The sequence below is a fragment of the Bacillus sp. NPDC093026 genome (assembly GCF_044754665.1).
In the GTDB taxonomy this organism is placed as follows: Bacteria; Bacillota; Bacilli; order Bacillales; family Bacillaceae; genus Bacillus; species Bacillus maqinnsis.
In genome coordinates, this window is record NZ_JBIVPN010000002.1 from 576,111 (window position 1) to 632,967 (window position 56,857).

60 protein-coding genes and 2 riboswitches (2 of these 62 only partly in view) are annotated in these 56,857 nt (G+C 40.5%); of the genes, 45 read left to right on the plus strand and 15 right to left on the minus strand.

The genetic code is table 11. The features are described from left to right. From ACIQCE_RS07825 to ACIQCE_RS07835, 3 genes are all read left to right on the plus strand, one after another. Positions 1 to 1,410: the 3' portion of a Na+/H+ antiporter gene (locus ACIQCE_RS07825; RefSeq protein ID WP_400494295.1), read on the plus strand. 606 nt of this gene lie to the left of the window's left edge; 1,410 of the gene's 2,016 nt are visible here — the last part of the coding sequence; its start codon lies beyond the left edge, outside the window; it ends in the stop codon at positions 1,408 to 1,410. A 64-nt stretch (positions 1,411 to 1,474) separates the two neighbouring features. Next, on the plus strand, positions 1,475 to 2,347 hold the full coding sequence (locus tag ACIQCE_RS07830) for an ROK family protein (RefSeq protein WP_400494489.1): 873 nt from the start codon (positions 1,475 to 1,477) through the stop codon (positions 2,345 to 2,347). 66 nt (positions 2,348 to 2,413) lie between these two features. After that, on the plus strand, positions 2,414 to 3,259 hold the full coding sequence (locus ACIQCE_RS07835) for an aldo/keto reductase (RefSeq protein ID WP_400494296.1): 846 nt from the start codon (positions 2,414 to 2,416) through the stop codon (positions 3,257 to 3,259). A gap of 279 nt (positions 3,260 to 3,538) precedes the next feature. Here ACIQCE_RS07835 and modB read toward each other — a convergent pair whose 3' ends face one another. The 4 genes from modB to ACIQCE_RS07855 all read right to left on the minus strand — a co-directional run bounded on the left by modB (position 3,539) and on the right by ACIQCE_RS07855 (position 7,622). Further along, positions 3,539 to 4,204, minus strand: coding sequence for a molybdate ABC transporter permease subunit (modB, locus tag ACIQCE_RS07840; protein WP_400494297.1), 666 nt, complete (start codon positions 4,202 to 4,204; stop codon positions 3,539 to 3,541). After that, entirely contained in the window at positions 4,204 to 4,980 is a 777-nt protein-coding gene (gene modA, locus ACIQCE_RS07845) for a molybdate ABC transporter substrate-binding protein (protein ID WP_400494298.1), read from the minus strand. Before modA ends, modB begins: the two co-directional genes overlap by 1 nt. A gap of 175 nt (positions 4,981 to 5,155) precedes the next feature. Next, a complete protein-coding gene (locus ACIQCE_RS07850) occupies positions 5,156 to 7,006 on the minus strand; it encodes an LTA synthase family protein (RefSeq protein ID WP_400494299.1) in 1,851 nt (616 codons plus the stop codon). 124 nt (positions 7,007 to 7,130) lie between these two features. Next, on the minus strand, positions 7,131 to 7,622 hold the full coding sequence (locus tag ACIQCE_RS07855; protein WP_400494300.1) for a metal-dependent hydrolase: 492 nt from the start codon (positions 7,620 to 7,622) through the stop codon (positions 7,131 to 7,133). Between the two features lie 170 nt (positions 7,623 to 7,792). On the opposite strand from ACIQCE_RS07855, the gene ACIQCE_RS07860 reads away from it, so the two are divergent. The 23 genes from ACIQCE_RS07860 to liaR all read left to right on the plus strand — a co-directional run bounded on the left by ACIQCE_RS07860 (position 7,793) and on the right by liaR (position 32,245). Then, complete coding sequence (locus ACIQCE_RS07860; protein ID WP_400494301.1) at positions 7,793 to 8,221, plus strand: MarR family winged helix-turn-helix transcriptional regulator; 429 nt, start codon at positions 7,793 to 7,795, stop codon at positions 8,219 to 8,221. 84 nt (positions 8,222 to 8,305) lie between these two features. Then, on the plus strand, positions 8,306 to 8,449 hold the full coding sequence (gene sspJ, locus ACIQCE_RS07865; RefSeq protein ID WP_400494302.1) for a small acid-soluble spore protein SspJ: 144 nt from the start codon (positions 8,306 to 8,308) through the stop codon (positions 8,447 to 8,449). 121 nt (positions 8,450 to 8,570) lie between these two features. After that, positions 8,571 to 8,749: riboswitch (Lysine riboswitch) on the plus strand. Positions 8,750 to 8,943: 194 nt separating this feature from the next. Beyond that, the gene (locus tag ACIQCE_RS07870; protein ID WP_400494303.1) at positions 8,944 to 10,350 is read left to right on the plus strand and encodes an amino acid permease; all 1,407 of its coding nucleotides are present in this window, start codon (positions 8,944 to 8,946) and stop codon (positions 10,348 to 10,350) included. Between the two features lie 468 nt (positions 10,351 to 10,818). Then, on the plus strand, positions 10,819 to 11,871 hold the full coding sequence (locus ACIQCE_RS07875; RefSeq protein WP_400494490.1) for a FecCD family ABC transporter permease: 1,053 nt from the start codon (positions 10,819 to 10,821) through the stop codon (positions 11,869 to 11,871). Then, on the plus strand, positions 11,872 to 12,894 hold the full coding sequence (locus tag ACIQCE_RS07880) for a FecCD family ABC transporter permease (RefSeq protein ID WP_400494304.1): 1,023 nt from the start codon (positions 11,872 to 11,874) through the stop codon (positions 12,892 to 12,894). Positions 12,895 to 12,916: 22 nt separating this feature from the next. Continuing rightward, complete coding sequence (locus tag ACIQCE_RS07885; RefSeq protein WP_400494305.1) at positions 12,917 to 13,732, plus strand: ABC transporter ATP-binding protein; 816 nt, start codon at positions 12,917 to 12,919, stop codon at positions 13,730 to 13,732. Between the two features lie 175 nt (positions 13,733 to 13,907). Continuing rightward, entirely contained in the window at positions 13,908 to 14,630 is a 723-nt protein-coding gene (locus ACIQCE_RS07890) for a response regulator transcription factor (protein ID WP_353854586.1), read from the plus strand. 3 nt (positions 14,631 to 14,633) lie between these two features. Beyond that, the gene (locus tag ACIQCE_RS07895; protein ID WP_400494306.1) at positions 14,634 to 16,388 is read left to right on the plus strand and encodes a HAMP domain-containing sensor histidine kinase; all 1,755 of its coding nucleotides are present in this window, start codon (positions 14,634 to 14,636) and stop codon (positions 16,386 to 16,388) included. Positions 16,389 to 16,524: 136 nt separating this feature from the next. Beyond that, a complete protein-coding gene (gene uxaC, locus ACIQCE_RS07900) occupies positions 16,525 to 17,961 on the plus strand; it encodes a glucuronate isomerase (protein WP_400494307.1) in 1,437 nt (478 codons plus the stop codon). A gap of 76 nt (positions 17,962 to 18,037) precedes the next feature. Beyond that, positions 18,038 to 19,048 (plus strand): LacI family DNA-binding transcriptional regulator, encoded by a 1,011-nt coding sequence (locus ACIQCE_RS07905; RefSeq protein ID WP_400494308.1) that lies wholly within the window; start codon positions 18,038 to 18,040, stop codon positions 19,046 to 19,048. A 54-nt stretch (positions 19,049 to 19,102) separates the two neighbouring features. Then, a complete protein-coding gene (locus tag ACIQCE_RS07910; RefSeq protein WP_400494309.1) occupies positions 19,103 to 20,560 on the plus strand; it encodes a tagaturonate reductase in 1,458 nt (485 codons plus the stop codon). After that, entirely contained in the window at positions 20,557 to 22,050 is a 1,494-nt protein-coding gene (locus ACIQCE_RS07915; protein ID WP_400494310.1) for a UxaA family hydrolase, read from the plus strand. Before ACIQCE_RS07910 ends, ACIQCE_RS07915 begins: the two co-directional genes overlap by 4 nt. A 22-nt stretch (positions 22,051 to 22,072) precedes the next feature. After that, entirely contained in the window at positions 22,073 to 23,470 is a 1,398-nt protein-coding gene (locus ACIQCE_RS07920) for a glycoside hydrolase family 28 protein (RefSeq protein ID WP_400494311.1), read from the plus strand. 173 nt (positions 23,471 to 23,643) lie between these two features. Next, a complete protein-coding gene (locus tag ACIQCE_RS07925) occupies positions 23,644 to 24,594 on the plus strand; it encodes an ABC transporter substrate-binding protein (RefSeq protein WP_400494312.1) in 951 nt (316 codons plus the stop codon). Then, positions 24,560 to 25,618 carry a FecCD family ABC transporter permease gene (locus ACIQCE_RS07930; RefSeq protein WP_400494313.1) on the plus strand — a complete coding sequence of 353 codons (1,059 nt, stop codon included), beginning with the start codon at positions 24,560 to 24,562 and terminating at the stop codon, positions 25,616 to 25,618. The genes ACIQCE_RS07925 and ACIQCE_RS07930 overlap by 35 nt, the downstream gene beginning before the upstream one ends. Further along, on the plus strand, positions 25,615 to 26,913 hold the full coding sequence (locus ACIQCE_RS07935; protein ID WP_400494314.1) for a heme ABC transporter ATP-binding protein: 1,299 nt from the start codon (positions 25,615 to 25,617) through the stop codon (positions 26,911 to 26,913). Before ACIQCE_RS07930 ends, ACIQCE_RS07935 begins: the two co-directional genes overlap by 4 nt. A gap of 59 nt (positions 26,914 to 26,972) precedes the next feature. Continuing rightward, positions 26,973 to 27,542, plus strand: coding sequence for a cob(I)yrinic acid a,c-diamide adenosyltransferase (locus tag ACIQCE_RS07940; protein WP_400494315.1), 570 nt, complete (start codon positions 26,973 to 26,975; stop codon positions 27,540 to 27,542). A gap of 165 nt (positions 27,543 to 27,707) precedes the next feature. Next, the gene (locus tag ACIQCE_RS07945) at positions 27,708 to 28,100 is read left to right on the plus strand and encodes a hypothetical protein (protein ID WP_400494316.1); all 393 of its coding nucleotides are present in this window, start codon (positions 27,708 to 27,710) and stop codon (positions 28,098 to 28,100) included. A gap of 15 nt (positions 28,101 to 28,115) precedes the next feature. Further along, entirely contained in the window at positions 28,116 to 28,781 is a 666-nt protein-coding gene (locus ACIQCE_RS07950) for a PspA/IM30 family protein (RefSeq protein WP_400494317.1), read from the plus strand. A 106-nt stretch (positions 28,782 to 28,887) separates the two neighbouring features. Beyond that, entirely contained in the window at positions 28,888 to 29,757 is an 870-nt protein-coding gene (gene liaG, locus ACIQCE_RS07955; protein ID WP_400494318.1) for a LiaG family protein, read from the plus strand. Between the two features lie 72 nt (positions 29,758 to 29,829). After that, positions 29,830 to 30,552, plus strand: coding sequence for a cell wall-active antibiotics response protein LiaF (gene liaF, locus ACIQCE_RS07960; protein WP_400494319.1), 723 nt, complete (start codon positions 29,830 to 29,832; stop codon positions 30,550 to 30,552). Then, entirely contained in the window at positions 30,549 to 31,610 is a 1,062-nt protein-coding gene (gene liaS, locus ACIQCE_RS07965; RefSeq protein ID WP_400494320.1) for a two-component system sensor histidine kinase LiaS, read from the plus strand. The genes liaF and liaS overlap by 4 nt, the downstream gene beginning before the upstream one ends. After that, a complete protein-coding gene (liaR, locus tag ACIQCE_RS07970) occupies positions 31,610 to 32,245 on the plus strand; it encodes a two-component system response regulator LiaR (RefSeq protein WP_400494321.1) in 636 nt (211 codons plus the stop codon). The genes liaS and liaR overlap by 1 nt, the downstream gene beginning before the upstream one ends. A 41-nt stretch (positions 32,246 to 32,286) precedes the next feature. Here liaR and ACIQCE_RS07975 read toward each other — a convergent pair whose 3' ends face one another. From ACIQCE_RS07975 to ACIQCE_RS07990, 4 genes are read right to left on the minus strand one after another with little or no spacing between them, the layout of a single operon-like run. Continuing rightward, a complete protein-coding gene (locus ACIQCE_RS07975; RefSeq protein ID WP_400494322.1) occupies positions 32,287 to 32,655 on the minus strand; it encodes a hypothetical protein in 369 nt (122 codons plus the stop codon). A 37-nt stretch (positions 32,656 to 32,692) separates the two neighbouring features. After that, positions 32,693 to 33,814 (minus strand): Ger(x)C family spore germination protein, encoded by a 1,122-nt coding sequence (locus ACIQCE_RS07980; RefSeq protein WP_400494323.1) that lies wholly within the window; start codon positions 33,812 to 33,814, stop codon positions 32,693 to 32,695. After that, positions 33,811 to 34,905, minus strand: a complete 1,095-nt coding sequence (locus tag ACIQCE_RS07985) for a GerAB/ArcD/ProY family transporter (RefSeq protein ID WP_400494324.1) — start codon at positions 34,903 to 34,905, stop codon at positions 33,811 to 33,813. The genes ACIQCE_RS07980 and ACIQCE_RS07985 overlap by 4 nt, the downstream gene beginning before the upstream one ends. Further along, a complete protein-coding gene (locus ACIQCE_RS07990) occupies positions 34,892 to 36,316 on the minus strand; it encodes a spore germination protein (RefSeq protein ID WP_400494325.1) in 1,425 nt (474 codons plus the stop codon). Before ACIQCE_RS07990 ends, ACIQCE_RS07985 begins: the two co-directional genes overlap by 14 nt. 110 nt (positions 36,317 to 36,426) lie before the next feature. Here ACIQCE_RS07990 and ACIQCE_RS07995 point away from each other — a divergent pair, with 110 nt between their 5' ends. Further along, positions 36,427 to 36,594 carry a YvzF family protein gene (locus tag ACIQCE_RS07995; RefSeq protein WP_400494326.1) on the plus strand — a complete coding sequence of 56 codons (168 nt, stop codon included), beginning with the start codon at positions 36,427 to 36,429 and terminating at the stop codon, positions 36,592 to 36,594. An 89-nt stretch (positions 36,595 to 36,683) separates the two neighbouring features. Beyond that, positions 36,684 to 38,078: a class II fumarate hydratase gene (gene fumC, locus ACIQCE_RS08000; protein ID WP_400494327.1), complete on the plus strand. Its 1,395-nt coding sequence runs from the start codon at positions 36,684 to 36,686 to the stop codon at positions 38,076 to 38,078. 35 nt (positions 38,079 to 38,113) lie between these two features. On the opposite strand, the gene ACIQCE_RS08005 is transcribed toward fumC, so the two are convergent. Further along, positions 38,114 to 38,992, minus strand: coding sequence for a TetR/AcrR family transcriptional regulator (locus tag ACIQCE_RS08005; protein ID WP_400494328.1), 879 nt, complete (start codon positions 38,990 to 38,992; stop codon positions 38,114 to 38,116). A 192-nt stretch (positions 38,993 to 39,184) separates the two neighbouring features. Between ACIQCE_RS08005 and spxO the strand changes: the two genes are divergently transcribed. Then, positions 39,185 to 39,349: an anti-adapter protein SpxO gene (gene spxO / locus ACIQCE_RS08010; protein ID WP_400494329.1), complete on the plus strand. Its 165-nt coding sequence runs from the start codon at positions 39,185 to 39,187 to the stop codon at positions 39,347 to 39,349. Positions 39,350 to 39,369: 20 nt separating this feature from the next. On the opposite strand, the gene ACIQCE_RS08015 is transcribed toward spxO, so the two are convergent. Further along, positions 39,370 to 40,701 (minus strand): HAMP domain-containing sensor histidine kinase, encoded by a 1,332-nt coding sequence (locus ACIQCE_RS08015; RefSeq protein ID WP_400494330.1) that lies wholly within the window; start codon positions 40,699 to 40,701, stop codon positions 39,370 to 39,372. Beyond that, positions 40,698 to 41,372 carry a response regulator transcription factor gene (locus ACIQCE_RS08020; protein WP_400494331.1) on the minus strand — a complete coding sequence of 225 codons (675 nt, stop codon included), beginning with the start codon at positions 41,370 to 41,372 and terminating at the stop codon, positions 40,698 to 40,700. Before ACIQCE_RS08020 ends, ACIQCE_RS08015 begins: the two co-directional genes overlap by 4 nt. Positions 41,373 to 41,706: 334 nt before the next feature. Here ACIQCE_RS08020 and ACIQCE_RS08025 point away from each other — a divergent pair, with 334 nt between their 5' ends. Then, positions 41,707 to 43,077, plus strand: a complete 1,371-nt coding sequence (locus ACIQCE_RS08025; RefSeq protein ID WP_400494332.1) for a S1C family serine protease — start codon at positions 41,707 to 41,709, stop codon at positions 43,075 to 43,077. Between the two features lie 36 nt (positions 43,078 to 43,113). Here ACIQCE_RS08025 and ACIQCE_RS08030 read toward each other — a convergent pair whose 3' ends face one another. After that, a complete protein-coding gene (locus tag ACIQCE_RS08030; protein WP_400494333.1) occupies positions 43,114 to 43,959 on the minus strand; it encodes an SDR family oxidoreductase in 846 nt (281 codons plus the stop codon). A gap of 120 nt (positions 43,960 to 44,079) precedes the next feature. Here ACIQCE_RS08030 and ACIQCE_RS08035 point away from each other — a divergent pair, with 120 nt between their 5' ends. The 3 genes from ACIQCE_RS08035 to ACIQCE_RS08045 all read left to right on the plus strand — a co-directional run bounded on the left by ACIQCE_RS08035 (position 44,080) and on the right by ACIQCE_RS08045 (position 45,833). Continuing rightward, the gene (locus ACIQCE_RS08035) at positions 44,080 to 44,529 is read left to right on the plus strand and encodes a YusW family protein (protein WP_353854607.1); all 450 of its coding nucleotides are present in this window, start codon (positions 44,080 to 44,082) and stop codon (positions 44,527 to 44,529) included. 147 nt (positions 44,530 to 44,676) lie between these two features. Then, entirely contained in the window at positions 44,677 to 45,507 is an 831-nt protein-coding gene (locus ACIQCE_RS08040) for an ABC transporter ATP-binding protein (protein WP_353854608.1), read from the plus strand. A gap of 74 nt (positions 45,508 to 45,581) precedes the next feature. After that, positions 45,582 to 45,833: a YusU family protein gene (locus tag ACIQCE_RS08045; protein ID WP_400494334.1), complete on the plus strand. Its 252-nt coding sequence runs from the start codon at positions 45,582 to 45,584 to the stop codon at positions 45,831 to 45,833. A gap of 31 nt (positions 45,834 to 45,864) precedes the next feature. Here the strand turns inward: ACIQCE_RS08045 and ACIQCE_RS08050 are convergent, their stop codons facing one another. Genes ACIQCE_RS08050 through ACIQCE_RS08060 form a run of 3 tightly spaced genes read right to left on the minus strand, consistent with a single transcriptional unit; the run spans position 45,865 to position 46,620 of the window. After that, a complete protein-coding gene (locus ACIQCE_RS08050) occupies positions 45,865 to 46,209 on the minus strand; it encodes a spore coat protein (RefSeq protein ID WP_353854610.1) in 345 nt (114 codons plus the stop codon). Between the two features lie 11 nt (positions 46,210 to 46,220). Beyond that, on the minus strand, positions 46,221 to 46,454 hold the full coding sequence (locus ACIQCE_RS08055; RefSeq protein ID WP_400494491.1) for a hypothetical protein: 234 nt from the start codon (positions 46,452 to 46,454) through the stop codon (positions 46,221 to 46,223). 43 nt (positions 46,455 to 46,497) lie between these two features. After that, complete coding sequence (locus tag ACIQCE_RS08060) at positions 46,498 to 46,620, minus strand: YuzL family protein (RefSeq protein WP_400494335.1); 123 nt, start codon at positions 46,618 to 46,620, stop codon at positions 46,498 to 46,500. A 198-nt stretch (positions 46,621 to 46,818) separates the two neighbouring features. Here ACIQCE_RS08060 and ACIQCE_RS08065 point away from each other — a divergent pair, with 198 nt between their 5' ends. From ACIQCE_RS08065 to metQ, 12 genes are all read left to right on the plus strand, one after another. After that, complete coding sequence (locus ACIQCE_RS08065) at positions 46,819 to 49,206, plus strand: 3-hydroxyacyl-CoA dehydrogenase/enoyl-CoA hydratase family protein (protein ID WP_400494336.1); 2,388 nt, start codon at positions 46,819 to 46,821, stop codon at positions 49,204 to 49,206. A gap of 12 nt (positions 49,207 to 49,218) precedes the next feature. Continuing rightward, positions 49,219 to 50,394 carry an acetyl-CoA C-acetyltransferase gene (locus ACIQCE_RS08070; RefSeq protein WP_353854613.1) on the plus strand — a complete coding sequence of 392 codons (1,176 nt, stop codon included), beginning with the start codon at positions 49,219 to 49,221 and terminating at the stop codon, positions 50,392 to 50,394. A gap of 15 nt (positions 50,395 to 50,409) precedes the next feature. Continuing rightward, a complete protein-coding gene (locus ACIQCE_RS08075) occupies positions 50,410 to 52,191 on the plus strand; it encodes an acyl-CoA dehydrogenase family protein (RefSeq protein ID WP_400494337.1) in 1,782 nt (593 codons plus the stop codon). Between the two features lie 114 nt (positions 52,192 to 52,305). Continuing rightward, positions 52,306 to 52,662, plus strand: coding sequence for an arsenate reductase family protein (locus tag ACIQCE_RS08080; RefSeq protein WP_400494492.1), 357 nt, complete (start codon positions 52,306 to 52,308; stop codon positions 52,660 to 52,662). A gap of 65 nt (positions 52,663 to 52,727) precedes the next feature. Then, entirely contained in the window at positions 52,728 to 53,111 is a 384-nt protein-coding gene (gene gcvH, locus ACIQCE_RS08085) for a glycine cleavage system protein GcvH (RefSeq protein WP_400494338.1), read from the plus strand. Positions 53,112 to 53,155: 44 nt separating this feature from the next. Then, complete coding sequence (locus ACIQCE_RS08090) at positions 53,156 to 53,392, plus strand: YusG family protein (protein ID WP_400494339.1); 237 nt, start codon at positions 53,156 to 53,158, stop codon at positions 53,390 to 53,392. A 129-nt stretch (positions 53,393 to 53,521) separates the two neighbouring features. Further along, positions 53,522 to 53,872 carry a toprim domain-containing protein gene (locus tag ACIQCE_RS08095; protein ID WP_353854617.1) on the plus strand — a complete coding sequence of 117 codons (351 nt, stop codon included), beginning with the start codon at positions 53,522 to 53,524 and terminating at the stop codon, positions 53,870 to 53,872. Between the two features lie 13 nt (positions 53,873 to 53,885). Further along, positions 53,886 to 54,188, plus strand: a complete 303-nt coding sequence (locus ACIQCE_RS08100; RefSeq protein WP_400494340.1) for a thioredoxin family protein — start codon at positions 53,886 to 53,888, stop codon at positions 54,186 to 54,188. Positions 54,189 to 54,308: 120 nt separating this feature from the next. Next, a complete protein-coding gene (locus ACIQCE_RS08105) occupies positions 54,309 to 54,650 on the plus strand; it encodes an SCP2 sterol-binding domain-containing protein (protein WP_353854619.1) in 342 nt (113 codons plus the stop codon). A gap of 102 nt (positions 54,651 to 54,752) precedes the next feature. Further along, positions 54,753 to 54,861, plus strand: a riboswitch (SAM riboswitch). A gap of 139 nt (positions 54,862 to 55,000) precedes the next feature. Continuing rightward, positions 55,001 to 56,026 carry a methionine ABC transporter ATP-binding protein gene (locus ACIQCE_RS08110; RefSeq protein WP_400494341.1) on the plus strand — a complete coding sequence of 342 codons (1,026 nt, stop codon included), beginning with the start codon at positions 55,001 to 55,003 and terminating at the stop codon, positions 56,024 to 56,026. Then, positions 56,019 to 56,687 (plus strand): methionine ABC transporter permease, encoded by a 669-nt coding sequence (locus ACIQCE_RS08115; protein WP_400494342.1) that lies wholly within the window; start codon positions 56,019 to 56,021, stop codon positions 56,685 to 56,687. The genes ACIQCE_RS08110 and ACIQCE_RS08115 overlap by 8 nt, the downstream gene beginning before the upstream one ends. 14 nt (positions 56,688 to 56,701) lie before the next feature. After that, a protein-coding gene (gene metQ, locus ACIQCE_RS08120) for a methionine ABC transporter substrate-binding lipoprotein MetQ (RefSeq protein ID WP_400494343.1) crosses the window boundary here: on the plus strand, positions 56,702 to 56,857 show its beginning. It continues 666 nt past the right edge of the window; 156 of the gene's 822 nt are visible here — the first part of the coding sequence; its start codon is at positions 56,702 to 56,704; its stop codon lies off the right edge, out of view.

Here is a 56,857-nt window from a genome sequence, read left to right on the forward strand (position 1 = left end):
CGTTTTCGTTATTTCCTTCGCCGCTTAGGAATGGATGATGTCACCATGCACATTATCTTGCAAATTTTAACGCCATTTGTGATTTATTTAGCAGCTGAAGAAATTGGCGTTTCAGGGATTTTAGCTGTTGTTGCAGGCGGGGTGGCGCATGCAATTGAGCAGGACCGGATAGAAGCGAATTTAGCAAAGCTACAGATTGCTTCTACGAATACATGGAATATCATTTTATTTATTTTAAACGGACTTGTTTTCGTCTTACTTGGATTACAAATTCCTGATGTATCCACAGTGATTTTCCAAGATGAAGCGTTTAATAACATGCAGGTCATCTGTTACATTTTAATCATTACACTTTGCCTGATGGTTCTGAGGTTCTTATGGGTGTGGCTGTTCTGGGCAGGCAATTGGAGTGCAATCAAAAAGCAGCATGTGAAAAAGCAAAAACTTCGCGCATCGATACTGATGACATTCTCAGGTGTCCGCGGTGCCGTCACATTAGCCGGTGCATTTTCAATCCCCTTTACACTAGCTGATGGGTCACCATTCCCTGAGCGGCATTTGATTATTTTCCTCGCAGCAGGCGTGATTTTATGCACACTCATTTTAGCTAGTGTGTTATTGCCTCTTTTATCTGAGAAAAAAGATAAGCAAGTAGATGTGGACACTGATACAAAAATCCAGCACGCAAAACGGAAGCTTTTGAGAAGTGCTATTAAAACATTAAAAGAGGGAATGAATGAAGACAATCGAGAAGTGTCTCTAGCTGTCATCAATGAATACCGGATGAAACTGAGAAATATTCAACGTGAACCTTATCAATTCGGGATGAGGAAACAAGAAAGAAAAATTAGACTGCATGGGATTAAAGCAGAGCAGATGAAACTTCAGCAATTAATTGATGAAGAGAAAATTGACCAAGAAGAAGCCTATGAGCTTCAAGAGAGATTTCATGAACTTGAGATGCTATATTCCAATTCCTTTAAGATTCGTTTTTCGAAAGTCAAGTTTTTGCGGCTTCTTCAATGGCTACACTTATGGCGACCTCATCAGCGTATTTCAAGCGGCATATTAGAAAACGAAGAGTCGTACAAACAGATACGCAAGAAAACAGCTGAAGCCGCGATTGAATCAATCAAAAAACATATGACGGATGACAATAAACAAACATGTCATCGGGTCATTGGCTTCTACAATCAAGTCATCTTCCGCTGTGAACATGGCCCGTCATTCTTTCAGCAAAGAGATCGTGCATTTGACCGTAAGAAAAAGGAGTTAAATTTCAAAGCAGTACAGTCCATTCGTAACGAAATCCAAACCTTATATGAAAATGGGGAGATCAATCGTGATATAGCCCACCATTTAAGAGAGTATATCAATGATATAGAGGCTGTTTTATTGACCAATACATGATGTTGTCATCTTCTCGTCCATGTTTTAAGATGAAGGAAAAAAACACACAGGGGGGAGAAAGATGATGGCATATTATGGAGCAATTGAAGCAGGGGGTACAAAGTTTTGTTGTGCGATAGGAAATGAGCATGGAGAGATTGTTGAAGAATTAACCATTCCAACCGAGCATCCAGAGAAAACATTAAGACAGCTCATTCCATTCTTTCAAACATATCCAATTGAAGCATTAGGGGTCGGCTCATTTGGTCCAATCTGTGTCAAAGAGGGTGATTCTTCTTACGGTTATATCATGAATACACCGAAAATAGAGTGGAAGCACTACCCGTTGATTCCGGAGTTAGAAAAACAATTAGGGGTGCCTATTTCCTTTACAACAGATGTGAATGCAGCGGCATTAGGTGAACTAACAAAAGGTGCGGCACAAGGATTAACAAGCTGTATTTATATCACAGTGGGCACCGGTATTGGTGCTGGGTCTATTGTGAAAGGTGATTTACTGCACGGTCATTCACATCCAGAGATGGGTCATATACTGGTGAGGCATCATGCGTCTGATTCATTTGCAGGTGTCTGCCCCGCTCATGGTTCGTGCTTAGAGGGGCTTGCATCTGGACCAGCAATTGAGAAGAGGTGGGGAAAGCCTGCTAAAGAGCTGGGCGAGCAAGAAGCAGTATGGGCACTTGAAGCTGATTATTTAGCACAGGCATTGATGCAATACACCCTCATCTTAAGCCCAGAGCGCATCATAATGGGTGGCGGTGTGATGAAGCAACAGCAATTATTCCCGCTTATCCGAGAAAAGCTTGCTTTTTATTTAAATGACTATGTGGACCTACCGCCGCTTGATACATATATTGTATCTCCGGGACTTGGGGACAAGGCAGGGTTGACAGGTGCTTTGCTTTTAGCAATGGAAGCGAAAGCGAACTGCTCATAATAGAGTTTTTATTCTCAACATGAGATAATGAAATAGATGGAATCTATGAAAAAGGTGGTTGTTAAAATGGTTAAAAGCTTGAATGATACTGTAACACTAAATAACGGAGTGGAAATGCCTTGGTTTGGTTTAGGTGTATTCAAAGTGGAGGACGGCAATCAAGTGGTAGATGCCGTAAAAGCAGCCATACGAAATGGATATCGAAGCATTGATACGGCAGCAGTTTATAAAAATGAGACAGGTGTAGGGAAAGCCATTAAAGAATCGGGCGTCAAACGAGAAGAGTTATTCATTACATCTAAAGTATGGAACACCGACCAAGGCTATGACAACACACTAGCTGCCTTTGACGCGAGCTTGAATCGATTGGGGCTAGATTACTTAGATCTCTATTTAATTCATTGGCCTGGACCAAATGCAGACACTTTTAAAGATACATGGCGTGCGCTTGAGAAGCTTTATAAGGATGGGAAAGTAAGAGCCATTGGTGTGAGTAATTTCTATGTTCATCATTTAGAAGAGCTGTTAAAAGATGCAGAAGTTGTACCAGCAGTCGACCAAGTGGAGTTTCATCCGAAGCTGACATTGCAAGAGCTGCGGCAATATGCAAAGGAAAAAGGTATACAAATTGAAGCATGGTCTCCGCTCATGCAAGGCAAGCTGCTAGATCATGACGTGCTGAAGGAAATCGCATCACGCTACAATAAATCCGTCGCACAAGTCATTTTACGATGGGATCTGCAAAGCGGCGTGGTAACCATTCCAAAATCAATCAATGAAGAACGCATTAAACAAAATGCAGATATTTTTGATTTCGAGCTTTCTCAAGAAGACATGGAAAAAATCGACGCATTAAACAATAACGAGCGAGTCGGCTCTAACCCAGATACCATGACTGTTGGGTTTGAGTGAATCATTGAATAGAATCATTCTTAGAACACCTTTCAATAGCTATAGGAGTTAAATACTCTGAATGACTATTTGAAAGGTGTTTTTTGTTTTATAGATAACACGCTGTTAAAATCACCTTAAAATGATTCAAATAAAAAATTTGTATTAGTTTGTTATATAGAACAATTGTTTTTGAATTGGTCGTTTTATGTCGAAGTTTTATTTCATCTGGGTTGATATATATGATCTATTATTTTTTGACTTCTAATGTTGTGTCCCCACTATTTAATAGGGGGGACATTATGGCGTGCGGCTACGCACAACCAGCAACATGAAAAAGGATAGAATGACAATACAAATCGTCCAAGACCAAGCAAGTTCCATTCGGCCAGAATCAATGGCAACATAGATTGCTGTTGGGAGTGTTTGTGTTTTTCCTGGAATGTTGCCGGCAAACATGAAGGTAGCACCAAATTCTCCAAGGGCTCTCGCAAAGCTTAGTACAGCGCCAGATAGCAGGGAAGGCATGGCCAAAGGAATGGTGATGAGGGTAAAGACTTGGATCGAATGAGCACCATCTACTTTTGCAGCGTCTTCAATGTCTGCATCAATCGTAGAAAATCCTGCTTTGGCTGATTGATACATGAGCGGACATGCGACGACAGTCGATGCAATGACAGCAGCCCACCATGTGAAAATGACAGGTTGATGAAAAAGCCATTCAATGGCACTGCCAATGACACTATGTTTTCCAAAAATGATGAGCAATAAAAAGCCTACCACTGTTGGTGGAAGAACAAGCGGCATCATCAGGAGCGTTTCAACGATCACTTTTCCTTTGAAGGATGTTCGGGCCATCCAAAGGCCAATAACCGTTCCAAATAGTGTGGCTAGTATGCCGCTAACCACTGCAATTTGAATGGACAACCAAATAGGCGAAAAAAATTCTTCATTCAACATAGACATTACCTAACTTGAAAACCGTACTTTTGAAAAATAGATATGGCTGTATTTGATTGAAGAAATTGATAAAATGTTTTTGCCTCATCTTTGTGTTCTGTCTCATTCACAATCCCAACTGGATAGACAATTGGAGAATGCATATCCTCATTTGCCTCATCTAGAATCTTTACTTTTTTGGAAACAAGGGCATCTGTCTTATAGACAATACCTGCTTCTACATTGCCTGTTTCCACATAGTTTAACACTTGACGCACATCCTTACCGTATACGGCTTTTCCTTTCACCTGATCCCATATGTTCAGTTTTGTGAAGATTTCTTTTGCATATGTACCAGCAGGCACAGATTCAGGTGTGCCAAGAGCGATTTTCCCCTTGAGGTTCTGGACATCGTTAAATGTTTTGATAGAAGAAGGGCTTTCTTTCGGAACAATAAGCACAAGTTCATTTTGAATGGCATCTTTCTTATGATTCTTGTCTATGTTGCCTGATTGTACAAGTTCATCAAATGGCTCCTCAGCAGCTGAGAAAAAGAGATCGACTTTTGCGCCTTGAGCAATTTGCTGTTTCAATGCACCGGATGCCCCAAAATTATTGGTTAATTTTACGTTCGGATGTTGATCTTCAAAGGCTGATTCAATTTCTTTTAGTGCATCTTGCAAGCTTGCTGCAGCTGAAATAACAAGCTCCGTCTTCTTGTTTGAATCTGATGACTTCATCACTGCTTGGCATCCAGTCAAGAGTATACAGATGGTGATGAAAGGTAAAAATACATACTTCATGTTCACACCTCTAACGATTAAATATCAATGCTTATCCCTTATTATAATCATACTGATTTGACCATTCATAGGCTTTCAGCAAAAAATGGGATCATCTCCATGGCAAGAAGGAGCCGTTAGTGCTTGATGTACTATTAAAAAAATAACAAACAAAAAAAACGCCATTTGGCGGCGTTTAATGCTGATAAAAACGAAGGAGATTCCCATTAATGACTTTATCTGATAAGGACAACTCTTTATTGGCTTTTTCAATATAAGGCTGACACACCTCATCATTTTCAACAGGTTCACGTGTTTTTTGATCATAGCAAGTGTTTTTCGTATAAAGATAATCGTCTGTGATAAAGTTCCCGTTTCTCAGAACAGCGAAAGGCATCCGTTCGTTTGAGAACAGGTCGTTGCCAAATTGAATCGAATCCTTTGACTCAATGCCGAGCAGATGAAGGAGTGTCGGTTTGACGTCCATTTGCCCAGCCGTTTTAGATATTTGTTCTGGTGCTTGATCAGTAACACCGGGAATGTAGATTAAAAACGGAACTCGCTGAAGTTTGACAGCATCAAACGGTGTGATTTCATCCTTGTTGAGAAGCTTCGCCATCGCCTCATGATGCGCCTCTGAGATGCCATAGTGATCACCCATGAGGACGAACATTGTATTGTCATACAGCCCTTCTTCTTTCATACGGTCAAAAAATGTCTTAATGGCTTCGTCTTGATAGCGGACGGTTGTCACATAGCGGTTAAAAATGGTGCTGGATGAATCAAATTCATCAATAAACTGATCCTTTGGCTCGATTTCAAATGGAAAGTGATTCGTCAATGTAATGAACGTGCTGTAATAAGGCGTCTTCAGCTTCTTTAAATAATCAATGGATTGATCAAAAAAGTCGATATCCTTTAAGCCCCAGCCAGTTGAATTTTGTTCATTGACATCGTATGAATCGACATCATAAAAACGATCAATTCCAAGCGATTCATACATCACATCACGATTCCAAAACGTTTTATTATTCGCATGAAATTGGACGGATTGATAATTTTCTTTTTTCAATTGCTTGTATAACGTGTCATATTCGTTGTCACTCGCTGTGAAAAAGACAGCGCCGCTGCTAGATGGGTAAAGGGAATTGGCGACAATAAACTCTGAATCCGACGTCTTTCCTTGCTCTGTCTGCTGATAAAATTCATCAAAATAAAAACTCTTTTTGGCCAGTTGATTTAAAAAGGGGGTGATGTATTGTCCATTCACCTTTTGATCAATGACAAATTGCTGCGTTGATTCGAGTGAAATGAACACGACGTTCTTACCTTTAGCAAGTCCAAAATAGTCTTTGTTTGGTGCACTGTAATCGGCCTTCGTGTAGTTTGCTACGGTTGAAAGTGTATCTTCGTCAGCAAAGGCTTTTTGTCCAATACGAGCCGTTTGGGCAGCGCCGTCATACAGATGGAATTGAAACAGACCAAGGTTTCGTACGATGACTTCTCGATCATAAGAGCTTGTCAGAAATCGAGGATGGTCCAGCATGGCTGAGCTAACATGAAACAATAAAAAGCTGCAGCAGACCGCATAATATGTTTTGATTGTCTTGAATGACGCTTTTGGTGCTAATGGTTTACGCTTTAACAGCCATGTCAGCACGATGAAATCCATGAGCATCAGCACAAACAGCGGGTGGAACAATTCAGTCATACTACTGCCCATATCTCCCATGTTCTTCGCTTGAAATAACACAGGAATCGTAATGAAATCAATATAAAATCCGTAAAAGATCGTATTTGATATAAGAATCGCCGTCAGGATCAAATTTGCGGTCAATAAAAAAACCTTTTGTTTGGCATCATTCAAAAAAAGTGCAATACCAAACAAAGGAAGCAAAAAGCTTAGCGGATTGATGAGCAGCAGCCATTCATGAAACAAGTTGGCTGTTCGTATATGAAATCCGAATTGATAAATGATATATGTTTTCATCCACATGAAGAGGATGGAGTACACTAAAAACCAGTGATCTTTGAAAAACGCTTTCATGTATGTAGCTCCTCACCATTCTGTATTCAGCTCAAGGCAAAAACACTTATCTTAAAACTACTAAAAAAATGAGGAATGATCAATTCATATCCTGCCTTTTTGGCAAAACACTTTTTTCATTCTCTTAGAACTGAAATGGGACGGGTAATCCGTAAATGACGGCGATATAATAGCAAGTGACAATTGTGAGGGCAGCTAGGACGACTTGTTCACCTGTACTGCCTGTTTTGACATAAAAGGGGAGACGTACTTTTATCGTAGCCGGAAATAAGAATTTAATACCATTCACTGTTCCTGCATCAAGTAAAAGGTGACTCGCTATGCCGACAAGTAAACCGAATCGTAGACTGTCATTTGGAATGTATGTGGTCGCAATCAAATAAATGATCAGCATAAATAATAAACTGTGTGTAAAGGTTCGGTGACCGAAAACACTAGAAATCAGTGTTGAAAGAAGCGGGAATTTCCTACCGATTTTACTTTTCGTATGACAAAGATCAGGGATAAGAGCACCTACTGATCCAGCAGCAGTCATGGTGATAGGATCATATCCATAGTAGTAGGCGGCGGCTGAGCAGGCGGCAACTCCGCCCATGATATGTGTTTTTCCTGTCATGATGCGTACTCCTGTTCTATCTGTAGTTCAAGTATTCACTATATCAAGCGTGAATTCATTCAGCAAGGCTTATTTTTAAAGAAAGAAGGTTAAAATCTTTGGCGGATTAGAAAAACACTCTATAATAAGAATGAAGTCATTATGACATTAACGATAAGGATGCGATTCGGATGAGTAATGCAGACATTTTAAAAGAAATTGTTCTCGTACATTATGAAGTCAGCCGTAAGTTAAACCGTAAGTTAGTTGAGTTAGAAAAAGATATCACACCTCCGCAAATTTATGCCCTCTCTATTTTGATTCAAGGCAAAGTTTCTCATGCCGAAGAGCTGAAACAAAGGCTCTCTTTGAATCCAGGTGCAGCCTCTATTGCACTCAATAAATTATGTGAACAGGGATACATTCAAAGAGAACGGGACAAGCATGACCATTCACTTGTCCGTTTAGAAGCCACTGAAAAAGGCTTAGCCATTTACGAAAAGCATACACGTGTTTTTGGCAAAGTGATTCAGCATATGATGTCAGACTTCACAGAGGAAGACTTAAAGACCTTTCTTCAATACTTACAAAAAATGAGAAAAACCTTTCAGGATGAATGATGAGTATGCCTCTTTGTATAATGCATGACCCAGTAGCACAAATTAAACAGGCAATGGGATATTATGAAAAGGGGTGAAGCAGTGATGTCATTTTTCCAAAAGGATAAAAAGGCGAAAAATGAAAAAGATCATCAGCAAGTTGATCAGCTGTTAGAAGAAGCAAGCAAAGAACTAGCAGGCGATCCTTTGCAGGAAGCTGTACAAAAGAAGAAAAACAAGCATCAATAAGGAAAAAGGGCGGAGAAAAGGTTCTCTGTCCTTTTTTCTATGATTTTCCCTTTGACAGATGTGAGAATGTTTGATAATCTTCGTGTAGTAAAAAGTGAATAGAAATCCTCACGCTATGTCTCAGTGAGGTAGAGGTTGCGCGGATGATGAGTCACACATGGGAGAGATGGAATCGTTGATCATGTGAAAAAAGGCATCAGCGCCGAAGTGTAGAGAGAGCTCCAACTTTCTTTATGCTGGGTCTGCATTGAATAAATGCAGGACTGCCACGTCTAAATAGCGTGGAGGGCTATCCGGAGATCAAGGTGTATGTTTTGAAAAGCATGGACTTTTGTTCAGGCTTTTTTTTATGTTCTGATGATAAGAAAAGGGCATGCTTGTTTTTAAGAAAGTGACCCTTAACGAACATAAAGAATGCAAATCATTGCTTCACAAATATATCGACAAAGATACTGCCGGGTCTGGTCCAAAGAGAATAAAACGGAGGTACGGAAATGGAACAGACAAAAAAATGGGGTTTTTGGTTATTGACGGCTTTTGTCGTCGGAAATATGGTGGGTTCAGGCATCTTTATGCTACCAAGTACGCTCGCACAGCATGCAAGTCCTTTAGGTGTGACGATGGCATGGCTTGTAACAGGCGGCGGTGTGTTAATGATTGCGCTTGTATTTGGGCATTTATCCATTCATAAGCCGCATCTTACTGCTGGACCACAAAGTTATGCAAGGGCGCTTTTTAAAGACCCGAAGAAAGGAAAAGCGGCTGGTTTTACAATGGTATGGGGGTATTGGGTTGCCAGTTGGATTAGTAATGTTGCCATCATTACTAGCCTTACTGGTTATTTAACAACATTTTTCCCTATTTTAACAGTGAAGACAGTGATATTTACCTTTGGGAAAGAAGCCATTACACTCGGGCAACTCATGACCTTTATTGTATGTACACTTCTGTTATGGGGAACACATACAATCTTAGTGACGAGCTTAAGTGTAGCTAGTAAATTAAACTTTATTACGACATTTTCAAAGGTGCTTGGGTTTGTCCTATTTATCGTGGCAGGCTTGTTTGCTTTTCAGACCGCATTATTTGAGCATTATTACTTCCAGGTTGCGGCCAAAGGGGAAGGGATGCTTGGACTTGGTGGCCAGATTCATCATGCGACGATCTCCACGTTATGGGCATTTATTGGAATTGAATCAGCTGTGATTTTATCAGGAAGAGCTTCTTCTCAGCGCGATGTCAAGCGTGCAACGATTACAGGTCTTTTGATTGCCCTTTCGATTTACATGATTATTACGCTTATTACAATGGGTGTACTTCCGCACGATCAATTACAAAGCTCAGATAAACCGTTTGTGGATGTGCTTCAGCTAATTATTGGACCGGCTGGTGGAATTGTCATGGCACTACTTGCCATCATTTGTTTATTTGGGTCTATGCTTGGCTGGATTCTACTCGGTTCAGAAGTGCCATATCAAGCAGCGAAGGCAGGAGATTTCCCAGCGGTATTTGCGAGAACAAATAAAAAGGGAAGCCCTGCATTTGCCTTGACTGTCACAAATATCATGTCACAGTTGTTCATTTTTTCAGTGATGTCACGTACCATTAATGAAGCTTTTACCTTTTTAACGACATCAGCGACACTTGCCTATTTAATTCCATATATCGTGTCGTCGATCTACAGCCTTAAGGTGATCATGCAAGGTGATACGTATGATATTCAAAAAGGAAATCGCAAAAGAGACGGTGTCATCGCACTAGTCGCAATGGGATATTCCACTTGGGTGATTATATCAGGCACAGCAGATTTCAAAACATTCGGTCTCGGGATTGGCTTGTTCTTAATTGGCATCTTGCTCTATCCATTCATGTCTAAAGGATTTGCAAAAGAAACGGAATAGGTAGACATTTCTCAAAAAACTGGAGAAACGTCAGATTGTAGAGAAACTCCTGTTTTTCTACAATCTTTTTTATTTTTAACGTATGTATGATGGCAATTGTGTTTATAGAAAGAGTCTTAAATATGGAATCAGTTGCAGCGGCAGTGGTCTTCTGAAGTGTTTTGAGACCTCCAAAGTAGCTTTCTGCAAGGAGAACGATTCGTTTTTCCCAAAGTTCTTTCCTATCCGCTTAATAGTGATAATGATTATCAATATCACTATTATCTTAACATGAAATCAATAAAAGTGCATTGCTTTCTCTCTCATCATGTGAAAATGATGAAATAATCCTGTTTTTTTAAATGGAACTGAAGAAAAAGTATCATAATAGGATTTCAAAAAGAGAAGAAAGTGATATACTATAATCCGAGATTGATAATCATTATCATTAATGAGGAAGAGAAGTGAATGGAAAGGAAGAGACTGGTTTTGGGCGCACAATCAAATAAACAGCTTTCAACTAAAGACGAAGCGATTGACATAGTAACAAAGCCCTTTGGAACAGCAGTTGTTGTCATCTTAGGGATTATTGCTTTAGCATTTGGTCTTTTTTTATCAGTATCGTTAGGAGCGGCAAATATACACTTACACACTGTATGGGAAGCCGTTTTTCATTTTGATCAACATCAAACATCTCATCAAATTATCAGGGAATTAAGATTGCCGCGTACGGTTGGAGCAGCACTTGTAGGAGCCTTTCTAGCTATATCGGGAGCAATGATGCAAGGGATGACCAGGAACGCACTCGCATCTCCTGAAATTATGGGGGTGACAAATGGTTCCGCATTTGCGATCGCCATTGCGTTTGCTTTTTTCCCAACCCAATCTTCATTTACATTCATTTTATGGTCATTTGTTGGAGCGGCATTTGGTGCAAGCCTCGTCTTTGGTGTCGGTACTCTTTCAAAAGGTGGACTGACGCCAGTGAAGTTAGCATTAGCTGGTACGGCAGTTAGCACACTCCTTAGCTCAATCTCCTCAGCCATTGCCATTCGATTTGATGTCGCTCAGGATATGAGCTTCTGGTACGCTGGTGGCGTTGCAGGTGTGAATTGGAACAATATAAAGGTCATCATTCCTGTTGCGATTTTAGGCTTCATCATCGCCATGGTGCTTGCCCGCTCGATCACCGTCCTCAGTTTAGGTGATGAATTAGCAAAAGGGCTTGGACAGTACACGAAAATAGTCAAGGTACTTGGGATATTGGTCGTCATTCTTTTGACAGGTGCAGCCGTTTCGGTCGCAGGCTCTATTGGTTTTATCGGGCTTGTGATTCCTCATGTTACGCGTTTTCTTGTCGGGGTCGATTATAGATGGATTATTCCATGCTCAGCAATTTTAGGGGCTGTTCTTTTAATTTATGCAGATATTGTGGCAAGACTCATCAATGCGCCATTTGAAACACCAGTCGGCGCAATTACAGCGATCATAGGCGTTCCTTTCTTCTTATATTTGGCTAGACGTGAAAGGAGCGGAATTTAGATGGACATGGTGCAACAGGCAAAACAAAAGAAATTTAAACGAACCATGTGGTGGATCTTTTTCGCTATCATGATCGTGTTTCTCATTAGCTTAAACACTGGAGAAATCCAGATTTCTCCTATAAATACATTGAAAACACTCTTTGGATTTGGAAGTGAAATGGATGAACTTGTTTTGTTTGAATTCAGGCTTCCAAGAATGGTCATTGCCCTACTCGTTGGCGCTTCGATTGCTGTGTCAGGTGCAATCTGGCAGGGCGTGTCTCAAAACGGTCTAGCAGATCCCGGCATTCTTGGTGTGAATGCGGGTGCGGGTTTTGCAGTTGTTCTGTTTATCTTTTCATTCCAAGGCTCTATGTCAAACTTGGGGGATTTCGCCATCTTTGTGTTGCCGCTATTCGCTTTTGCAGGTGCAGGGTTTGCCGCATTTCTAATTTATGTGTTAGCGTGGAAAAAAGGAATTACACCTGTGCGACTGATTTTGACTGGTATTGGTGTGAATGCTGCGTTTTCAGCAGCCATTGTGGTCATTCAATTAAAAATGAGTCCAAATGATTTTAACCAAGCGATTATCTGGTTGTCTGGAAGCATTTGGGGTTCAAGCTGGACATACGTGATATCCGTCTTGCCGTGGATGTTAATTTTTATCATGTTAGCGATTTTGAGAGCGCGTTATTTAAATATCATGAATTTGGGTGATCAACTGTCTTATGGACTCGGGATATCTGTTCATAAAGAGAGAAGCTTGATGATACTGATTGCTGTTGCATTAGCTGGAGCGAGTGTCGCTGTCGCAGGAAGTATTTCCTTCTTAGGCTTAGTTGCACCGCACTTGGCTAGAAAGCTTGTTGGACCTAAGCATCAGTTAATGATTCCTACTACCGCTATGGTTGGAGCGCTGCTATTATTACTGGCGGATACAGTTGGTCGTGTGATACTTGCACCATCAGAGGTTCCGGTTGGGCTTGTGGTCTCTGCTTTGGGCGCGCCTTATTTTATTTATTTATTAATGAAAACGAAGTAAATAAGAAAGGAGAGGACAATAGATGAAATCGCTCGAAACTAAAGAGCTTTGTATAGGCTATCATGACCGTTTGATTGTCGAGGATTTAAATATCAGTATCCCAAAAGGAAAGGTGACCACATTGATTGGACCAAATGGCTGCGGGAAATCAACGATCTTAAAAACGATGTCCCGTATTATGAAGTCATATAAAGGAGCCGTTTATTTAAATGGTCAGGCGATCCAGAAGACATCAACCAAAGAGATTTCAAAACAAATGGCCATCTTGCCGCAAACCCCCGAAGCACCAAGTGGACTGACCGTATATGAGCTTGTATCATATGGACGTTTCCCGCATCAAAATGGATTTGGCCGCTTATCCAATGAGGATAAACGTCTCATAAGATGGGCACTTGAGGAAACGGGGATGATTGCTTTTCATGATCGCCCAATTGAAGCTCTCTCAGGTGGACAACGTCAGCGAGTATGGATTGCCATGGCGCTTGCACAGGAAACAGAGTTGCTGTTACTAGATGAGCCAACGACTTATTTGGATCTTGCACACCAACTTGAGATTCTTCAGCTATTAGAACGCTTAAATCGGGAGCAAGGTCGTACAGTGCTCATGGTCATCCACGATCTCAATCACGCAGCCCGTTTTTCACATTACATGGTGGCACTCAATCAAGGAAAAGTAATCAAAGAGGGAACGCCTCATGAAGTCATGACAAAAGAGGTACTTGGTCAGGTCTTCCACATTGATGCAGAAATTGTCCTTGATCCTAGAACAAACAAGCCTATTTGTTTAACATATGATTTGATGAATCATGAAAGAAAGCTAGAAGCTGTGAACGGATGAAAAGATGTACGAGAAACTCGGTGCTTATACCGGGTTTTTTTTCGTCTTGAGGATTCTTTGTTCATCTCATTTTCCCAAATGATATTTTTTACTTTTATGCAGAAAAGAGTTACTTTTTTACTGTAGACAATGGTAATATACGGTTAGAGATCATAGCTAGAAAGGAAAGAGATGCGTGGAAACAGCAAAAATATTGATTGCAGATGACGAAGAAGCAATTGTAAAAATGGTTGAACGCGTATTACAAAAAGAGGGATTCCAGCATATTTATAAAGCCTACCATGCAGATGAAGCATTAGATGTTGTCAAAAACGAAGATATTCATCTCTTACTTATAGATGTTATGATGCCCGGTAAGTCTGGCTTTGACGTTCTTCCTGAAATGAGAAAATATACGAAAGCACCCATTTTCTATTTGACTGCAAGAACGTCTGATGTAGATAAATTAACAGGCTTTGCACAAGGTGCAGATGATTATATTACTAAGCCATTTAACCCGTTAGAGCTTGTTGCCAGAATTAAAGCGCACTTAAATCGAACATATATCTCCTTACAAGAGGAACAAGAAGAGAATCATAGCCAATATGAGTATGCACATTTCTCTTATCATCCGCATGCTGCAGAACTAAAAGTAAGAGGAGAGGTGACCGCATGCTCTGCCCAGCTTTTATCCTTGCTGAAATTCTTTTGTGACCATCCGAATGAGGTTCTTTCAAAAGATCAAATCTACGAGAAAGTATGGGGTGTGCCATCTTATGGTGATAACAACACCGTCATGGTTCATATTCGAAAGCTAAGAGAAAAAATTGAATTAGACCCGAGCCAGCCAGAATATATTGTGACCATTCGTGGTATGGGCTATAAGTTTATTCCTCATCCTGTGAAGGTCCTCAGTTAATTCATGAATTTACGAACAAAACTTTTCTTTCATTTTGTCGGGCAAATGTTTATTGTCATTGCGATCCTGCTGATCGGGAATACTTTCTCTGAGAATCTATACTATAAAAAACATTATGAAAATATAGCAGAGACCGGTTTAGCAAAGGCTGATGGAGATACACTCATGAGCTGGCTTTACTTTAATGAAGACGGAAAAATGGAAGCAGATGATCAGCTCAAACAAGCAGTGAAAAAGCGTGACGGCTGGCTGCAAGTGATAGATTCAAAAAAACATAACATATACAGTTACCATCTACCTAAAAATATTCCAACATCCTATCAAAAGGATGAAATAATTAAGATTTTTGAAAAAAGACAATTTCAAGATTACAAGATGTACTTCTGGCCAATAGAAATTGATCAAAAGAATTATATCGTGCTATATGGTTTCAAAACGAACAGCACCAAGGTAGCGAATTATTTAAAACAACATGAGAAAAATCTAGCTGCACTTTCCCAATACTCAAGTGAAACAAAAGACTATTTGAAAAGAATGAACGGTTCTGTTCATTTATTTAACGAAGAAGGGAAATATCTGAAAGGCATTCGAGCAAAAGATGATTTTAAAGATAACGTAACGGACGTTGAGTTGCTCAAATATCAATCGAAACCTTGGGAATTTAGAAGTGACCTGACTTACATCAAAGTGAATAAAGACTTATATATGATCGTATCAGTGCCAAATAAAGTGTACAGTCCAGACGAACTTTATGATAAAGAGACAGAAGCGTTAAATCAATATACGACCATCCTCATCGCTGGACTTGCGCTCACCATCATTATTGTGATGACCCTATGGTACTCATATCGTTACGGATTACCGATCTATCATATTATTCGCTGGCTGATTTTCTTATCAAGAAATAAATTGCAGGAGCCAACCAATAGAAAAGGGATTCCTGTCAGTAAAAATAAAAAGGGACGCATCAAACGGGAATATCGGTTGTTTGAGGATATTCTGAAAACAATGGACCAATTAACTCATACATTAAAAGAAAATGAAGCAAACCGAAGAAAAATCCAAACAACAAGGGAAGATTGGATTGCTGGCTTGTCTCATGATTTAAAAACGCCTCTTAGTACGATATATGGTTATGGACTGATGCTAGGTTCAAATCAATACCAATGGTCCAAGGAAGAAGTCATGGAAATAGGACAGGTCATTCGTGAGAAATCAGAATATATGTCGACATTGATTAAGGATTTAAACCTCACATACCGATTGAAAAATGGAGCGCTGCCAATTAATCGAAAACCAGTGGAGCTTGGTGAGTTCTTAGCATCTATCATGGACGAGTTTGCAAGGAGCTCATTTTCTGAACATTATCCTTCATCTTTTGAAAATCAAACAGACGGTGTCATTTTTGAGATCGACAAAGCTTGGTTTAGACGAGTCATTGAGAATTTGCTAGCTAATGCAGTCAAGCATAATCAAAAAGGGACTCATATTAAGACCACTTTATCTGAAACGAATGAGGAAGTACGGATCGAAATTAAAGACAACGGGCGTGGTATGGCACAAGAAACGGTTGAGCACTTGTTTAACCGTTATTACAGAGGGACAAACACAAACGATTCATCGAACGGAACAGGTCTCGGGCTAGCGATAGCGAAAGAACTTGTTTTGCTACACAACGGTGATATCCAAGTTGAAAGTGAAATAGAGTTAGGAACAACTATTGCGATTATCCTGAAAAAATCATCGCCTGTAAAATAGTCAAAAAGCGATTTCCTTTTCAAGAGGAGGTCGCTTTTCCCTATTTTAGGATTGAAATAGATGTTGTAAACGATTACAATAAAAATTGTTAACGTGAACAAATCAATTTTATTACATAGTGAGATGGGGGAGTTTGATGAAAGCCTTTTTAGATGACCAGTTTTTATTAAACAGTCAAACGGCGGAAAAGTTATATCATGAGTTTGCGAAAGACCTTCCTATTATTGATTACCATTGTCATTTAAGCCCAAAGGAAATCTATGAAAATAAATCGTTTCAAAATATAACAGAAGCATGGCTTCACGGAGATCACTACAAGTGGCGTGCCATGAGGGCAAATGGCATTCCTGAAACGCATGTAACAGGTGATGCATCAGATAAGGAGAAATTCTTAGCGTGGGCGAAAACAGTTCCAATGACGATAGGAAATCCTTTATATCACTGGACTCACTTAGAGCTAAGGCGATATTTTGCTGTAGAAGAGCTTTTGAATGAAGAGAATGCGGAATTGATTTGGCAGAAGGTGAATGAAAAGCTGCAAGGAGATGGCTTTGGCGCTAGAGATTTTATTGTGAAATCGAATGTCGAAACAGTAGTGACAACAGATGATCCGATTGACTCTCTTTTGTATCATCAAAAACTGCGGGATGAAGGGTTTTCTGTGCAAGTGTTGCCAGGATTTCGACCGGATAAGGCACTAGATATTACGAATGATTTTTTTGTTGAGTATGTTCGTCAACTTGCGAAGGTCTCAGCGACACCGATACAATCCTACCAAGATTTTTTGAAAGCACTTAATGTGAGAATGGATTTTTTTCATGAACAGGGCTGTCTGATCTCAGATCATGCGATCAATGAAGTTACTTTTGAAGAAACAACAGAAGAAGAGGTAGAGGTCATATTTGATAAAAGGTTTTCTGGTCATCCATTAACTGAGGAAGAGACGATCAAATTTAAGACACATACAATTATCTTTCTCGGGAAGGCATACTGTGAGCGAGGTTGGGTGATGCAGCTTCATATCAACGCCCTCAGAAATAACAACACAAAAATGTTTGAGCAGCTAGGACCAGATACGGGTTATGATGCGATGAATGACCAGGATATTGCAAAGCCGCTTTGCCGACTTTTAGATCAATTAGAAAGAGAAGATGCGCTGACAAAAACCATTCTCTATTCTTTGAACCCGAGAGACAATGTGGTGATTTCGACCTTAGCTGGAAGCTTTCAAGATGGAAAAACACCTGGAAAAATACAGCATGGTACTGCATGGTGGTTTAATGATACAAAGCAAGGAATGACAGAGCAAATGATGGCTCTTTCCAGTATCGGGCTGATTAGCCGATTTATTGGCATGCTGACGGACTCACGAAGTTTTCTTTCTTATACAAGACATGAATATTTCCGCAGATTGCTTTGCGATATTATAGGAGATTGGGTGGAAAAAGGTGAAGCACCATATGATCTCTCGCTGCTAGGAGGAATGGTCAAAAGAATTAGCTATGAGAATGCAAAGCAATATTTTCAATTTGAGCGGGCAGGCCAGTCAATGCATAGAAGCAAGACCACATGAAGAAAAAGGTAAGGTAAGAAAATGAAAGCGGTTTTATGATAAGATGATGATAAAAAATCATAAAAGGCGGAGTAGCATGACAGTCACGATCAAAGACATAGCGAAATTGGCAAATGTCTCTCATACCACAGTATCAAGGGCATTAAATAACAGTCCTTTTATTAAAGAAAAAACAAAACAAAAGATTTTGTCGATTGCAAAACAGCTGAACTATTCTCCGAACGTCCATGCCAGAGGCCTTGTATCACAAAAATCATTTACAATTGGTTTGTTTTTTACGAGTTTAACTGAAGGCACATCCTCAAGTTTTTTCGCTGATGCATTAAAAGGTGTCAACAGTGTCATAACTGAGCACTATCATATGTTTGTGAGAGGGATTGATGATTTTCATGATTATTCAACCATTCATAAGCAGCGCTATGACGGTATTTTACTCATGAGCCAAAGTGAGCATGATGAAGCGTTTATCCATCATGTGAAAAGACAAGGCATTCCTCTTCTTGTGCTCAATCGTCGTGTAGAAAGTGATGACGTGATGAATATACTAGCAGATGATCGTCAAGGTGCATATCAAGCGACGCAATTTTTCATTCAGCAAGGTCATAAACAGATTGCCATTATTGAAGGAAAAGAAGGCTTTAAATCAACGCAGGAAAGAAAAGCTGGCTTTTTGCAAGCATTAATAGATCATAACGTGCCAATGAAAAAAGAATATATGCTTAAAGGTGACTATCATATGAAAAGTGGCTATGAATCAATGGAAGCCCTGTTAGCCCTTAAGGAGCCGCCAACAGCTCTTTTTTGCTCAAACGATGATATGGCCATTGGGGCGATGAATGCTTTATACGCAAAAGGAAAAAAGTGTCCGAAGGATGTGTCTATTATCGGTTTTGATGATATTGCATTTTCCTCTTATACAACACCTGCACTGACAACTGTCAAAAAGCCAATCGAAAAAATGTGTGCGCTCGGAGCAAAAGCCATTCTTTCGGTCATAAACGGGGAAGAACAAGAAGCGGATTATATGAAAAAAGTGTATGTACACACAGAGCTAGTGATTAGAGATTCAGTCAAAGAGGTGCCTTAATAGCACCTTTTCAGCTATAAATGTTCACGTGTGCATCACAAGGAGGGGAAATAAATGAAACGATTATCCAAAGCAGTTTATCCGACTGCTGACTATCCAGAAACCATTCTGCAAATCGGTGAAGGAAATTTTATGCGCGGATTTATTAATTGGCAGATCCAAAAGCTGAATGACCACACTGATTTTAAAGGAAGAGCGGTTGTCGTTCCTCCTCGTAAGGGATCGGTCAGCGCATTAAATGAACAGGATGGCTTGTATACGATATGTATACAAGGCTTTCATGAGCAAAAGGAAATCAATGAGCGCATGATCATACAATCAATTAGCAGAGGAATTAGTACTTATACGGATTATGAAGGCTTTTTACAAGTAGCAGAAAATCCTGATCTTCGCTTCGTTTTTTCAAATACGACAGAGGCAGGGCTCGTTTTTAGAGAAGAGGACCGTTTTGAGGATCGTCCGCAAACGAGTTTTCCAGGAAAACTGACAGCTTTTTTGTATCATCGATTTAAAGCATTCTCAGGAGATAATCAAAAGGGGCTGATCATACTGCCATGTGAGCTGGTTGAAAAAAACGGAGATCGACTAAAAGAATATGTCATCAACATGGCGTACAAATGGAATCTCCCACCCTCCTTTCTTACGTGGATAAAGGAAGACAATGTCTTTTGTAATACGCTTGTTGATCGGATTGTACCGGGATTTTCTAAGGAAGCTGCTGAAGCGGTACAAAAGGAAGAAGGGTATATGGATGAACTGCTTGTGATGGCAGAATATTATCACCTGTTTGTCATTGAAGCACCTGCCTTTGTTCAAAGGGAGCTTCCTTTTCAAGAAGCTGGTCTGAATGTGTTGTTTGTGAAAGATATTTCCCCTTATCGGATGAGAAAGGTGCGCATACTAAACGGGGCCCATACAGCTATGGTACCAATTGCATTGTTATCTGGTTTGGAGACAGTAAAAGAAGCTGTGGATGATGATCTTATCGGTCCATTTATCCGAAGCATGCTGGATGAAGAAGTTCTGCCGGGCCTAGGGCTTCCTTACAAAGAGACATCTCTTTATACACAAGCGGTTTGGGATCGTTTTTGTAATCCATTTGTGAAGCATCAATTAATGGATATTGCATTAAATGGTGTGTCAAAGTTTCAAACTCGTATTCTCCCATCTATGCTTGATTATGTAGAACTTACAAAGCAGTTGCCAATGAAACTAGTATTTGCACTGAGCAGTCTCATTTATTTTTACGGAAAATGTGCGAATTTATTAAAGGATGATGAGTATGTGATGACTTGGATGAAGAAGGCTTGGGAAGAGGAGCATCAATCCTATTTATCTGTCGTTGAACGAATTCTTTCAAACCAACAGTTATGGGGGATGAACTTATTGAGTGTACAGGGATTGAGCCATGCTGTAGCTGATCAGCTCACATTCATACATGAGCATGGAATAAGAGCCGCTGTGCATCAAATGTTGCATCATCAATATGAAAATCAGGGGGAGAAAGCATGAAAGAATTTATTGTGATTCATCCTTCAGATAACGTCGGCATTGCACTAAAAGTGCTTGCGCAAGGTGAGAAGCTACAACATCAAGGAAACACACTCATATTAAAAGAAACCATCCCTAAAGGTCATAAATTTGCATTAGTTGATATCAAGCAAAGAGACAACGTGATTAAATATGGGTATCCGATTGGTCATGCTACAACTTCTATCGCAACTGGAGAATGGGTCCATACGCATAATATAAAAACCAATTTATCTGGTAAGCTCGATTATCAATATGAACCTTCTTTTACTGAAAATCTCTATGAAGAAATGAATCTTACTTTTAAAGGTTATAAGAGAAAAAACGGAGAAAGTGGTATTCGCAATGAGCTTTGGATTGTGCCAACGGTCGGTTGTGTCAATGGCATCGCTGATCAAATCATCCAAACCTTTTCCGCTGAAATGGGAGGAGACATTCATCCTTTTGAAACGGCTCTCGTGTTAAAGCATAACTATGGGTGTTCACAGCTTGGAGATGATCATGAGAACACAAAAACCATTTTGCAAAATGCAGTGAAGCACCCGAATGCTGGAGGGGTACTCGTCTTAGGACTTGGGTGTGAAAACAATGACATAGAGGATTTTAAGTCTACATTGGATGATTATGACCAAGAGAGGGTCAAATTTTTAAGAAGCCAAGAAGTGGGAGATGAAATCGAGACGGGCGTTACCTTACTTAGAGAAATTTATGAAGCCGCCCAAGGAGATCGTCGTGAAGATATCCCGTTATCTGAGCTGAAAATCGGCTTGAAGTGCGGAGGATCAGATGGTTTCTCTGGCATTACGGCAAATCCGCTTTTAGGAAGGCTGTCTGATTTTATTGTAGCCCAAGGAGGGACGACCGTATTAACAGAAGTGCCAGAAATGTTTGGCGCTGAAACCATCTTAATGGAGAGAGCGGAATCTGAAGCCACTTTCGACAAGATTGTTGATATGATTAATGATTTTAAACAATACTATCTTGATCATCGACAGCCAGTGTATGAAAATCCTTCCCCGGGAAATAAATCAGGCGGAATTTCGACATTAGAAGATAAATCTCTTGGCTGTACTCAAAAGGCGGGCACTTCCGAAATTAAAGATGTATTGAAATATGGAGAGTTGCTTAAACAAAAAGGTCTTCATTTATTAAGTGCACCTGGTAATGATTTGGTTGCTTCATCTGCTCTTGCTGCTTCTGGCTGTCAGATGGTGTTATTTACAACAGGTAGAGGGACGCCATTTGGCACATTCGTCCCAACAGTGAAAGTGTCGACCAATACGGCGTTATATGAAACAAAGAAGCATTGGATTGATTTTAATGCTGGAGAATTGCTAGAAGATGTTCCAGAAGATGTTGTGTTGAAAAAATTTATTTCATATGTCATTGGCGTGGCAAGCGGTAAACAATTAAATCATGAAAAGAATCATTTTAAAGAGCTTGCAATCTTTAAAACAGGTGTCACACTTTAGGGCGACTGGGGGGATAAGTGGAATGTCTAAAAAACGTGATTTGATGTATATCACAGCAGGGATGGTTTTAACAGGAATCGGGCTCGCTCGGTTGGCGAAGCAAGAGAAGAAAGGCAAAGAAGCTGACGAAAACGAAAAGGAGCAGATTTTAAAGCAAATAAAAGCACCGGTATTTCCCGATCGTGAATTAAATGTGGTTCATTATGGTGCAGACCCTAAAGGGATAGAGCTTTCGACAAAAGCTATTCAGTCTGCGATAGATGATGCGAATCGTTTGAAAGGGGGGCGTGTCCTTATTCCTGAGGGAACGTTTTTAACAGGGGCTCTTGAATTAAAAAGCAATGTGGAGCTTCACCTGCATAACAACGCATATGTGATGTTCAGTCAGAATCCAAAGCATTACCTCCCACTCGTACTGACTCGATATGAAGGGATTGAACTATATAATTATTCTCCTCTCATTTATGCACATCAGGCAGAAAACATTGCCATTACAGGAAATGGGACACTGGATGGCAGGGGAGATGATCATCATTGGTGGCCATGGAAGTATGGAACGAACGGTCAACCTTCACAGGAGAGAGATCGTCAACTTCTTTTTGATATGGCTGAAAAACGTATGCCGGTTGAAGAAAGAATATTCGGAGAAGGTCATTATCTACGATCAAGCTTTATACAGCCGTACCAATGTCAACATGTACTGATTGAAGGAGTGACAGTGAAAGATTCACCGATGTGGCAAATCCATCCGGTACTCAGTCAAAATGTAATCGTCCGTCATGTGAAAGTGATTGGACATGGACCGAATACAGATGGTGTGAATCCAGAATCTTGTCAGAATGTGCTTATTGAAGATTGTTATTTTGATAATGGGGATGACTGTATTGCCATTAAATCTGGCAGAAATGAGGACGGTCGAAGAATTGGTATTCCTTCGGAAAACATAGTGATTCGCCGAAATGAAATGCGTGATGGTCACGGCGGGGTGACGATAGGCAGTGAAATATCTGGTGGAGTCAGACATGTGTACGCAGAGGATAATATGATGGACAGCCCGAACCTTGATCGGGCACTTCGTATAAAAACCAACTCTGTCAGGGGCGGAATCATTGAACATATTTATTTTAAAAACAATACAGTAAAAAGCGTAAAGCATGAGGTTGTCTGTATTGACATGATGTATGAGGAAGGAGATGCGGGTCCGCATCGTCCTGTTGTTCGTCATATTGAGGTGGAAGGGCTAAAAAGCAACGGTGGGCGATATGGTGTGAAAATTGCAGCATATCCGCATTCGCCTGTGACTCATTTTAAAATGAAGGGTTGTGTCATAGAGAATGTGTCGTATCCACTTTCATTAGAACACGCAGTGTCACCATCTTTTCAGCAGGTCATCATCAATGGTGAACAAGTCAATCAATAGCTTCTTGAGAAAACAGCCTTTTGACGGGCTGTTTTTCTCATTTAATGATGAAAAATACGCTTTTGGACATCACATATACAACCTATCGGCACTGTAGTATAATATTCCCGAAATTAGAAAAGAATTGACGGAAGGAATTCCATCAACAGTACATAAAGCAGGGGGTTTATTTCATGAGGAAATTAACAGCCATTTGGCTATCATTATTGCTTATGTTTGGTGTGTTAGCTGGATGTGCAGGAACTGAAACAGATCACACAACAACTGGTTCACAAAACAAAGAGACGACTGCTGGTGCATTTCCTGTTTCCATTCAAGATGCAACTGGTAAAACCGTCGAAATCAAAGAACAGCCAAAACGGATTGTTTCCTTAATCCCAAGTAATACAGAGATTGCTTATGCACTTGGTCTTGGAGACAAAATAGTCGGCAGATCAGATTTTGACAATTATCCAAAGGAAGTAGAAAAGGTAGAAAAAATTGGGGGAATGGAATTCAATGTAGAGAAAGTCATCTCCCTAAAACCTGATCTCGTGTTGGCACATGCATCACAGATGAGTTCCAAAGAAGGATTTAAACAGCTAAAAGATGCAGGTATTCAAGTGTTGACAGTAAATGATGCGACATCTTTTCAGGATGTTTACAAATCAATCCACATGATTGGGGAAGCTGCTGGAATGAAAGAGGCATCAACAAAGCTTGTGAACCGCATGAAAACAAGCTTGAGTGACATCAAGAAAAAAGCAGCGTCCATTTCAAAAAACGAACAAAAAACAGTATTTGTCGAAGTGTCAAAAGCTCCTGAAATCTATACTACTGGTCAAAATACATTTATGGATGAAATGCTGTCAACCATTCATGCAAAAAATGCGGCAGGAGACCAGACTGGCTGGGTACAAATGACAGAAGAATCATTGATCAAATTAAATCCAGACGCCATTGTAACGATTGATGGTGCGAGTTTAGCTGACTTGAAAAAAAGAGATGGCTGGAATGCTGTAAAGGCAGTGAAGGAAAAACAAGTCTTTCAATTGAATACGGATCTCGCATCAAGACCGGGACCGAGGTTGATTGAAGGAGTCGAGGAACTTGCAAAAAGCATTTACCCTGACACGTTCAAATAAATTAATCATCACATACGCTTTAAGCGTTGTATTACTTGTGATAAGCATTGGAATGGGGATCTCATTTGGTAGTTTAGGGATTCCCATTCCTTCTATTATTCGTATATTTGTTCATGAGCTATTCGGTATTCGCGCTTTAACCATTGATTCAATTGAAGACAATATAGTGATGAATATTCGTTTGCCGAGGGTCATTTTAGCGGCATTAGTCGGTGCGGCACTGGCGTTATCTGGTGCAGCTTTTCAAGGTTTACTAAAAAACCCCCTCGCTGATCCTTATACACTAGGCGTGTCCCAAGGAGCATCTGTTGGAGCAGTGACGACCTTGTTTTTCAGCTTACAAATCCCCTTGTTAGGTAGTTTTACACTGCCTTTTTTCAGTATGACAACGGCACTTGTGACGCTCTGTCTCGTTCTGTTTTTGGCACATCTTGTTCATAGAGGAATGAGTATTTCCTCATTAATATTGACCGGTGTGATTTTTAGCTCCTTTTTGGGAGCGCTGATTTCTTTAATGATTGCTTTAACTGGTGATGATTTAAAAGAGATTATTCATTGGCTGCTTGGTAGCGTGTCGATGAGGGGATGGCGCTATATTGCCCTTTTTTTACCTTTCTTTCTGATAGGTACCTTTGCGCTCATTCTGACAGGACGAGATTTGAACGTGATGACGTATGGGGAAGAGAAGGCAACGTTATTAGGTGTGCATGTCAAAAGGAGCAAATACATTGTTCTTGTTGCTGGTTCTATTCTGACTGGCAGTGCTGTGGCTGTGTCAGGAACAATCGGTTTTGTGGGGCTTGTGATTCCGCATTTTATTCGTCTATTAGCTGTCACAGATCATCGTCATCTTCTACCTTTATCCATGCTGAACGGGGCATCTTTTCTTGTTTTAGCCGATTTGTTATCACGTACGATCATTGAACCTACTGAATTGCCGATAGGCATTATTACTGCATTAATTGGTGCACCCGTATTTGGGATGATTCTCATCAGCAGGTATAAAGGAGGAGCGCATATATGATTCAAGTGAAGGAAGTCAGATGCGGTTATGGAGAGAAACAAGTCATCCGCGGCATTAGTTTTGAGGTAAAGGAAGGAGAGTTTGTCGGTATACTTGGACCAAATGGCAGCGGTAAAACGACATTGCTCAAGATGATGGCTGGTATTTTAACACCAGAGAGCGGTCATGTACTCCTCAACGATAGGTCAATCCAATCATACCGGCCGAAGGCGCTTGCGCAAAAGATTGCTGTATTACCGCAAAAAACCAATCAAGCCTTCTCATTTACAGTCGAAGAAACCGTTCAGTTTGGACGTTATCCTTATCAAAAAGGACTGTTGCAATCTTTAACGAAAGAGGATTTGCATGTCATAAACAAAGTCATAGAACAAACAGATATAGCCCGCTTTAAGGAGAAATCCATCCATGAATTAAGCGGGGGAGAACAGCAACGTGTGTATTTAGCACAGGCATTAGCTCAGCAGCCGCAATACTTATTACTAGATGAACCAACCAGCTTTCTTGATTTAGCCTATCAAAAAAATCTGCTTGATTTCATCAAAGAAGAGACAACTTCCTTTGGGCTGACGGTGATTGCTGTGTTTCATGATGTGAATATCGCAAGCTTATATTGTGATCGGCTGCTCCTACTTCATCAAGGAAAGGCTGAGGTATTTGACGAGCCAGATCGTGTGCTGACAACCGAACGAATACAGCGGGTTTATGAAACGGATGTAACAAAACTACATCACCCTCTTCGTGCTACTCCTCAATTGATCATTGAACCTGCGACTGTCTCAGCAAGTTCAAATGAGAGAAAACTAGCAGATGGATGGAGGACGTATGGATCTAATGGGATGACTTATTCCATTGATCATCCGCTTCGCATACTATCCTCTCATAAGGACAATGGCGGATTCTTTTGGAAAAGATCACTTGGAACAGGGACTTGGGCACTTCATGATACGAGTGAACAGTCAGATGGACCTGATGATATGCTGTTCCTCTTTCAAGCAGACGGACAAAAGGAATACGCTGCCGAGAGTGATGGAGATCATCTGTACCTCTATGGCATGCAGCATCAAGGAGAGCTGACAGTTTGGCTTTTGCTCAATGGTTTTTTATCAGATGGAGCGTTTGTTCAACTCATGGGACAGCTTATGAGAATCATTCAAATGGAGACTAGCTTAAACATCCATCATCTATGTATAGCTGCTACCCAAAGCCAAGAAGATTTAAGTGATGCAATTTCACATGCGTTGTTACGAGAGAAAATCAATCATCTCTTTCAAACATTAGATGCTATAAAAAAGTGAACTTTAATACACTCGTTTCATCTTCGGGGTATACTAAAAGAACGAAAAGGGGTGACATGATGAAACTTTATACAAAAACCGGTGATCAAGGAAAAACGGGATTAATTGGCGGGAGAACGGATAAAGACGATATGAGAGTAGAAGCGTACGGTACGTTAGATGAAGCTAACAGCTTCATTGGTCTTGCTCATGCGAATTTGCGCCAGTATGGGGAATTGTTTCAAGATGTCCTTTCAGAGCTGATTGTGATTCAGCATGAACTGTTCGACTGTGGCGGTGATCTGGCAACAATGAAACCACGCCAAGAAGGAAAATTATCAGAAGAATCTGTGGCTGTCCTTGAGAATAGAATGGATGTGTACGTAGAAGAAGCTTCGCCGCTGACAAAATTTATTTTGCCGGGCGGTACGGAAGGTGCGGCATTATTACATGTGGCGCGTACGGTGATCAGAAGGGCGGAGCGCCAAATTGTGACTTTAGCGAAACAGGAGGATATCCCGGCTGTTACGTGCACATATGTGAACCGGCTATCCGATTATTTATTTGCAGCCGCACGTATTGTGAATCATCGACTTGGTCAAGCTGATGTCGAATATGAACGCAGTCCGCACGTATTTCAGTCTAAATAAGTAAGGCACTCTTCGTAAAGAAGGGTGCTTTTTTGATGGGTGTCAAACAGTCAGTCTAAACAAAATTACGACTCTGGTCGCAATCAAAGATCAATCTGCGACACGTTTTTCGGCTGTTGTTTTTTGACTATAGTAAAAGCAAGGAGCAAGAAAGGAGGCATAAAGGTGAATATAACAGGTAAAACAATCATCGGTTCGATCTTTATGTTAATAGGTATATCCATCGTCTTTGATGGTTCATTGGGAGGGCTCATTCCGAGCGCGATTGGTGCATGGCTTATCTATGTAGGTGTAAAAAAATATGATAAAGCCAGTAAAACCATAGGAGTCATCATGGCTGTGAGCGGTATTCTTTTAGTCGTGCACTCTCTACCATTTTTAATCGGCATTGCATGTGCTAGCGCAATGCTGTACTTTGGCTGGGAGATGCTAGATGGTGAATCAGCAAAAGGCCCATCAAGCAGATCGTATCCGGAGCCAGAAACATCTCCTCAAATAGAAGAACCAATTCAGACGTCTTTTGATCAAGAATGGGAAGACTTTTTAAAGAAAAAATAAATGGAGGTTCATATGATGGTATTAAGAAGAGTAAGAGATTTGTTTGTTGCAACGGTGAATGAAGGCTTAGATAAATTGGAGAATCCACGTGTGATGCTTCATCAATACGTTCGTGATATGGAAAATGATATTGCCAAAGCGAAACATACGATTATCAAGCAACAAACAATTCAGCAAGGATTTTTACGGAAGGCGGATGAAACAGAAACATTTGCCGGTAAACGAAAGAAACAAGCTCAGCTTGCTTTTGATGCGGGAGAAGAAGAGCTTGCACGAAAAGCGCTCACAGAAATGAAGTATTTTGAAAAGAAGCATGAAGAGTATAAGGACTCCTATCAGCAATCTGTGAAACAAATGAGGGAGCTCAAAGAACAGTTGCAGCAGTTAGAAACGAAGCTGCGTGATATGAAAGACAAGAAGCAAGTACTCATTGCAAGAGCGAATGCGGCTCAAGCGAAACAGCATATGAATGAATCAATGAATAAAGTAGATAGTGAGAATGCTTATAAGGAATTTCGGCGGATGGAATACCGCATAGAAGAAATGGAGACAAAAGCAAGTAGTTACGCACAATTCACAGAGCATAGTGCCTATGCTCACCTTGACTATGCAGAAGAAGTTGAAAAAGAATGGCAGAAGCTCAAACTGGAAAAGAAACGTGAAAAGCAGCAAACCAACTAGGTAAGAATCAAATCGGAAGAAAAATCCTGTTTTTCTTCTGATTTGATTTCTTTCTGATTCGCTTTTACTTATAATAAAAAGGTCATAAGTTAAAGGGATGGTATGGATGAAACGATTGATCGGTCTAATTTGTATACTTGTTGGCACTTTTCTTATGGTTGGGATGCTTTTTAAGAATGAAAATGTGTTTCAATCAGGCTTCTCCCGTGAAAAAGCGGTTACAACAGCATCAGCTAAAAAACAAGGGGTTGATCAGTTGGACGTCTCTGTTTCTCGATTTCGGGTGAAGGTGGAGCCAGAGAATCGTTCAGATATTTTAGTTGCTGTAGTGAATGGAAAAGGAAAGATGTATGCCAAAAAAATAGGCAGTACATTCAAAATTCGTGCTGAAAATAAAGGGTTTTTATTTTTTTCTCACTTTGAGAAAGGCGAACTTCTGATTAAAATTCCGATAGATTATCATAAAAATGTAAAAATGACTAGTGGAAGTGGTGTAAGTGAAGTCAATGGTGAAGGGAAGCTGTCACTTCAAGATGTCACGCTCAAGTCGACGAGCGGGAAGCTGACAGCTCAGAACTTTTCGGCGAAGCGTGTTGAAATCAAAGTGACATCAGGAAGGCTTACAGCGAATCATATTGATGCAGAGGATAGTGACATCAGTGCCACATCAGGTCGTGCGGATATAAAGGATGTAAAAGGTAAACTGCAAATGGGGATGACAAGCGGCAGATTGACTGCCAGCTTCCATAAGATTGATGCCCCTGTATCGTTTCATATGACATCAGGCAGTGCAAAGTTTCACTTGCCGGATGAAGGGGACTTCAAGGTTCAAACAAGGAAAACAAGTGGAAGTGTCAAACATTCTTACAACTTTGATCAAGAGAATAATGAAGGCCGAGGCTTTACTGGTACGAAAGGAAAAGGCACTTACTTAGTCGATATTGAAATGACAAGTGGAAAACTGAAACTACGTTAATGAGTCCGATAAAGGAAGGAGGCGAGTCAACTGCGTTTTTCAAGAAATCAATTTTTAGGGATCATTGTTGTTATGTTTGGTATTAATCTCTTTCTCAAAATCATTGGGATAGGAGCTGGCCTTTTTTGGCCGCTCTTCTTTGCTCTTACCGGTTATTGGTTGCATTCGCGTTCAAAACGTTGGCTCGGTTCAGTTTCTTATATCTTTGCCGGTTTTCTCTTGTTAAAGTTTCTTTTAAATATCACGTTTAGTTTAACAGGTTATTTATTTGCTGCCTTTTTGATCTATGCTGGATATCGTTTATTGAAAAACAAACCAATATTTGATGTCGATAAAAAGGAATCATCAGACGAGGAAAAGCCTTCGCTTAAGGTCAATCTTGAAAAAGAGGGCGACCAAAAGAAAACAAAGAGCCAGACAAAGCCGCACAAAGAGCATGACTTTTTTATCGGTGAAGTCAGACTGATGAAAAAACCGTTTCAGTTAAGCGATTTAACGATCTCGGGTTTTATTGGTGATGTCAAAATTGATTTATCTAAGGCGATCATAGCAGAAGAAGAAAGCACCATCGTCATCAGTGGACTAATAGGTGATGTCAACATTTATGTGCCGCAAGATATTGAGGTGTGCGTGAGTGCTTCTGCTGCGATTGGCGACATGAAGATCATTGATGAAAAAAGAAGCGGATTTGGCAGTAAAGTGTATGTGATGACCAATGATTATGATGAGAGCAAGCGGAAAGTGAAAATCTCCATCTCTCTTCTCATTGGAGATGTGGATGTGAGGTACTTATGAAAAGACTGCATTTAGGCATCCAGTGGCAATCTGTCCGTCTTGCAGTAGGTGTCTCACTAGGTGTTGTCATCATGACGACGCTGCCGATGGTTTTTTATTATCAGCTTGATCCGATAGTTCTATTGTCTTCCCGCTGGTTTGGCATACCGTTTTTTTTTATTTTACTCCTTATTAGTCTCACAATTGGTGTTTCAGCTGGTTATGTGTTTGGCTATCAGCATAAGAAACGTTTAGATCAGCTTGTTGAATCTATTTTGAAGTTTGAAAATGGAAATTTTGCTTATAGACTGCCTTCTCTTGGTGACGATGAAATAGGTATGGCGGCCGATCAGTTGAATGAAATGGCGAAACGTGTTGAAATGCAAGTAGCTTCTTTACAAAAGCTATCTAATGAGCGGGCAGAGTGGCAGGTTCAAATGAAGAAATCAGTTGTGTCAGAGGAGCGGCAACGTTTGGCACGTGAGCTGCATGATGCTGTCAGCCAGCAGTTATTTGCTATTTCAATGATGACCTCTGCCATTCTTGAAGGAATGAAGGAAAAGGATGAAAAGGTTTTAGATCAAATGCGCCTTGTGGAACGAATGGCAGGCGATGCTCAAAATGAGATGCGAGCACTGCTTCTGCATTTAAGACCGATTACCCTTGAAGGGAAAGACTTGAAAAAAGGGTTGATCGAGCTGCTCAATGAATTTCAGGAAAAACAGCCGATTGATATTGATTGGGAAATAGAAGATGATGTACCGCTATCTAAAGGGGTAGAAGACCATCTGTTCCGAATCGTCCAAGAAGCTTTATCGAATGTTTTCAGGCATGCAAAGGCCACAAAGGTGACAGTGCGCCTTCTCATCAGAAATCGGCAAGTTCAGCTAAAAATTATCGACAACGGCATCGGTTTTCAGACCGATCATGTGAAGACGGCCTCCTATGGACTTGAGTCGATTAGAGAAAGAACGAGTGAAGTCGGAGGCGTCGCAGAGATTATGTCATATGAGGGGAAAGGAACACAAATTGATGTCAAGGTTCCCATTTTTGATGAAGATAAAGGAGAGAACGTTTGATGATTCGAGTACTTTTAATTGACGATCACGAAATGGTGAGAATGGGGCTTGCCGCCTTTTTAGAGGCGCAGCCTGACATGAAAGTCATCGGTGAAGCGTCAGATGGACAAAAAGGTGTAGAACTAGCGGTTGACTTAAAGCCGGATGTGATATTAATGGATCTTGTCATGGAAGGAATGGATGGCATCGAAGCGACCAAAAGAATATGTCAGCAAATCGATGATGCCAAGATCATTGTCCTCACTAGTTTTATTGATGATGATAAAGTCTACCCTGTCATTGAAGCTGGTGCATTAAGCTATTTATTAAAAACATCAAAGGCAGGCGAAATTGCTGATGCGATAAGATCTGCCAGCATTGGAGAGCCGAGACTTGAATCAAAAGTAGCAGGAAAGGTGATGAATAAACTTCGTCGTTCATCAAATGGTTCGATTCTTCATGATTCACTAACAGCGAGAGAAATGGAAATATTGAAGCTCATTGCTGATGGGAAGTCGAATAAGGTCATTGCGGAGGAATTATTTATTACGATTAAAACAGTGAAGACCCATATTACAAATATTTTATCAAAACTCGATGTAGAAGATCGAACACAAGCGGCTGTTTATGCACATCGTCATAAGCTCATCAAATGAAAAAACAGCTTTCAAATGAAAGCTGTTAGAACATGCGGGAATTAGTCCTTCTGTCCTGTGATCGGACGTTCGGATAGTTGATGGAGCTCAGGAACTGGAAAAGCCTCCTGCTCCTCGGCCGATTTTTCTTCGAGGGTTTTCTTCATCTCGGATAATCGCTTTAAGCTTTCCTTTGCCACTGTAGCTTTTTTCTCTTGCAAATCAATGATCTGTGAAAGTCCAACGAGTAAACTGCCTCCAATGAGAAGGAGTGCAGGGGTTTGTCCGTAATAAATCACGATCATTAATGTGCTTGAAAAGCTGTCGGCTTCAATAAAGAAGTCTTCTTTTGACTGCAAGAATACAACGATTAATAGCAGTATTCCTAAAATCAAAAATAGAATGCCGGCCGAAAGTAAAGCTCGTTTCATGTTTGACACCCTTTTTTTCTTACCATTTTAACATACTCTATAAAGATTGTGTTGCGCCCTTAGTCCCGAAGTCACGGATTTTCACATTTGCTTTGTAATGAATATCAGATTCACTAAAGACATCATCCCAGTGTTGCGCTTCTTTTTGAAATTCTTTCGGATACGCAATACTCGCTTTTTGATAAAACCCACAAATATCTGCTTTGATTTCTTCCTGTAATGCTTCGGTAAAATTCTTTACGTCTTTCTCCAACTTCTGCTCAACAACGTTCTCAATTTTTTTCAGATATTTCTCATGAAAGGCGTTCTCACGTTTATTCCAATCCTCCGACAATCTTCCATCTATCTCGACCTTAACATCAAACGTATATTTTCCGCTTGCAGATTTTTTTGTTTGAATCTTGTGCTTTAGTTTGAAAATCTCGAAAGAATAGATGCTGTGATCATAGTTAAATTCGATCACCCCGCCTTTGGCTTTACCGGTTAACAGATTATAGGCCTGTACATCCTGAAGAGAGATATTCGTTAAAAAGCGTTTGTTTTTTATGATAGAAGCTCCTTCAATCATTAAATTCCCTTTGTTTTCAGTTACTTTGGGGATAGCGAATGATACATTGTTTTGCATGGATGATGAAATATCACCGAGAGATACAGGAGGGAATAATTGAATAGATGATTTTGTATTCTGAGCAATATCATATAGGGTCGATGATGCTGGCTGTCCGTCATCATTGATTTTAAGCATTTCACCGGGCTTCTCAGAGGTCATAAATACGAGGCTGCCCCTGCGTGTCTCATTGTCTCGAATAAATTGGTTAATCACCAAGTCAAAATTGTTTTCATTAATGAGCTCTTGAGAAAAAAGATAGATTCTCAGTTGCTGTGCGAAAATACGGTGACTTTTGAGGGTAGTCATACGGAAGATTTGATGCACAGAATCTCCGTTTGTTTCAATGATTTTGGTCGGGTCTTTCACACTAGATTCTTGGTCAATTTTTTGAGGAACCAATACTTGCATGGATAACTTAAGCTTATGACCTTGATCACCTTTATCAAGTGCATAGCCAATAGCCATGTTCAATTCTTCAATATTTGTACTATCCCAGCAGCCGCATAACAAGGCAAGGATCAACAGAGAGAGAGCCGCTTTCTTTTTCATGCTGCTTTCCGCCTCCTTTTTAGGATAACAATGACGAATAAGAGGAATGGGAGTATGCCGAATAAAAGAAAAAATAGATTGTTCACATACTTTAAATCATTTCGCACCGTATCGACATCCTTTGGGAGAATGGCCGCAAAGTATATAACAATTGTCATCAGAGTAAGCACCATTTTTTTGGGGAGCTTGGTTAGGTTGGAGACGCCCATTGCCGCAAAAAATGTATAGCCAACAAAGCTTGTATAAAGCTGGACAAGCCATACGATCAATAAGAATGACTCAAATCGTTCAATGAAAATCCCTTGTATATCAAACGATTGAAATAACGCAATGGTTGGCCAAGTTAATGTAGCTGTTTCTTTCACAGTCAGTGCACCAACGACAAGAACATAAGTGAAAATATAAATGATCGCAGGAATTAAAAAGCCAACTGAGCTGTAAGCAAAAGTGTGTTTTTGGGTTTTCAAATAGGCAGGCATAAACAGCATCATCTCAATCCCTACAAAAGAAATAGCCGAAGCATTGAGGGATTTCATGACAGGTGAGAAGCCTTCTCCTAATACGGGCCGGAGATTATCTAACTCAAACTCTTGCACACTGAATCCGTAGGCGACAAATAAGATGATGATCGTGACAATGAGGAAAAAAGGGCAAAGTCTTGCGAAATCACCAATGCCACCAATAACAAGGTAAAAACTGACCAAAATAAAGCTGAGCATCGTCACAGTTGTCGGCGTGTTTGGGAGCAGGAAGAACTTCACCATTTCAGACATGGCTCGCACTTCGTAGCTTGCGACGCCAAGAAAATAAATAATAATCAAAAGGTTGATGGCAGAGCCAAGCCACTTGCCAAATCCTTCCTTTGTGTAATCATAGTAAGAGGAGAAGGGGACTTTTTTCATCATGAGCACATTCATCAAAATGAACAAAATGTAAATGACGCTCATCAATGAGAGTGCAATCCACCCATCAGGTGTAGATGCAGCCTGAGCCATGGACCTTGGCAGGATCATCATACTTGCCCCAAGGGTTGTGTTGGCAATAATTGCACTTGCCTGATAGCTTGTGATCGACTCTTTATGATTGACCATGTCGCTCTCCTTTCATTTGATTTTTCAAAGGCAACCTGATGATGGAGTTGTCTCCATTTTTATAGCTGAAGACAAATTCTGGTGAAAAGTATGGTGTGCCAAAACTTTTTTGTCTCGTTAAATGTGTAAGCAATACAAGCACGAACAGAACGAGTCCATATAAGCCGAATGTAGCAGCAGTAAACATAGACACAAAGCGAAGCACTCGAAAGGACATTCCCATCCCATATTGAGGAACGGTAAAGGAAGCGAGTGCAATCACACTAACGATAATGACCATGATTGAGCTGACAATATGCGCTTGCACAGCAGCTTGACCAATGACAACTCCGCCCACAAGTCCAATCGTTTGACCAAGCGGGTTTGGGAGCCTTAAGCCAGCTTCCCGTAACAGTTCAATCGTCAATTCCATGATGAGTGCCTCTACTATGGGAGGAAAAGGAACATTTTCCCTTGTGCTTGAGATCGAAATGGCTAATGCTGTTGGTAAAAGACCTTGATGAAAGGACACAAGGGCAATATAAACCGCTGATAAAAACAACGTCAGAAAGATGGAGGTAAACCGTAGCAAACGAATGAGAGAGCCGGCGATCCACCTTTCATAGTAATCATCAGGCGATTGCATGATCGTGGCGAGAGAAGCAGGTACAATTAAAACAAAAGGTGAATGATCGACAAAGATGGCCACTCGTCCATTAAGTAAAGCAGAGGCGACTTTGTCTGGTCGTTCTGTATTTTGAATTTGCGGAAAGGGTGAATACACATTATCCTCAATGAGCTCCTCAAGTACGCCAGAGTCTTGTATATCATCAATGGTGACTTGCTTTAACCGTTTTTTCACCTCTTTTAAAACAGGTGTTTGAACGATGCCATCAATATACATAATGGTCACTTGGGTGTATTTTTTTTGACCGATCTTCATGGCCACAGTTTTCAGATTAGGGTTTCTTAGACGCTGCCTGACTAGTGCCAAATTTGTGTCGGTATCTTCAATGAAACCAATCTTTGGACCCCTCACAACTGTTTCAGATGTAGCATCCGATAAACTACGTTTCTTCGTCCCATTCGTTTCTAAAATATAAGCATTCTGAAATCCGTTAATTAAAACAACACAATGACCTTGAAATATTGCATCTACCAATTCTTCAGCCGTCCTCACAGACCGTGTGGTCATCATGGAGAGGTTGGATTCAAGTTTCTTTTTAGTAAGAGAAGCATGATCCTGCAAAAGCAACTTTAAAAAGGTTTGAATCTCCATCATTTGATTCAATTCTTTCAGATATAAATAATAAACAACTTGTCCATGAGGTAATGTTTTTTTCTCATGGATCAAATCATCCATTTCTTTTAGTTGCGGGAGGACGATTGCGAGATTATCATATAAGTGCTCTTTCAGTGGAGTCTGATTCAAAGGGATCACTCGCCTCAATATATTTTTTCTTAGCATGACCTCCTTGAAAAAACAATATTCTGTGTTACATTATTTTGTGGTGAAAGAGTGAGAATGTTGGAGGAAACAAAATGGCACAATTACGTTTAGCAGGTACAAAAGAAGAGATCGACCGTATTCTGCAGTCGTTTGACAAGCATTATGAGGTGACATACACCTCAAAGGAGTACGGAAAGACCAACCCAAAATACAAATATTCGAAAGATGTTCGCGTTTATATTGAACTAAAATTAAAATAAAGATAAAATTTTAATTGAAAACGCTTAAAGGATTTTCGTTTTTTGTATAGAATAGGGTTGAGTGATGAGAAGCTATGGAGGGATACATAATGACCGAGTTTAGAATCGAAAAAGATACAATGGGCGAAATCAAAGTGCCGAAGGACAAGTTTTGGGGGGCACAAACACAACGTAGTAAAGAAAACTTCAAAATCGGTTCTGAGAAAATGCCAAAGGAAGTTGTGAATGCGTTTGCAATTTTAAAGCGTAGTACAGCAATTGCCAATCAACGTCTTGGTAATCTTGAAAGTGAAAAAGCAGAAGCCATCGTGGCTGTATGTGATGACATCATCAGTGGAAAGTATGATGAGCATTTCCCGCTTGTTGTTTGGCAAACAGGCAGTGGAACGCAGAGTAACATGAATATGAACGAAGTTGTAGCAAATAGAGCGACTGCTTATTTGAAAGACAAACATGTTGAACTGAGCATTCATCCGAATGATGACGTGAACCGCAGTCAGAGCTCAAACGATACATTTCCGACAGCAATGCACGTGGCAGCAGTTTTAGCTGTATACAACAAATTAGTACCTGCAATTGATCAGCTAAGAGCAACGCTTGATGAGAAAGCAAAAGCATATCAAGAGATCGTTAAAATTGGCCGTACGCATCTACAAGATGCAACACCGCTCACAGTTGGTCAAGAAATTAGCGGCTGGGTCTATATGTTGGACCGTTCAAAAGAAATGATTCTAGAATCAACTGAAAAAATGAGAGAGCTTGCGATTGGCGGAACAGCTGTTGGTACAGGAATTAACGCACATCCTGAGTTCGGCACATATGTGGCTGAAGAAATCAGTCAACTGACAGGTCAAACGTTCAAGTCTTCACCTAACAAATTCCATGCGCTGACAAGCCATGATGAAATCACATATGCACATGGTGCCCTTAAAGCACTTGCGGCTGATTTAATGAAAATTGCCAATGATGTGAGATGGCTTGCAAGCGGACCTCGTTGCGGCATTGGCGAGTTAATCATCCCTGAAAATGAGCCGGGAAGCTCGATTATGCCAGGGAAAGTCAACCCAACACAAAGTGAAGCCTTAACAATGATTGCAGCACAAATCATGGGGAATGATGCAACAATCGGATTTGCAGCAAGTCAAGGGAACTTTGAGTTAAACGTATTCAAGCCAGTAATCATTTATAATTTCTTACAATCTGTTGAATTACTTGCTGACGGTATGAACTCGTTCCATGATAAGTGTGCCATCGGTATTGAACCGAACCTTGAGACAATTGAGAAAAACCTGCAAAATTCATTGATGCTTGTGACAGCTTTAAACCCTCATATCGGATATGAAAATGCAGCAAAAATTGCAAAACTTGCTCACAAAGAAGGACTAACTTTAAAAGAAGCAGCACTTCAATTAGAGCTACTGACAGAAGAGCAATTTGAACAATTTGTGAAACCAGAAGAAATGGTGACACCAAAAGCAAAATAAGAAACCAGTAACCAGGGGCAGCCGCCCTTGGTTTTTTATAAATGATCCTCTTTCAACGTACGTAATAGTGATTCACAGATTGATTGAAGAGGCGTGTACATTTTCAGTTGATAGAGCATGCCTTTGACAATGACTTGTCTTGGTTTTTGTTTATTTAACTCATTTTCTAAAATGTCAAGTGCTTCAAACAGGTCAGGCTCATTTTTCACTTCATAATGTGTTTCTGCCAGCTCGGTTAATTCCTTTAAAAGAGATTCAGTCAGCGGATCAAATGAATGCTCATAGATCGGACCAAACCATTCACTTGCTTGGTCAATAGAAATGAGCGGAATATCTTTTCTCTTCATCATTCCTCCCATCAAATCATCAATACGGTGAATCATCGTCGTCGCCAGCTTATCTGCTTCCAACTTGAAATCATATAAAATCGCAAGTTCAAAATATACATGACTCATCCCTTCAATGGTCAAACAAAGATCGGTCATATAAGGAATGGCTAAGTCTCCGTACACCCGTTTAATGTTATCAATGTGTAGCTGAATCGTAGCAAGCCTGATTTGTTTGGCGAGCTGTTGCGTCTCTTCATTTATTGGGAGTGCTCGATCGCTGAGCTGCATTTTAATAAAATCTTTTTGCTGCAAAATATTATCGTAATAGACGGTAAGTTGTTTGCGATAGGCGTCTTTCGGTGTGCCGCCTTCTGTTTGAACCTCATGAATTCGGGTAAATACCTTATCGTAATAGTAATGCAAGATCGAAATGAGCAGTGCTTCTTTTGATTTGAAATAAAGATAAAAAGCACCCTTTGATATGTGGCATTCATCAGCAATCTCTTGAACGGAAGTTGTATTGTAGCCCTTGCTGGCAAATAATTTCATGCCGGCTTCTATGATCATTTTTTCTTTCTTCTTCAATATGATGTCATTCCTTTCTTACCAAGTGACAAATGTCTTAGGAAACGTGGGCTGAGAGATGTGACTTATTGGTCATACACTAGGAAAGTTTTCGAAAATTAATCAGATTGTAACTTGTTTTTTACACTGTAATTCTTTATATTATAAAGTAAGGTGACCAACCGGTCAAAATATGTGAAAGGATGATATTCCATGAGAGAAATAGATGATATGATCAGACGCTTACGAACAAAAGGAATTCAAGTAGAAAAAGTGAAAATGCCGAAGGATACAATGATTGAAAAGAAGTGGATGTACCAAGCTGGTAAAAAAATTAAAGCCACATACCGTGATTTAAATGGGTATTCTTTCATATAAAAAAAGACTGCGGTCAGTGCCTACAGTCTCTTCTTTGGAACAGTGATCGTATAACGTACACCCAGATCATCATTTTCAATTGATATGGAAGCTTGATGCATTGAGAGGATTCTTTTGACAATGCTTAGTCCAATACCGAATTCGCCCTTTTTTCCCTTACTAAAAGGTTCGTATAGGTTGGATAGCATCTCTTCTTCAATTGGGGGACCGTCATTACGAATTACGATGCTGATTTGATCCTCTTTTTCAGTCATGTGAATATCAATTTTACTTTTTGCATAGCGAAGTTGATTTTCTAGTACATTTTCAAATAGCTTACTCCATTGTTCTGGATCACCTTCAAGTGTAGCCTCATCATCTAAGTCCACGTTCCACTGCAATTCATTTTTCGACCAGCGTATTCGGTCTACCACTTCCAACATCGTATTACTCACTAGGAAGGAAGAATGTGACGGATGTTGCTTTGATAAATAATCAAGTTTTGTTAAATACAGCAAATCTTTGATTTTTTTCTCAAGTTTTTCCGCTTCACCTTCAATCACTTCCACCGTATGTTCAAGATCTCCCTTTGGAAAAATACCATCTTTAATTGATTGCGTATAACCGCGGATGACCATTACAGGTGTTTTTAAGTCGTGTGAAATGTTTTGCAAAAGCGTTCGTTCGGTTTCATCCTTTTGAATGAGTTTTTGTCTCATTTCTTCAATCGTATAACCTAGTTTGCCAATTTCATCCTGACGATCGACAATGACGGGGTCATCCCAGTCTTCTTGTGCAATCCGTTTCACGTGTTTTTCAAATGCGACAATAGGACGGGATAAGTAGCGCGCAAGCCATATGGATGGAATCCAGCTCAGTAAAATGACAGTGCCTAATATCAAAATCAACTGTTTAAACAAAGTAAACGACAGGTCATCACGATAAGAATCCGGTGCATAGGAAAGTAAAATATATGGTGTGTCTCCTGTTGATATCTTTTTAATGACAAAAAAGATATGCTGACCGTTTACCTCTTCAGAATAGCGTTTTGTCGCGCTTTTTTGTTTTTTTACAAAGGTTTGTACTTTCTCAATAAAAGCGTGCGGGAAAAACTGTTCCATTTGGTTCAATTCATCTGACGGGATGAGAATATGCTGAACCGAGCGGTTTTCTGGTGTCGATTTTGGCGTGCCATCCCTATTCAAAGGGTATTCTGTTAACACTTGTTGTTCATTCTCAATGTTTTTATAAATTTCATTCGTGAAGAAGTTGCGTAACGTATTTGAAAATAAGAAGATGAGGACAATAGAGATGGTGAGCAAAATACCAGAGATGACGACCCAAATTTGAAAAGCAAGTGGTTTGTTCTTCATCCCTTTAGCATCCTATAACCGAATCCATAAATGGTTTCGACTTTTAAGTTAGGCATTTTTTTGCGCAGACGCCTGACCAGATCATCGACGACGCGGTCTGTCCCGAAGTAATCATGTCCCCATATCTTGACTAAAATATCTTCACGAGAAAAGGCATGTCCTTGGTGATGTGTAAATAATAACAATAAATCAAATTCCTTAGAAGTTAAGTTGATTAGCTTATCCTGTTCGTATACTTCTCTGACGTCCTCATGAATGATATATGAGGAAACAGATGTGACACTTTTTTGCACTGCATTGCTTTTTTTATACACAAGTTCCAGCAGCTTTTGCACGCGGATGATCAGTTCACGCGGAAGGAACGGCTTGGCGATATAATCACTGCTCCCCAGCTCTAAACCAAGGACACGATCAATATCCGCATCACGTGCTGAAATAAAAATGACCGGTACGTCAGGTGATACAGTTTTGATTTCTTTAATTAATGTATAGCCGTCCGTATCAGGCAGCATGATGTCCAAAATCCATAGATGAGGTGGTTTGTCCATTGCTTGACGTGCAGCTTCTCCAGTTAAAAATGAAGAGACATTCCATTGTTCACTCTCCAAATATTTGGTTAATAGTTCATTTAAGTTTTGTTCATCTTCAACTAAATATATTGTGTACGACAAGGTCTTCCACATCCTCTCAACGTCATTATAACGGGATACAAAGGCGACATGTCAATTATCACGCGCTTTTTTCACAATTTCACATATTCTTCTCATCATTATCCCATAATGTTTGTTTATGATAAGTTCAAGGGGAAAAAAGGGCATAGGCAAAAAGCTGATCAACAGGTGCTTATCACCAATGTGCGCACCTTGCTTTTTTTCTATGAATAAGTATTATATAATTTGACATATTGTAAGATTTATTTTCAATGACTTTTTAAGAGGACACGAGTCCTATCTACACATATGAATCAAGCATTTCATGAAAATGAAGCAAAAGGGAGTGCAAGCGATGGATTACCGAAGAGAAGATGAAGAGAAAAGTGTGAATCATCAAGAAGAAGCGCATCAAGAGAATGAGAAACAAATAGACGAACCGGAAAAAGAGAAGGAACTTATTTTTCACCACCATAAAGATGAAACTTCTGCATCTCAAGAAAATGTGACAAACACAGCACCTCATATAATGGATGACCGCACTTCTAAAAAAGAGAAAAAACGTAAGGCTGCATGGCTGAGCCCAATTCTCGGAGGTATTATCGGCGGGGGACTAGTGCTTGGTATCACACCACTTTTGCCGCAATCACAGGACACAGCAGCAAACACACAAACCCAAACAGCTTCAGATGAATCAGTGACGTCTGATAACTTCTCAACGAAGCAAATCACCAATGCCACGAATGTGGCGGATATGGTAGAGGATTTAAAACCAACCATTGTGGGTGTATCAAACTATCAATCTACACAAAACTCGTTTGGCCTTGACGGAGACACGACTGAAGCTGAAGCGGGAACTGGTTCAGGTGTCGTCTTCAAGAAGGATGGCAACAAGGCATATATTATTACGAATAACCACGTTGTCGAAGGAGCAAATAAATTAAAGGTCACCCTTTATGACGGAAAAACAAAAGACGCAAAGCTTGTGGGCAGTGACGTTATGACAGACTTAGCCGTTGTCGAAATCAATGCAGATGGCATTGATAAGGTGGCGAGCTTTGGTGACTCTTCTAAACTCCGAGCTGGAGATAAGGTCATTGCGATTGGAAATCCGCTAGGTTCTCAGTTCTCAGGTACAGTCACAGAAGGCATTATTAGCGGTGTCGATCGAACCGTTGAAGCCAATACTTCATCTGGTACTGTAGAGATGAATGTACTGCAAACAGATGCGGCAATTAACCCAGGGAACAGCGGGGGTCCGCTCATTAATACGAAGGGTCAAGTGATTGGGATTAACAGCTTAAAAATTAGCGAAAGCGGTGTCGAATCATTAGGATTTGCCATTCCAAGTAACGATGTGAAACCAATTGTGGATGAGTTGTTGAAAAATGGGAAAGTCGAACGACCATATCTTGGTGTACAGATGATTGACCTAGAGCAAGTACCAGAAACCTATCAGGAAAATACGCTAGGCTTATTTGATAAACAAATCGGTAATGGCATTTACGTGAAAGATGTATCTAAAGGATCGCCGGCACAAAAGGCAGGCTTGAAATCTGGAGATGTGATTGTCAAGTTCAAAGGAAAACAAGTGGCGAACAGCTCACAGTTAAAAGAAATCCTATACAAAGAAACAAAAATCGGCGATAAAACGACAATGACGGTCATTCGTGAAGGAAAGACCAAAAATTTAGATATTACCCTCGGGAAGTCTGATAATGAATAAAATCAAAACAGGTGGATTCATCACCTGTTTTTTTGTTCATTTTTTAGCAAAGAGCGTACGTAAAATGATTTTTTCCCAAAGATGCCAAGGCAAGATACGCTTTGCTGTGGATGAAAGACGAACCCCTTTCCCGATCAAATACCTAAGTCGTTTCAGATGCTTTTTCTCAGCAAGTGTGACAACGAGTTCAGCGACTTGATTGGGGTCTCCGTAATTTGACTTCTGAGCATCCAAATAAGCCATCATTTTTTGATGGAAGGTGCTGTATTTAGAATCCTCCACTGGCTCTATTATTTGCTCGTTCATTGATGTGTTCCAAATATTTGTATGAAAGGAGCCGGGCTCAATCAAGGCCGCTTGTATGCCAAACGGTGCCAGTTCAATACGTAAGCTCTCTGTATAGCCCTCTAATGCAAACTTTGACGATACATAAGGTGAGAGTGCAGGCATTCCCATTAACCCGCTAATACTGCTCATGTTCAATATTTTTGCGCCGCTTGTCATGAATGGAATAACAGTTTGTGTCATTTCCATCACACTGAATACATTAATCTCGAACTGCTGGCGATACGTGTCAATGGGAATCTCTTCAGCAAAACCGCCATAGGCTGTTCCAGCATTGTTAACGAGCAAGGTGATTGGGGCATAGTCGTCAAGTTTCTCCTTCAATGCTTGAATAGATTGTGAATCAGTGACATCTAAAGATTCAATATGAATATGTGCTGACAGAGAGACCTCTTTCACCTCTTGAGCGAGCTTTTTGGCGTTTTTTGCTTGTCTGACGCCAGCGATCACTGTATAACCTTGCTTTGCAAGGCGCAGCGTGATTAATTTTCCAAAGCCGCTATTGGCGCCTGTGACAATGGCTGTTTTTTTCATCATCCGATTCTCCTTTTGACTTCTCTCTTTTGTTTTAATTTACCATAATGCTGGGCTTTGATGAATAAGGAAAAGTGGCTTGGAGAAGAATACAAAACGATCATGTTGAATAGGAGGAAACACATGTTGTGTTGGAAGAAGGCGGGACTAATAGGAGTGCTGCTATTTATGATGTCCGGATGCCAATCAATCGAACCGTTAAAACATACAAGCGAAGCGGAGGCAGAGAGTTTGTCAGCCGTTCAAATGAAGGAATTGCCATTTCAGCATCTTCATCTGCATGTCCAATATGGTCAGAAAAATGATATATACGAAGCAACATACCGGCAGAGAAGTGGACATGAAGAAGCACTTATCAGAGATCATATGAATGGTGTACGCTATGAAGGAGAAGAAGGACTGCGGGAGATGAAGATGAAACTAAGTGATATATCCGCTCCTGTATCAAAAATCAATGAGACGTATGTGAACGAACTGTTAACCGCTTTGAATCTGGATGATGATTATCAGCGAATTCAAGTAGATCTGAAGCTGGAAGACGGGACAAACCGTACATTTGAGAAGAAGAAGTAAAAAAGACATTCTCACTTTTTAATTGAAAATGATTTTCAAGATCACCTAAATCTGATACACTAAAATGAGATAAGTGGTCTTTTACGTCTATTCAAAGGCGATGTTCAAAATAAAAAACATGTATGAGAAAAGGAGCGTTTGAGCGGAATGAGTGCCATTTCTACTGAAGGTTTAAGCTTAGGCTATGGAGAAACAATAATCATTGATGAATTAAATGTATCAATCCCTAAGGGTGAAATCACAGTATTTATTGGCAGCAATGGATGCGGGAAATCCACGCTACTTCGCTCTTTGGCGCGTCTCATGAAGCCAATGGGTGGCTCCGTCCTGTTAGAAGGTCATTCCATTGCAAAATTACCAACGAAAGAGGTCGCAAAAGAGCTGGCCATTCTTCCGCAAGGACCAGAAGCGCCAGAAGGATTAACCGTGCATCAATTAGTCAAGCAAGGCAGATATCCTTATCAAAATTGGCTAAAACAGTGGTCTAAACAAGACGAAGAAGCGGTGAATCGTGCTTTAAAGTCAACAAAGATGGAAGACCTCGCTGATCGAACGGTTGATTCATTATCAGGTGGACAAAGGCAGCGTGCTTGGATTGCGATGACGTTGGCGCAAGAGACGGATATTATCTTGTTAGATGAGCCGACAACGTATTTAGATATGACGCATCAAATTGAAATCCTTGATCTCCTTTTTGACCTAAATGAAAAAGAGAAGCGCACGATCGTGATGGTTCTTCATGACCTTAATCTCGCATGCAGATATGCCCATCATCTGGTGGCGATTAAAGATAAGACCATTTATGCAGAAGGAAGACCTGAAACCGTAATTAATTGCGACCTTGTGAAAAATGTCTTTGATATGAATTGCCAAGTGACAACAGATCCTTTATTTGGAACACCATTATGTATTCCGCATGGCAGAGGACGCTGTATTGTGCAACAAGCGCAAGCCGAGACATATCTTGCTGCAAGATAATCGTATGTCAAAAGCCTGACATCTGTATCAAAAACAGAGTCAGGCTTTTTTCTTAAAAAGGGAGCGGAAAATGAATGGGAAATGAATTAGATAAAAAGCTTGAAGGCTTGCTTGATAAATATACAGAACTGCTTCTTGGTGAAACGACTGATGAGCTTAAGAATGATGTGAAACAGTGGATCATTTATTCACATATTGCAAAAAGCATGCCGCCTTTAGCCAAGCATTTTAATGAGATCTACTCAGAAGCAAAAGAAGAGATGAAAGAAACGATTCAACGAATTAAAACCTTAAATGAGACTCATCGAGCTAAAAAAGATCGCTAAAAAACTGCCAGTCCGTTTCTGGCAGTTTTTTTTACATCGGTGATGAACCGTATGGAGATTGATCTGTCAGTGTTTGCTGAAATTTCTGGTGTGCCTGCTGCAGCTTTTGCTGATCAGCGGCTTCAACTGAATACCAGCCATATCTGAACATGACATCATATAAGTGTCTTTGTGCTTTCTGCGTCTCAAGGGCGATTCGCTGAATATCTTCGTAAAGAGATTCATGACTGAATTCGTTGAGAGCGGTGCTGTATCCGTTTGTCATATATTTTTCAGTAGAGAGCAAATCTGTGATAAGATCTCGGTCATTCATGTTTGTTGTTGTCGGGACAGGGGTTTGCGGATTCCCGATTTTTTGTTGGTTTTGTTGTTCCATGTCATTTCCTCCTATTGCATAAAGCCAGATGACTGGCCTTGCGCTGAACTGTTTAAATGCTGAAGAATTTGTGTGTAATGTTGATGATGCATTTGCCCGACTTGATTTAATTCATTTTTAAGTGTTTGATCCTGACAATGCTTGGCCATAAAATGAGCCTTTTTCATTGCGATCAAATTCCAGTTCAACATATCCTCTAAGTACAAAGAATCCTTCACTGAAATGACATTTGGGGGCGTATTCATGTGTTGATTGTTCAAGGTGTTTTCCTCCTTATGATTTCGTTGTTTAAAACTGATTGTGGCTGGTCTTTTTTTCGTCTAGGTCTGCTTCTTGTGATGGACCTGCGTTCCCTTTTACACTTGTGGCACTTACGCCAGCTTTAGATGGATATTTCTTCAAACGAGACATCTAGACATCACCTCCATTCTTACAGTTCCCTTTGTCCTTTATTTCATACCTTGAAAGGTGAAACCGAGGGAATGTGTAAATTTTTGAAATCTTCTATTGAACTGTTTAGGAAAATCTTTTAAGATAAAAGAAGAGGCATTGATTTTTTTTGAGTAAAAAATGAATGACTATTCATTCAAAATGTTTAGGGGGATATTTATGGGCAAACAAATTCGCAAGGCGGCTGTCATTGGTTCAGGTGTCATGGGCTCAGGTATTGCTGCACATCTAGCCAATATCGGGATACCAGTAACACTGCTAGATATTGTGCCAAATGAACTGACAAAGGAAGAATCGGCAAAAAAGCTAACGCTTGATCACCCTATTGTTCGGAATAGATTGAGTCAAGAAGCGATGAAAAGACTATTAAAGCAAAAGCCAGCACCTCTTACTTCAGCGAAAAATCTATCATACATCACACCCGGAAATCTCACAGATCACCTTTCCTTATTACATGATGCAGACTGGATCATCGAAGTGGTCACTGAAAAACTCAGCATCAAACAACACGTATTCTCTCTTATCGACCAACATCGTAAAAAAGGTAGCATTGTTTCAAGTAATACATCAGGCATTTCTGTTGAAAAAATGGCAGAAGGCAGGTCAGATGATTTTAAGCGTCACTTTCTAGGAACACATTTTTTCAACCCAGCTCGGTATTTAAAGTTGCTAGAGATTATTCCTATTCAGGAAACAGACCCGGAAGTACTCGCATTCATGAAAACATTTGGTGAGGATGTGCTTGGCAAGGGAGTTGTTGAAGCGAAGGACACGCCAAACTTTATCGCCAACCGAATTGGAACATATGGACTACTTGTCACGGTGCGGGAAATGCTTGAAAACAAATATACCATTGGAGAAGTTGATTCTGTCACAGGTCCACTGATCGGCAGACCGAAAAGTGCCACCTTTCGTACACTTGATGTGGTAGGACTTGACACCTTTTCTCATGTCGCACGCAACGTATACGAACAGGTAGAAGGTAAGGAAAAAGATATGTTTCAGCTTCCTGAATTTATCGAAAGAATGATTGAGAAAGGCTGGATTGGCAGCAAGGCAGGACAAGGTTTTTATCAAAAAAATGGGAAAAACATATTAGAGCTTGATCCAGTGACGTTAACATATGGAGAACGGACAAAGCTGAAAGATCCGGGCATCGAAATGGCAAAGCAGCAAAAAGGAACGAATGCTAAATTGAAAACGCTGATTTACCAAGACGGCCGTGCAGGACAATTGCTTTGGAACATCACAGCGCCTGTGCTCCTTTATGCAGCTCATCTAAAAGGCGAGATTGCTGATGATATTCAATCAATTGATAACGCCATGAGATGGGGATTTGGTTGGCAGCATGGTCCCTTTGAATTATGGGATGCAATTGGTGTAAAAACAGCCGTCCAGCGAATGGAGAAAGAAGGTCATGACATTCCGAAATGGGTGCAAGACATGCTGGCTGACGGACATGAGACATTTTATCAAGAAAATGACAAGGGACATCGTGCCTATTATCAGGATGGAGCCTACGAGCTGGAGAAAGTGAACGAGAAAAATATCTCAATTGCCAGATTGAAAAAGCAAAATGGTGTGATCTTCAAAAATACAGGTGCAAGCTTGATTGATATTGGTGACGATATTGTACTGCTTGAATTCCACTCTAAGAGTAATGCGATTGGGCTTGATGTGATTGATATGATCAATCGTTCAATAGATGAAACAGAAAAGAATTATAAAGGACTTGTCATTGGAAACCAAGGAAAGAATTTCTGTGTTGGAGCAAACCTTGCCCTTATTTTAATGGAAGCGCAGGATGATAATTTCTTTGAAATTGACTTTGTGATTCGCCGCTTCCAGCAGGCTATGATGAAAGTTAAATATAGTGAGCGTCCAGTTGTTGTGGCTCCGTTTGGCATGACACTTGGAGGCGGAACAGAGCTTTGCCTGCCAGCAACCGGTATACAGGCGTCCAGTGAAACCTACATGGGACTTGTAGAAGTAGGTGTCGGCCTCATTCCAGGAGGCGGAGGAAATAAAGAGCTTTATCTTCGTCATTTGCAAGGAGAGTCTAAACCGTCTGCTACAGCCATACAAGATGCGACGCTTCAAACCTTTGAAACCATTGCGATGGCGAAAGTGTCAACATCAGCTGAAGAAGCAAGAGACATGAAGATGCTACGTCCAAGTGATCGGATAAGCATGAACGGTGATCACCTCATCTATAATGCAAAACAGCTAGTACTTTCGCTCGATGAAAGCGGGTATCGTGCGCCGCTGAAGCAAAAGGTGCCGGTAATGGGTGAAACAGGCTATGCAGCGATGATTCTGGCTGCTGAAAATATGAGGCTTTCTGGTTACATTTCAGAGCATGACATGACCATTGCGAAAAAACTGGCATACGTCATCTCGGGCGGTAAGTTGCCATTTGGAACAGAAGTGGATGAGCAATACTTATTAGAGCTTGAAAGAGAAGCCTTTCTAAGTCTTGTTGGAGAAGTGAAATCACAGGCACGAATGCAGCACATGCTAGTTAAAGGTAAACCTTTACGTAACTAAGGGGGAGTAAAGATGAGAGAAGCAGTAATTGTAGCTGGCGCAAGAACACCAGTCGGGAAAGCAAAAAAAGGATCTTTAAAAACTGTTCGTCCTGATGATATGGGGGCATTGTGTGTCAAAGAAACATTAAAGCGTGCCGGTGATTACGATGGGGCAATTGATGACCTAATTATTGGGTGTGCGACACCAGAAGCAGAGCAAGGGTTAAATGTTGCTCGGAATATTGGGGCATTAGCAGGACTGCCTTATACTGTACCCGCCATCACCATTAATCGCTACTGTTCTTCTGGTCTTCAGTCGATTGCTTACGCAGGTGAGCGCATTATGCTGGGGCAGGCAGAAACCATTTTAGCAGGCGGGGTTGAATCAATGTCTCAAGTACCTATGATGGGACATTCGATTCGTCCGAATGCCCTATTGGCAGAACAAGCACCGGAATACTACATGAGTATGGGGCACACAGCGGAGCAGGTTGCACAAAAGTATCAGGTTACACGACAGGATCAAGATGCATTTGCAGTGAGAAGTCATCAAAAGGCAGCAAAGGCATTGCAAGAAGGGAAGTTTTCAGACGAAATTGTTCCTGTTGATGTCACGGAAAGACGGATTGGAGAGCAATATCAACTAGAAGAAAAGCAATTCACCTTTTCGCAGGATGAAGGCGTAAGACCTGGGACAACGGAGGAAATCCTTTCGACATTGCGTCCTGCTTTCTCAACAAAAGGAACGGTCACAGCAGGCAACTCTTCACAAACAAGTGATGGTGCGGCATGTGTCATGTTGATGGACCGTGAAAAGGCATCCTCTCTATCTCTTCAGCCGCTTGCTAAATTTAAAGCGTTTGCTGTTGGCGGTGTACCGCCTGAAGTCATGGGAATCGGTCCGGTTGAAGCCATTCCCCGTGTATTAAAAATAGCCGGTCTTGAGCTAAAGGACATTGGTCTGTTTGAATTAAATGAAGCCTTTGCATCTCAGGCGATTCAAGTCATTCGGCATTTAGGAATAGACGAAGAGAAGGTGAACGTTAATGGTGGTGCGATTGCTTTAGGCCATCCGCTTGGCTGTACAGGAACCAAACTGACGTTATCACTCATTCATGAAATGAAAAGACGGAACGAACAATTTGGTATTGTCACGATGTGTATCGGCGGAGGAATGGGAGCAGCAGGCATTTTTGAATTGATTTAAAGGGGGAGAAACAAGATGAAAGCGATGGAAGATGTAAAAAAGGGTGGCAGTTTTTTAATTGATGAGACGAATTATGAGCATATTTTCACACCAGAGGATTTTTCTGATGAACATTTGATGATTGGAAAAACAACAGAAGATTACATTTTACAAGATGTTGTGCCGTATATTGATCAAATTGAGAATCATGAATTCGAGCATTCTGTTAGGCTCTTAAAAAAGGCAGGAGAACTTGGGCTGCTTGGTGCCGACGTTCCTGAGGAGTTTGGGGGACTCGGTTTAGATAAGATCAGTTCTGCCATCATTACTGAAAAATTCGCAAGAGCAGGCAGTTTCTCTCTTTCCTATGGCGCTCATGTCGGAATCGGTTCTCTGCCTATCGTCTTGTTCGGTAATCAAACACAAAAGGAAACTTACTTGCCGAAACTCGCCTCCGGAGAGACCATTGCGGCATATGCTTTAACGGAACCAGGATCAGGCTCTGACGCACTAGGAGCGAAAACAACAGCGGTACTGAATGAAGCTGGAACGCATTATGTATTAAATGGAGAAAAGCAGTGGATCACGAACTCCGCATTTGCAGATGTCTTTGTGGTCTATGCAAAAATTGACGGTGAATATTTCTCTGCTTTTATCGTAGAAAAGGATTTTCCGGGTGTCAAAACAGGACCTGAGGAGAAAAAGATGGGCATTAAAGGATCATCTACAAGAACACTAATCCTTGAAGATGCGCAAGTACCAAAGGAGAATTTACTTGGTGAAGTAGGCAGAGGGCATGTGATTGCCTTTAACATTTTGAATATCGGCCGTTATAAACTGGCTGTCGGTACAATCGGTGCATCAAAACGAGTCATTCAATTATCTGCCGAATATGCAAACCAGCGTAAGCAATTCAAAACGCCGATTTCTCAATTTAGCTTAATTGGTGAAAAAGTAGCCAACATGTCGGCGAAGCTGTACGCAATGGAAAGTGCCGTTTACCGCACCGTTGGATTATTCGAACAGCGGATGGGTTTATTAAGTGATGAAGAGCAAAAGGATGGTAAGCAAATTGCGCAATCCATTGCGGAGTATGCAATCGAATGCTCACTTTGTAAAGTGCTTGGCTCTGAAACATTAGATTATATTGTGGATGAAGGCGTACAAATTCACGGCGGTTATGGTTTTATGCAAGAATATGAAGTCGAGAGAGCATATCGTGACTCACGAATTAACCGAATATTTGAAGGGACAAACGAAATCAACCGTTTGCTTGTGCCAGGCACTTTTTTGAAGAAGGCAATGAAAGGTGAACTGCCGCTCCTTCAAAAAGCGCAAACATTACAGGAAGAGCTCATGATGATGATGCCAGAAGAGCCAGGCGATCAGCCGCTTGATCAGGAGAAATATTTACTTGCACATGCGAAAAAGATTGCCCTCATGGTTGCAGGCATGGCAGCGATGAAATATGGGAAAGCACTAGAGCGTGAGCAGGAGATTCTAGTGAATATTGCCGATATTGTCAATGGCATTTTTGCCGCTGAATCTGCCATCCTTCGTACGGAAAAAGCAATTGCCACAACAGGCGTAGAGAAGAACGCACAAAAACTCGCTTACACACAAATTTTCACACAGGAAGCCTTTTTAGAAATTGAAGCACATGCAAAAGAATCATTAATCGCCATGGAGGAAGGAGATTCACTCCGCATGAGCCTGTCAGCCCTTCGTAAGCTGACAAGATTCACACCAATCAATGTCATTGCGACGAAGCGTCAAGTAGCTAAACGTATCTTTGAAGCCGAGAAATATATCGTATAAGCAACAAATCGAAAGGTGTGGATGCGCATGTCCGCACCTTTTTGTAAGCATACATTTAGGTTTTTAAAATGGTTTATGATAAAATGTTGTCACAATTTGCAGGGGGTGAAAATGGTGGCTTTAGATTTTTATGAATATCCATCTTGCGGCACATGCCGAAAAGCAAAAAAGTGGCTTGAAGATCACAACAAAGAAATCAATAGCATACATATCGTCGAAGAGACGCCGGATAAAGAAACACTCAAAGCTCTTTATCAAAAAAGCGGTTTGGAGCTAAAGAAATTCTTTAATACAAGCGGACAGAAATACCGAGAGCTGCAGCTTAAGGATCAACTTCCTGCAATGTCAGAGGACGATCAACTTGAATTGCTTGCATCAAATGGTATGCTGATTAAGCGTCCAATTACAACAGACGGCAAACGAGTGACAGTTGGATTTAATGAAGATACATTTAAAAGCGTCTGGAAATGATGTAACTTTCATTCAGATTGTGGTATCTTCAATATAAACGCAAAAAAGACTGGAGGGATATTGAAATGAGCATACCAAAAGATTTACGTTATTCCGAAGAACATGAATGGGTCAAAGTAGAAGGAGATAAGGTGCGTATCGGTATTACGGATTTTGCTCAATCCGAGCTAGGCGATATCGTGTTCGTTGAGCTTCCTGAAGTAGGAGACAAATTGACAGCGGACGAGCCTTTCGGAAGTGTAGAATCAGTCAAAACTGTTTCTGAACTTTACGCACCAATTAACGGAACAATCGTTGAAGTAAACAATGAGCTAGATGACAGCCCAGAATTCGTGAACGAATCTCCATACGAGAAAGCATGGATGATCGTTGTAGAACCAGCGGATGCCTCTGAAATCGAGGACTTAATGACTGCTGAGCAATATGAGGAAATGACAAAAGAAGACTAATTCATGAGAAATTGGACACTCTACCTTTATGGGGGGTGTCCAATTTGTCTTTTCAAAAAGAACAGGTGGATATAACAAAACATGTAACTGGTCGATTCAAAGAAAATGGCATGGTGCTTTATCATCAAAATGAAGAGATTGGAAAGATGATTAGTGAAAATCAATATGAGTTGAAACCTGGCTATTCCTATGATCAGAATCGGTTTTATCGCTTGTCTGATACATTAACACACGGGACGGAAAAATACGTTGACTGTGATGATGAAAATGGCTGGTGCTAATCGTTTAATCAGACTGCAGCGAGAGAATGCTGCAGTCTTTTTGATGAACAAGTGTCTCATCTTTACAACCTTACCCAAAGGTTGTAATCTAATGAAGAAGTGAATCAACGTCAAAAGGGCCGGGTGATCATGATGAAACATGAGAATGTAGAAAAGGTCATCATTGTAGAAGGTAAATCAGACAAACAAAAACTAAAAGAAGTCATAAGTGAGCCTGTTACCATTATTTGCACCAATGGCACCATCAGTACATCGAAGCTGGATCAGCTAGTGGACGATCTATTAGGGAAAGACGTTTACATATTAGCAGACAGTGACGATGCTGGCGATAAACTGCGGAAGCAATTCCGAAAAGAGTTCCCTGAAGCACTTCATCTTTTTGTAGACAAAATGTACCGCGAAGTTGCCGCTTCACCAACAGCCCATATTGCATCTGTCTTATTAGCTGCAAACATTGATGTTCATTCGAAATATTTGTGAGGGTGGGCGTACTATGAAAGAGATTGAGGAGCACGAATTGAAGGAGATAAAGGACGATTTATTTCTTTTGTATTTATATACACCGTTTTGTGGAACGTGCCAGCTTGCGAAGAAAATGCTGATAGTTGTAGATACCATGCAGCCAGATGTTCCATTTTACGAGAATAATTTAAATTATTCACCTAGTTTAGCGAAAGGATTTGAAATAGAAAGTGTTCCATGCTTTTTATTGTTTAAAGACGGCAAGATCGTTCAAAAAGGCTATGCCTTTCATTCTGTTCCATATCTTCATGAAATGATTGAAACCGCTAAATAAAGCGGTTTTTTGTCATGTTTCAAGCCATTCAATTGAAAATTTGTCGAGTTATTTATAAAGGACAAGCCAACGTTTGTAGAGAAATGTTATGTATAACCAAATGACAGGGAGGTTATACATGTGGAAAAAACCAAAGCCCATGGAAACACAAAACAGCGATTTTTACTAAAACCGCTGCTCTCATCATCATCCTTGAAGATTACATTTGAAGCGGAAGCAGATTCTTGTACATTGATTGTGGATGAACGTGGTGAAGTCAAGAAACTACCTGCAATTGAGTTATCGGATCTCACTTTTTATGGTGAGAGAAAGGAAATTCTTCAATTATTAGATGGAAATCTATCTTTACAGCAATTAATTAGTCGTGGGCAAGTAAAGGTGAAAGGCTCATTCCGAGCACTTCTTAGATTAGAGGCGGTGCTTTGGCTAACGAACGGTTTTTTTAGGAAAATGATCACTTAGTCGTTTACTTGGAAATTAGCGATTTACAGCGTTGACATATCTCGGGTAGCATGATATCCTACGTTAGTAAAAACATGAACATCACATAAAACAACATATTTTCTCTTATTAAGAGAGGTGGAGGGACGTGCCCTATGAAACCCGGCAACCGTCAGCATAGCTGAAATTGGTGCCAATTCACTCAAAGCCGCAACGCTTTGAAAGATGAGAGAAAGGCGTATTTGAAATAAAAGGCCTTTCTGCTTGTGTTGCAGTTAGGTCTTTTTTACTGACCTAGAGTCATGAGGGAAGAACGAAGAACGTATGTGATGGCACGCTACAGATTCAGCAAGAAAGCAGGTGATCAGGCTATGATCCAATTACAGAATGTATCAAAAACGTACCACTCAAAAAACGGAAATGTTGACGCAGTGAAAAACGTCAACTTGGAGATTGATAAAGGTGAAATATTCGGAATTATCGGGTATAGCGGCGCAGGGAAAAGCTCCCTGATTAGGCTACTAAACGGTCTAGAGTTGCCAACAGAAGGAATAATTGAAGTGGCAGGCAACCGGATTAATGAAATATCGAGCGCTAAACTTCGCAAGGCAAGACAGGAAATCAGCATGATTTTCCAGCACTTTAACCTACTATGGTCGAGAACTGTACGACAAAATATTATGTTCCCGCTTGAAATTGCAGGTGTACCGACTTCAAAACGGAGAGCTCGTGCAGATGAACTGATTAAATTGGTCGGCTTAGAAGGAAAAGAAAATGTCTATCCATCGCAACTTAGCGGCGGACAAAAGCAGCGCGTAGGGATTGCTCGAGCACTAGCAAATAACCCAAAGGTTCTTCTTTGTGATGAAGCAACGTCTGCTCTTGATCCACAAACGACAGACTCTATTCTTGAGCTTTTGGCAGATATCAATCAACGATTAGGTTTAACCATTGTGCTAATTACACACGAAATGCATGTCATCCGTAAAATTTGTCATCGTGTGGCGGTCATGGAAAATGGACGTATCGTCGAAGAGGGCGAGGTATTACGCGTCTTTAGACAGCCGAAGGAAGAAATGACGAAACGATTTGTGAAACAGCTTGTTGAGCCGGAGGAAGCTAAGGAAACGATTGAGCACATCTTAGAGCGGATGAAAGAAGGGAAGGTTGTTCGTTTGTCCTTTATCGGCGATTCTGCCGAGCAGCCGCTCATTACTGAAATCATTCGATCATTCCAAGTCGATGTGAACATCCTCCAGGGGAAAATTACTCAAACGCAGGAAGGTGCGTTTGGAACACTCTTTATCCACATCAATGGAGTAGAGACTGAAGTGGAAAAAGCCATCGCCTATATTCAAAGCAAACAGGTCGAAATTGAGGTGATGACACATGTTTGAGAAATGGTTCCCGAATGTTGACCTTGAAGTCATTTGGAATGCGACGGGTGAAACGGTGTATATGACGCTTATTTCACTTGCATTTGCTTTTGTCATCGGCATCATCCTAGGGCTATTGCTCTATCTGACTAGTAAAGGCGGTTTATGGGAAAATAAACCGATCAATGCAGTTATCGGGGCAATCGTCAACATTTTTAGATCGATTCCTTTTATCATTTTAATCATTCTTTTATTAGGGTTTACAAAATTCTTAATGCATACCATTTTAGGTCCAAATGCAGCCCTGCCCGCCCTTGTCATTGGATCTGCACCTTTCTATGCACGTCTTGTTGAAATTGCACTTCGTGAGGTAGACAAAGGTGTGATTGAAGCGGCAAGATCAATGGGCGCAAAGACATCAACGATTATTTTTAAAGTCTTGCTGCCAGAATCATTGCCAGCCCTGATTTCAGGAATTACTGTCACAGCAATTGCTTTAATTGGTTCTACTGCAATTGCAGGTGCAATTGGGGCAGGCGGACTTGGTGACCTCGCCTATGTGGAAGGGTACCAATCTGGAAATACAGATGTCACACTTGTTGCCACTGTTTTTATCCTAATCATCGTCTTTATTATTCAGATAATCGGTGATTTGATAACCAATAAAATTGATAAACGTTAAGGGAGGATTTATTCATGAAGAAATTGATTTTAAGTGCACTATTTCTAGGATTTGCAGGCATTTTAGCTGCATGCGGTTCATCTAATAACGCAAGCGAAAGCAAAACCATCACGGTTGCTGCATCAAAAACACCACATGCTGAAATTCTTGAGGAAGCAAAACCACTTTTA

What these genes read in the sequence shown, in the direction of transcription:
- ACIQCE_RS07830 (WP_400494489.1), top strand. Translation starts at nt 1,475, where the DNA reads ATGGCATATTATGGAGCAATTGAAGCAGGGGGTACAAAGTTTTGTTGT.
- ACIQCE_RS07835 (WP_400494296.1), top strand. Translation starts at nt 2,414, where the DNA reads ATGGTTAAAAGCTTGAATGATACTGTAACACTAAATAACGGAGTGGAA.
- modB (WP_400494297.1), bottom strand. Translation starts at nt 4,204, where the DNA reads ATGTCTATGTTGAATGAAGAATTTTTTTCGCCTATTTGGTTGTCCATT.
- modA (WP_400494298.1), bottom strand. Translation starts at nt 4,980, where the DNA reads ATGAAGTATGTATTTTTACCTTTCATCACCATCTGTATACTCTTGACT.
- ACIQCE_RS07850 (WP_400494299.1), bottom strand. Translation starts at nt 7,006, where the DNA reads ATGAAAGCGTTTTTCAAAGATCACTGGTTTTTAGTGTACTCCATCCTC.
- ACIQCE_RS07855 (WP_400494300.1), bottom strand. Translation starts at nt 7,622, where the DNA reads ATGACAGGAAAAACACATATCATGGGCGGAGTTGCCGCCTGCTCAGCC.
- ACIQCE_RS07860 (WP_400494301.1), top strand. Translation starts at nt 7,793, where the DNA reads ATGAGTAATGCAGACATTTTAAAAGAAATTGTTCTCGTACATTATGAA.
- sspJ (WP_400494302.1), top strand. Translation starts at nt 8,306, where the DNA reads ATGTCATTTTTCCAAAAGGATAAAAAGGCGAAAAATGAAAAAGATCAT.
- ACIQCE_RS07870 (WP_400494303.1), top strand. Translation starts at nt 8,944, where the DNA reads ATGGAACAGACAAAAAAATGGGGTTTTTGGTTATTGACGGCTTTTGTC.
- ACIQCE_RS07880 (WP_400494304.1), top strand. Translation starts at nt 11,872, where the DNA reads ATGGACATGGTGCAACAGGCAAAACAAAAGAAATTTAAACGAACCATG.
- ACIQCE_RS07885 (WP_400494305.1), top strand. Translation starts at nt 12,917, where the DNA reads ATGAAATCGCTCGAAACTAAAGAGCTTTGTATAGGCTATCATGACCGT.
- ACIQCE_RS07895 (WP_400494306.1), top strand. Translation starts at nt 14,634, where the DNA reads ATGAATTTACGAACAAAACTTTTCTTTCATTTTGTCGGGCAAATGTTT.
- uxaC (WP_400494307.1), top strand. Translation starts at nt 16,525, where the DNA reads ATGAAAGCCTTTTTAGATGACCAGTTTTTATTAAACAGTCAAACGGCG.
- ACIQCE_RS07905 (WP_400494308.1), top strand. Translation starts at nt 18,038, where the DNA reads ATGACAGTCACGATCAAAGACATAGCGAAATTGGCAAATGTCTCTCAT.
- ACIQCE_RS07910 (WP_400494309.1), top strand. Translation starts at nt 19,103, where the DNA reads ATGAAACGATTATCCAAAGCAGTTTATCCGACTGCTGACTATCCAGAA.
- ACIQCE_RS07915 (WP_400494310.1), top strand. Translation starts at nt 20,557, where the DNA reads ATGAAAGAATTTATTGTGATTCATCCTTCAGATAACGTCGGCATTGCA.
- ACIQCE_RS07920 (WP_400494311.1), top strand. Translation starts at nt 22,073, where the DNA reads ATGTCTAAAAAACGTGATTTGATGTATATCACAGCAGGGATGGTTTTA.
- ACIQCE_RS07925 (WP_400494312.1), top strand. Translation starts at nt 23,644, where the DNA reads ATGAGGAAATTAACAGCCATTTGGCTATCATTATTGCTTATGTTTGGT.
- ACIQCE_RS07935 (WP_400494314.1), top strand. Translation starts at nt 25,615, where the DNA reads ATGATTCAAGTGAAGGAAGTCAGATGCGGTTATGGAGAGAAACAAGTC.
- ACIQCE_RS07940 (WP_400494315.1), top strand. Translation starts at nt 26,973, where the DNA reads ATGAAACTTTATACAAAAACCGGTGATCAAGGAAAAACGGGATTAATT.
- ACIQCE_RS07950 (WP_400494317.1), top strand. Translation starts at nt 28,116, where the DNA reads ATGGTATTAAGAAGAGTAAGAGATTTGTTTGTTGCAACGGTGAATGAA.
- liaG (WP_400494318.1), top strand. Translation starts at nt 28,888, where the DNA reads ATGAAACGATTGATCGGTCTAATTTGTATACTTGTTGGCACTTTTCTT.
- liaF (WP_400494319.1), top strand. Translation starts at nt 29,830, where the DNA reads ATGTTTGGTATTAATCTCTTTCTCAAAATCATTGGGATAGGAGCTGGC.
- liaS (WP_400494320.1), top strand. Translation starts at nt 30,549, where the DNA reads ATGAAAAGACTGCATTTAGGCATCCAGTGGCAATCTGTCCGTCTTGCA.
- liaR (WP_400494321.1), top strand. Translation starts at nt 31,610, where the DNA reads ATGATTCGAGTACTTTTAATTGACGATCACGAAATGGTGAGAATGGGG.
- ACIQCE_RS07975 (WP_400494322.1), bottom strand. Translation starts at nt 32,655, where the DNA reads ATGAAACGAGCTTTACTTTCGGCCGGCATTCTATTTTTGATTTTAGGA.
- ACIQCE_RS07980 (WP_400494323.1), bottom strand. Translation starts at nt 33,814, where the DNA reads ATGAAAAAGAAAGCGGCTCTCTCTCTGTTGATCCTTGCCTTGTTATGC.
- ACIQCE_RS07985 (WP_400494324.1), bottom strand. Translation starts at nt 34,905, where the DNA reads ATGGTCAATCATAAAGAGTCGATCACAAGCTATCAGGCAAGTGCAATT.
- ACIQCE_RS07995 (WP_400494326.1), top strand. Translation starts at nt 36,427, where the DNA reads ATGGCACAATTACGTTTAGCAGGTACAAAAGAAGAGATCGACCGTATT.
- fumC (WP_400494327.1), top strand. Translation starts at nt 36,684, where the DNA reads ATGACCGAGTTTAGAATCGAAAAAGATACAATGGGCGAAATCAAAGTG.
- spxO (WP_400494329.1), top strand. Translation starts at nt 39,185, where the DNA reads ATGAGAGAAATAGATGATATGATCAGACGCTTACGAACAAAAGGAATT.
- ACIQCE_RS08015 (WP_400494330.1), bottom strand. Translation starts at nt 40,701, where the DNA reads ATGAAGAACAAACCACTTGCTTTTCAAATTTGGGTCGTCATCTCTGGT.
- ACIQCE_RS08025 (WP_400494332.1), top strand. Translation starts at nt 41,707, where the DNA reads ATGGATTACCGAAGAGAAGATGAAGAGAAAAGTGTGAATCATCAAGAA.
- ACIQCE_RS08030 (WP_400494333.1), bottom strand. Translation starts at nt 43,959, where the DNA reads ATGATGAAAAAAACAGCCATTGTCACAGGCGCCAATAGCGGCTTTGGA.
- ACIQCE_RS08035 (WP_353854607.1), top strand. Translation starts at nt 44,080, where the DNA reads ATGTTGTGTTGGAAGAAGGCGGGACTAATAGGAGTGCTGCTATTTATG.
- ACIQCE_RS08040 (WP_353854608.1), top strand. Translation starts at nt 44,677, where the DNA reads ATGAGTGCCATTTCTACTGAAGGTTTAAGCTTAGGCTATGGAGAAACA.
- ACIQCE_RS08045 (WP_400494334.1), top strand. Translation starts at nt 45,582, where the DNA reads ATGGGAAATGAATTAGATAAAAAGCTTGAAGGCTTGCTTGATAAATAT.
- ACIQCE_RS08050 (WP_353854610.1), bottom strand. Translation starts at nt 46,209, where the DNA reads ATGGAACAACAAAACCAACAAAAAATCGGGAATCCGCAAACCCCTGTC.
- ACIQCE_RS08055 (WP_400494491.1), bottom strand. Translation starts at nt 46,454, where the DNA reads ATGAATACGCCCCCAAATGTCATTTCAGTGAAGGATTCTTTGTACTTA.
- ACIQCE_RS08060 (WP_400494335.1), bottom strand. Translation starts at nt 46,620, where the DNA reads ATGTCTCGTTTGAAGAAATATCCATCTAAAGCTGGCGTAAGTGCCACA.
- ACIQCE_RS08065 (WP_400494336.1), top strand. Translation starts at nt 46,819, where the DNA reads ATGGGCAAACAAATTCGCAAGGCGGCTGTCATTGGTTCAGGTGTCATG.
- ACIQCE_RS08070 (WP_353854613.1), top strand. Translation starts at nt 49,219, where the DNA reads ATGAGAGAAGCAGTAATTGTAGCTGGCGCAAGAACACCAGTCGGGAAA.
- ACIQCE_RS08075 (WP_400494337.1), top strand. Translation starts at nt 50,410, where the DNA reads ATGAAAGCGATGGAAGATGTAAAAAAGGGTGGCAGTTTTTTAATTGAT.
- gcvH (WP_400494338.1), top strand. Translation starts at nt 52,728, where the DNA reads ATGAGCATACCAAAAGATTTACGTTATTCCGAAGAACATGAATGGGTC.
- ACIQCE_RS08095 (WP_353854617.1), top strand. Translation starts at nt 53,522, where the DNA reads ATGATGAAACATGAGAATGTAGAAAAGGTCATCATTGTAGAAGGTAAA.
- ACIQCE_RS08100 (WP_400494340.1), top strand. Translation starts at nt 53,886, where the DNA reads ATGAAAGAGATTGAGGAGCACGAATTGAAGGAGATAAAGGACGATTTA.
- ACIQCE_RS08110 (WP_400494341.1), top strand. Translation starts at nt 55,001, where the DNA reads ATGATCCAATTACAGAATGTATCAAAAACGTACCACTCAAAAAACGGA.
- ACIQCE_RS08115 (WP_400494342.1), top strand. Translation starts at nt 56,019, where the DNA reads ATGTTTGAGAAATGGTTCCCGAATGTTGACCTTGAAGTCATTTGGAAT.